Genomic DNA, 41,602 nt, shown 5'->3' with positions numbered 1-41,602 from the left:
TGATTGATTAATCTTGGTCGAAAGATCTGATCACAAAGAGGGCTGTTAGTTCAATTTCTTATCCCGAGTTCAGGTTATGTTACTGATTAATAATGGTTGGCTATGACCTTTTCAATTTAAATTTATTAAGGATAGTGATGAAAAAAACACTAATTGCTGGAGCTCTTGCATTAGTTTCAACTCAGGTTTTTTCTGCGTCTGTAAGTACAACAACTACAGTAAATACTTTGTACACCTACGGAGAAGGTTCTTCCAGGCATAATGATATTGTTATTAAGGTAGATTCGCCTTTAACTGGTTGTGAAGCTGGTTTTTGGGTTAAGTCTACAGATAATATTGGTAATAAAAATGTATCTGCTTTCTTATTGTCAGCATTTCATGCGGGTTCAAAGATGTATATAGCTGCTTACAATGATCAACTATGGAGTGGTTCTGACGGAAATTACTGCAAAGTACATTCTATTGGTCTAGTCAAGTAACATAATCAGTGGTTCAATTGGGATGTCAATTACTGTGCTCCGTAATAGAACCAACTAGGACAGCTATGATTAGTGGCATATTTTAAATCATCAAACTAAGCTTTATTGACTCGTAGATGTTGGATCTTGCTGTTTATAAAGGGCTATTTATAAAGGGCTTTTTATAAAGAGCTATGCCACCTCCAAGAAGACCCCTGATTAGTATAGAGTTTTCTCTTGAACTTTCCGTTTAACTAGAAGAGCCTATTATCATTGCTGTAGTTGCGTAATTATCGCTAGCATTTAGATAAACGACGATGGCGCTTTTCCAAAGTGATGCCAAAATGTTGTCAATATATGCCTATAGGCTCTATATGTCAGGATAATGCGCAGCTTATTTTAATATCTTAAGCATCAAGACCATGAACCTCAGCCTCATATTATAAAAGGCCAACTGAGTCGGTACTTTACACTTCAAAAATCACTCATTCCGCTAATATCGCACATTTTCCCAGATCAACAGCAGGCATGTAGGTGAAAAACCGTCAGGTCATGATGTGATAAATGCTGAGTGTAGAATTCTGGCTAAAATCCCATTATGTTACTGATTAATAATGACTGGCTCAAGCTTTTGAGAGAAGCTTGAAAATCCATATCAATATTTTAGTTATATGGAATACAATAATATTTTGTTGCTACCTAAAAACATTCCGGTTTATGCTCGAGGCGGCAATGCCTTTAAATTTTTTTAAAAATTCATGATGTTTGCTACCAAGCCGCTGCTCCTTGTTCAAAGTAGCATTGTTAGGTTTATTCATGAACACCGCTTGTCGTACACTGCTTGAAAAACCTTTAACAATATCTGTGTGAAGTGTGCAGCATATTCATTGAGGTGATTATCGTCACGTAAGGTATTTGCTATCATTGAGAGAAAATGTGGCTTAGAGTGGCTTAGAGTGGTTTAGGGGGAAGGCAAATGAATGTGCAAGTCGTTGAATATTCATCAGATTGGAAAGCGTGGTTTCAAACCCTTGAAAGCAGACTCACTGATGCAATCAAGGGGATCGATTACAGTCGCTTGTTGTTGAGAACTGGGAACATGTTGGCAGCACCTCAGTTGAAGGTCTCGATGCCAAACCCATCATTGACATTGATATTATTTTAACGGACTTTCGTGATTTTGAGCTTGCTAAGAATGCTTTAATAAGCCTTGGTTATACCCATAAAGGTTGCTTAGGCCTTGAAGGCCGTGAGATGTTCTCACAGGCAAACTCGGTTCACCCGCATCATTTGTATGTTTGCGATCCCAATTGTTTAGCATTAAAAAATCATATTGCCTTTAGGGATCACCTTAGGCTTAATAAGCAAACCGCAAATGAGTATGGCGCACTTAAAAGAGCATTAGCAGAAAAATTCCCAACAGATATTGACGCCTATTGTGCCGCAAAAAGTGAATTTATTGCGAATGTTTTAGCATTATGTGATTTCGACGTCAGTGAGCTTAATGCAATAAAAAATGCAAATGCAATGGGAAATGAATAAGGGTAAGGATAAAGCTCATAAATAGTATACCTATTTAAATATGAAGGGAAATCATTTAATGTCAGAGAACCGTTTATTTGTATTTGCAAAAATACATCCCAAAAATGAGCATTTCGAAGAAGCGAAGCAAGCCATTATCAATATTTTGCCGCTAACTCGACAAGAACCTGGGTGTCGTCAATTTAAATTACATGAAAATGCGACGGAAAAGTGCCTTTTCCTGTACGAAGAATGGGAAAATGAATTGGCTTTAGAAGCACATTATCAAAAGCCATACACAGCTGCCGTTTTTGAGCGTTATCAAGAGTGGCTAGCGGCTCCAGTGGATGTGACTAAGATGCAAAGACTGAATGACTGAACTCGACAGCCATCATTAATAGTCTATTTTTAAATCTTCTAACCCGCGTTATTTATGAGTCTGAGTGGAGGAAGTACATTAACATCGATGACTAGCAAGCCGTTGCCCTTTGTTAAAAGTCGCAGTGTTAGGCTTATGCAAGAGTGATGAGCAGTGTTTGTAGCAAGCTCACTTGCTTTGAAAAAATAAAGCAAGTGACTGACTATGTTTTAGATTACTGGTTTATTTTTGCACTAAGAAGGATACCTCAAAACCTTTCATATCAATAATGTCATCTTCATCATCTAAGTCACTGAGATCGATATTGACTTTATTTTGATTAATTTGCTCATTAAGTGATATCTCAATGTCAAATACAGCGATATTGGCAAATGTTGCTTGCAAATCATCAGGTAACGTTAATGCAGGTAGGCTGGTTGCTTCCGTACTGGTGAGAGTCCAGCTGAAGTGTTGCTCATCGCATTGGGTATCACATAAAACGATATTGCTGGTTTGTGCATTGCTTTGAAAGGCGCTGAGATCTAAGGCTGTGGTATTGTCATTGCTCATTAACTGAGCCGACATGGCTTCAATGGCTTGTATATGATGAGTCCCAACAGTGAGAAGTTGTTCTGGCGTATTGCTGAGCTGCCCTTGGGCATCAAAATTTAATTGACTGAAATTGATTGCCGTCATCCAGTGGTTAGTTGATAGTTTTTTTGTTGTCGTTTTATCAGTGTGTAACCATGATTGACGGGCTAATTCTGGGTAGATAAACACATTATCATTGGCTTGTGCTAGTTGGGCGCTCAATGAGCCAGTTGTGTGTTGACTTATAATAAATGCATGTTCATCCCAACCAGAAAGATCGCCTATTGTTGCCGATACTCCATCGCTGGTGAAGTGATCTTTATTTAAGCTAATGCTGCTTTTATTGCGAAAATTCAGCAAACCACCACGGGCCTGTTGGCCGTCATTAGAGATTAATTGCACTAAATGCTCACTATTTTCCGTATCATAGATAAGTGTTAATTTATCCATGGCGCTGGCATTTATGCTCATGCGTGTGGATAAGCTGTCGATTTTAACTGTTGAATGGGGTGAAGAGCCTTGAAGCTGAGTGAAATCGATGTCGATTTCATCGTTATCGTCTGATGATTGAACATTCGCTTGCTCTGTGATCATGGTGGATGAGAGGCTATCAAATTGACTAAAATCGATAAGACTTGAAATATTAGCGATCTGTGTGGTTTCTTGTGTGTGGTTATTATACACATCATGAAAATCGACTACACTTAAGTGTTGGCTGTTATCTTGCCAGTCGACGGTGATCTCACCTTTATCATTAGCCTGAAAGTCCCCAACTAGATTGCCTTTAGTATCATGAACTAAAACACGAGTTTTTACATCAGGCTGAGTCTTACCCTTAGTGTCTTTTTTTAACAGCGTTAAAGTAAATTGGTCTCCCGATTTTAGATCCTGCGGGATAATGACATTAGCATGGTCTTGTGTTGCGGAAGGATGACTTTCATCCTGTGGATTATTTTTGTCATTTTTATGATCAGAGCCACAACCTAACATTAAACTGGTGATGACACAAAGTGGAGCCAAGCGGAATAGAGATGGAATTGTTATTTTTATCATTGATTTAAAATGTAAATTATTAAATCAAAATTGTATTTATATGTAACATTTAATGCCATTGGACTAAAGTGGTAAGAAGGATAATCACCGATAAAGGAAGATAGAATGTTAGAAACTGAGCGCTTGATAGTAAGGGAGTTGACACTTGAAGATGCGGCGTTTATTCATGCTCTGATGACGTCTCCCCTTTATTTGAAAAACATAGGTGACAGGAATATACGTTCGATTGAGCATGCTGAGGCATTTTTAGAGAATAACATCATTAAAAGTTATCAAGATAATGGCTATGGCTTGTATGCCGTGGTGTTAAAACAGACAAATCAAGTGGTGGGAATGTCCGGTTTAGTTCGCCGTGAGGGATTACCTCATACAGATATTGGCTTTGGTTTTTTGCCTGAGTTTATGGGAAAAGGCTATGCCTATGAAGCGTCAAAAGCGGTAATGGATTATGCGCAAAATGTGCTTGAACTTAATCCTATTTTAGCCATTACCGTCAAAGACAATGTACGTTCAATTTCATTATTAAATAAGCTGGGATTAGGTTATGGCCGCTTTATTGACTGGGAAGGCGAAGAAATTCTATTATTGAGCACTCATTCGCATAGTTAGTTCAAAATAGCAAGCTGTGCTTGCTCTTTTGAAACGAAGACAGATGACTGATTTTATTTAGCTAATGTTAAACAGCGCTTCTTTTTTGCTCTTAATATTGTTCTACTCTTAATATCTTTTTACTCTTAATATTTTTGGAACATACTTTCAATTTGAAAATGAATATGCTGAGTAATATGAGTAAAGTATAAAAATTGATAGCGCTGCCACTGTAGCCTTCTTTGTGTTCGACTTTGGCAATTTTCTCTTCTTTCACTCTGGTTTTGAAGCGGGCAAGTTCAGCATTTAAATGCCGTGTCATATCGGTTACCGCTAGCTGAAAACTTTCATTTGATTTGCTTGATAGTGTGTCATTAATTCTGATTGCTGTTGAAGTCTCTTTGAGCGTATTGGTACCAGGTGCGCGAAACAGCATCTTGCGACTTTTTATATCAAATACTGAGGTATCGACAAAAGTTTGAATGGCATTTTCATTGCCTGGAATGAGGTACATTCCAACAATGGTCCAATAGAGGACGGCAATTTTATTTTCAGTGGTTTGTGTGACTTGATCGTAAGACACTAGCGCCATGATATCGACATCATATAGCCTAGAAATTTGGTCTAAGGTTGAAAAACCTTTACCTAGCTGCAAATAGGCACTGGGGATAATGTCAATACGACCGATATAATCATATTGTAGAAAGGAGGCTTTTACTTGTTCCAGTAAGGCTAATTGCTCTTGGGTATTGATTTCATTTTGCTCTTCGTTTTGAGCGGGGACAAAGGCTAACCCAACAGTAACGGGTAAGCTTAGTACAGGCAGTGTCTCCTTATGAGCTAAGGGCTTTTCTTGGTTGGGGTATAAAAAATTCACTAAACTGCTTGAGCGCGTTTTTTTAACGCTTTGGTTCATCACAAGTGCACTGCATGCGCTGAGTAAAGAGATGCTTAATATGAGCAAAAAAGTTTTCATATGGATCAGTCCTTTGAAAAAATCAAATCATGTATTTTCTACTATCACGGATATTATTATAGGGAGTCGTTGAAGTTATCGCTTACTTTCGTATGTCCTTATTCTTATGCCTTTATTAGCTTTAAGCAATTTGATTTGTTCTTTGCTTCTATTTTCAAGCCGACTTTCAAACACGACGAGGACAAACAATCAAAAAACCGCTTTGTCTTTGGTTTAATAAAAACCAAAAAAAGGACATGGAGATCTAAAATAGCAATACCTAAAAAAGAATAATCTTATTTAAAATCAATAGATTATTTATTAATTTAGATCAAGGTAGACTTAAACGTTATTCTTTAACATGTTTTATTTAAACCAGTAGAAGTGCTTTTTACGGGTGAATGATCATTTTAAGGAAGTATTATGCCTCACAATGCGATAGTGAACCGAACGGGGAAAGTGTATGCGGCCCCTTTGAAATACAGTGATGAAAGCGCGCAAGAAAGAGTGCTACAAAAGCGAGTTCGTGTCTTACTCAATCAAGAAATTCCTGAGTTATATGAAGCCGTAACGAGCAGCCAAATTTTGTCTTTGCAGCGTGATATTACTCAGTTTATTTCTGATTCATTGTTGGAATGTGTGAGCAAAGAGTTGAAGGATTGTCGATTAACGGAGGCCAGTGACAGCGCTAAAATTGGTTGGTTTGCCGCTGAAACCTTGCTAAAAGTCGGGCTGAACATGGTCTCACAATCTGCTGGTGGAACCATTTTAGACGCGTTACACACCGCATTAGATACTCGAGGTGCATCGCCATTTGAACTTGATAAGCAAATGAAAGTTGTTGAGTTTGCAGATGGCACTCAAGGTAAAGTTCAGACCCATAGAACGGCTCGTATTAAAGGAAGTGATATTAATTTAGAGAGCTTTACACGGCAAGTTTTGAGTGATTTTGGCGATCTCACCTATGAGCAAACAGAAGCCTTATTGCAAGACAGTGCCTTAAGTCAGTTTCAGCATAAATTGTCAGGATTATTTCAACATTATGATAAATCCCGCCATGGCGTGGCCATGCGTGTGGGTGAACACCAATCAGCGATACAACGAATGCTAATGCCCATTGAAATTCTGCGTTTGCGTATTCAAGTGGTTGAGCAACTCATCAATGCGGTGATCTTTGATGAGTTAGCAAAAGTGCGATGTGAGGTGCAATGTTTCCCTGAGGAGCCGCCGACATACGCGCAATTAAAAGAGGCCGTTGGGAATATCAAGTCTCGACTGCATCGTCTCAATATTCACGGTTATATTACCCATTTAAATGATTTAGTGAGTCATACTTTACCTAGGTACTCTAAACAAAGATTATTCAGTGTGATGATGGCTGAAACTTTAGTGGATAATGCACAAACTGTGTTGTCGAGTAATCAAAAATTGTCTAAGGGGTTGTGGCAATTCCTCTATGATAAACAGCTTATTGCGTTAAAAAAAGAGAAAGATATTCATCAAAGTTTAATGCCTAAAAATGCTCATATTATGCATTTGAAGATGAAAAGTCGGTATGAGAGAGTCAAAAAAGAAAAGCTACATAAACAAATTAGCCATGCCGTTAATCAAAGAAAGTTAGCCACATCCAGTAATGAAAAATTTGGGCATACGAGTAGCTTATCTTGTTTGGTTGGCGCTGAGTTGTTACTTGACAGTAACGTAGAAGCGGAAAAAGCCTTAATTCAACAGGTGCACCAAGAGTCATCTTATCGGCGTTATGTGAGCTTGTTAGATTTATCACGAGCCGATAGGGAATTTTTAGAGCAAAAACAAGCAACGGGGGAAGTAGCCCTATCCATTGCTATTGATAAGGCGTTTTATGCCTAAACATTTTACGATGAATCATTGATTTATTATTTGCACCTTCACCGAAGGTGCTTGCTTTTAGGGTTATTTATGACACTGGGCTAATAGTTTTTCAAAAAAATCACTGCCTTTTTTGCGTGCAAAGGCAATATTGCGCTCAGGAATAGACTCAGGATCTTGATATTCAGATAAGGCTTTTTCCATACTGGCCTCACGAATAATGTGAAGTGTAGGATAAGGTGAGCGATTAGTGTAATTGGCTGCATCCTTCTGATCTGTGTCTTCAAAGCAATAATCGGGATGAAAGCTAGCCAGTTGGTATTGGCCTTCATACCCGTTATCGAGTAAGGCGTCATTGGCGCGATCGACTAAGTTCAAATAATCGTAAAATCCTTCAAATCCACGTGGAAAAATTAATAAACTGGTTTCTATTTTATCTTGTGTATTTAAAAGCTGGCATTCACTAATGAGGTTTTTTATTGCCATTTTTATTTTGGTTTGTTCAATGACCACATAACGTATGCTGTTGTTCTCCACTTCTTTTCGAGCAAATGGGCAAATATTGTACTTCATGATGACGGCTTTCACCCATTTTTGCGTGTGATGAATAAACTGCTGATGTTCGGGGGAAAGAGTTGTTACTTGCATGAGGTCGCTTATTTTATTATTGAAGGATTAAGCAAAGGATTATACTGAACTCTTTATCAATTGAACATGTATTGTCGAATAAGGGGGTCTTATAGAGAAAATACATCATTGATTATTTTTTGTTGGTATCTAGAAGATAAAGTTAAGGCTGACAGCATTATTCTTCTATGTTTGATTAAAAGTTATTCTGTTGTTATTAAAAGTTTTTTATTTGCTGAATATGCGGCTTTTTTCGTCCGATGGCAATTTTTACTCAGTGCTTTATCTCAGGTTAATACCTGATGACATTATTTTGGAGAAAGATTGAGAATAGTCCACAATCTGAGTGAATGGAGCTTCGCATGAGTGTAGTGCAAATCATATTGTTTAAAGAAGCAGGTAAACTACATCACAATGGTGTTGTCACATCTATTGCGGCTAATCAACTTGTTGTGACAAGTGAACAAGCCACTGCGGTGGGTGGGTATAAGAAACTAAATATGTTTTGCTACCCAGGTGAGATTCATGAAGTGTATTATGAAGTGATGGATTTATTGACCGAAGATCCTAATAATACGCCTTTTTTTATGGCCGCTTCCAAATCATTGCCAGTCTTTGGTGATCTGATTAATGTGATTGAACAGTTGCACGATGTGAGCAGAAAGCTGCTTATTAAGTTTATTTTCACTTATTGCTTAGGATTAGATAATAGCTATTTCTCAAAGCTATTGAATCATTATTCGACTCATAACGATAGCCTGCTTAATTACATTGAAGAAAACTTTACTCAACCTTGGTCGGTGGCTCAGTTTGCCGATGATCTTGGTATCGAAGTGCGTAAATTGAACCTATTGTTTTATAAAAACTATGGCATCTCGGCGAAAAAATGGTTGCTGGAACGCCGACTCGTGTATGCCCGTCAACAGTTAGTCTCCACACAGAAAAAAGTGGCTGATATTGCTTATGAAGCGGGTTTTAGTAGCCACTCTCATTTTTCTGGATCATTTAAAAAGCGTTTTCAGTGTAGCCCGACTCAACTTAATGCCGATATCACTTAAGAGAGGAATTATAGTATGGATTTAAGTGCCATTGTTAGTCAATTATCTCAACAATCTGCGACGGCGGCGACGGAAATGGAAGCCTTGATTGCATCAACCGATACGAGTGATGCAGAAGGCATGCTACAAGTACAGTTTTCAATGCAGCAATATTCTAATTTAATTGGATATGAAAGCGCCATCATTAAAACCATTAAAGATATGATCCAAGGGATTATTGCCAAACTATGAATAGTGAGGATAAAAGACTACTTGTCGAAGCGGCCATTGCGGCATCCAATCATGGTTTGCGAAAAGAAGCTTATTCATTGTTAGCGCTTTTTCCACAATTGATTGATGATGAAGAAGATCGCGGTATTTGTGCCAGCCTAATTTATTTTGCATTGAATGATGTTGCAGATGCGCTAGCGGCATTAAAACCTTGCCATAGCGATCGAGCCAAAGCATTAACCTTTTTGTATTCCCAAAGTGAGTTTAGCCGTCAAGATACACAAACATTTACTCAGCTGTTAGAAGGAGAGCATCATGGCCATAGCAATAGAAGAGATATCTAGAGCAACACAATTAGCCACCAAACAACTCTATGAACCCGCTGAGCAAGCGGTTGATGTCAAACTGCAAGATCGATTTTCACAGCTGATGAATGTGGGTAATAATGATTTAGAAGGGGCGGTGAAGGCTACCGAAATCAATCCACCAAAAGAAGATTTTGATGTGGTCAATAAAACCTTAGAGATGATAACGCCAGCGGCCTTGCATGAAGGGCAAACGCTCATTGCAAAAGCTATGGTTGAGGTGGATTTGGTGGCGAAAGTAGCAGGTTCTGTTTCTCAAGGGATCAATAAACTGGTGACCATGGGATGAAGTACATTAAGCTTTCTCTTTTATTTGTCTTATTGTTTATTGCCGGCTGTAAAATGGATTTATACCGAGATTTACCTCAAGACGAAGCGAATCAAATGCTAGCCTTGTTAATGTTAAATGGCATGGATGGTGAAGCTGTGCTTGATCAAAAAACAGGGACTATCACTCTGCTTATTGATAAAGAAGAATTTATCAATGCTGTGGAATTATTGAGGCAAAATGGCTTTCCTAAGGCCCATTATACGAGTATTGAGGAATTATTTCCTTCTGGGCAATTAGTGACTTCGCCTGCTCAGGAGAAAGCGAAAATGAACTACTTTAAGGAACAACAGCTAGAGCGTACTCTGTCGAGTATGAAGGGGGTCATTAATGCAAAAGTGTCTATTGCAGATACTGTCACCGAAAACAATAATATGGAACCCATCATTAAATCGGCCTCGGCTTATATCAAATACTCTCCTGAAGCTAATTTACACAATATTGAAAGTCAAATAAAAAGTTTGATTAAAAATTCTGTCCCTCAATTGGAGTATGGCAATATTAGTTTATTAATGCAGGTAGCAGATTATCAATATAAACCAGTAGAGGTTGTGGAAGAAAAGTCAAATACATCATTACAGGATTGGCTTTTTGAATATAAATATTACATTTTAGGCGTTTTGGGTTTTCTGTTGTTACTTGTTTTCGGCCGAATATGGCAAGTCAGTCGTGCTTAAATGGAGTCTCTATCTATGGCGCCTGAGGATAAGCGGTTAAATGAATTGATGTGGCAACCTTGTGTCACTATGCATGCTTCATGGTGGAAAGCCTTAGCGCTCGAAAAATGGCAAGGGATTTATCATAGTAATCGATTACTCAATCAGAGAGTCAATAAATTGGTTGTGTCTGTCTTGCCACCTTTTGAGCGTGTGATGACATTGAATTTAACTAAGCAAGATAAAATGCTGCTGAATATGGGCGAGAGGCTAGTGGTACTCTTGACTGGGGTGGGACTTATCCTTATGAACAGTCCCGATTATATCACCATGAAACAATATCGAGAGTCGCTATTGCGTGTCTTTAGCTTTGAACAAATTCAGCAAATGTTGTCTTTATGGCCTCAAGGTGGGAAGGCTGGAGATTGTGATGCTGAGAGTCTCATTGAAACGGCTCAACATATGGCAATTAGCGCATTAAATCTTAAATGGAAAGGATCTCAGGTTTGGCAAGCATTAAAGCCGACTCTCCCTTTTGTGAGTGAAGAGGGCTTGGATAAAGCGAAGACTTATGTTCATGATGCAGAGCGTTGGTTATTTCGATTGGAGAGGTTTATATGAATGAATTTGCAGTAAAAATCAAAACATGTGATCTCATTTATGACGAACAAAGTGTGGTCACTCAATCGGATATTAACCGTGTCATTGTGGCGAGTAACTTTGAGCAAAGTGCTAAAGATAGAGTGGCAAAATTGATTGTGAAAGCGAAAGCTAAGATTGAAGAAGCTCAGTTAGCCGCATCAAATATTATCGAAGAGGCGAAGTGTGAAGCCATAGCGTTAACGGAGCAATGGAAGCAGGAAGCCAAGCAAGATGCAATCAATGAAGCCTTACATTGGCATTGCCAGCAACATGAATTCGAGTCTGAAATCCTTGCTCAATTAAAAGGGCGTATTCGTCAGCAAATGACGGATGTTATTTCTCAGTGGGGAGCCGAGCAGCCTCCTTCGAATTTATTAATTCATCGTTTATCGGCTTTGGTGACTAAAGAAGCGGAAAAATCTGCGTTGACTTTGATGGTATCATCCAGTGAATATCAGACTATTAGCGATGCCTTCGCTGAGACTTTGACAGTTGAAATCGATGATGATATGCAGCCCTGGGAAGCACAATTGAGTTCAAGTTGCTTATCCATACGCCTTAATCTGAAAGAACATTTGGAAGCATTACTGGCAGTTTTTCAGCCTGTTGAAGCAGGCAAGCAAGATAAAAGCATGCCTGAGGTGCAAGCAGAACATACACAGGATAGGGAAGAAAGTACACTCGATGTCAATGAAGAGAGGATTGAGGAAGAAGAGTACCATGAGCCCGCGTTTTTAATGCAGGAGCAAGCGTGAAAAGTCTGTTTTTGAGCATAAAAGGTGTCCACTATGATAAGAGTTGATGTAGCCACTCAGGCGGATCTTCAACCCACTCAAGAAAGTACGGCTAATCGTAGTCTGCAGTTTATGCCTGCTTCAAGTTCCAGTGCTATGGCAGCAGCGGAGTTGGCGCAAACTCGCTCGGAAGCCATTGAAGAAACGATGGAAGGGATGAGTCTAAAACTGGGGGCTGAAGTTAAGAAGTTATTAGGCGGAAAAGAAAGCAAAAGCCCACTTCTTGATGGTTTAGAAAGGTTATTAAAGCAACTGAGTGATAAGCAATCGACCTCAGTGAATAAGCTGGTGGATAAATTTGCTAAAATTGGCGATGCCGATAAAATTATCAGTCAACTGAGAACATCAGGAATGTCTAGTGGTGACATTATGCTATTGCTGATGGCGCTGCAAGTATCGGGGCGATTAGGTAGTGCCCAAATACAAAAATTGCGCAAAGCATTGGAAGAAATGTTATCTGCCGAAGGCGCTGAACTCGCTATTTTAGCAGCCATAGAAGGTTTAGGACTTGATGAGGCTGGCCTTGCGGGCATGCGTCAATTGTATCAGCATGCATCTCGAGGCGAGGGGGGGCTCGCCAAATGGTTTGATTTGTTACAACAATGTCCAGATCGCCGTAAGCGAATTAAAGTATTATTACGTGCCTTGTCAGAGCCATTAAACGAAAGAAGTAGCCATAGGAACATGGTTAAAGTCGTTGCAGCTGTGGATGATTTGAGGCGTTTGGCTGTTTTTATGAGCCTTGAAGATCATTGTAATATGTTAGGTCGTGCCACAAGGATCAGCGGCGATGCGGTAATGAAAGTCTCTTTATCCTTGATTGAACAATCTTGGGTTTATCCTGAATGGATAGAAGAGCAAATACGGGAGCTTCCTCTTTTACCCGCAAAACGATTAGGTTTTTTACGGCGTTGGCGAGAATTAGTGGTGATGATGCCCATGGCATGTTTTAGAGATGATGATCAAAAAGAGTTAATAGAAGAATCAATGATGAAGCTACTCGATGATTGGGGAGATTTAGAATAACCCGTTTTAATACAACCTATTATCTATTTTAATATCCTATTAATGATATTGTTATTGAATAATCATTGATAGGATATTTGTCTTTTCATTGTCTTTTCATTGTCTTTTTACTGTTATTATTGACTCTGCAGTTAAAGATGACCTTTTCTTTTACTTTTTTCTTTTAAAGTTCACGCCTTTGAGTATGAACTCTCTTGATTGAGCCTTTTTTCTTAACAACGGATAATCTGTGTTTAATAGGCTTAGGGTAATATTGTTATTATTGACTAACTATCAATGGTAATGATTCTCTTCATCTCAGTGATAATAATGATGTAAAAGTAAATGGTGATATTTTTTGTGGTAAATGCGTTCTTAATGTTTCTTCTCTTTATTTTTGTTGTGTCATTTTGTTTTTTATTGTTTATCTACTTGTGTATTTTTATATAGGTTTACTTCCTTTTGATGTAATTTTTTATAAGAAGATATGTATCTTTTTTGTTGTGTGTTTTTGTTGGGTGATATGTCTGTGTAAAACATATTTTTATTTTTGAAATAACACGATTTTTTCATGGTTAATTTAATATAAAAATTGATAGTAATTTATTTTTTTACTAGTCAATGTGCTTTTTATTCCCTTTTTTACTGTCTTTTTAGGTTTATATCTCTTTGTGATTTAAGTTTTAAAATCTATCAATTTTTTAAAAATTAAGTTGAAAAATGTAATTATCAACTTAGACATAAGTCTCACATACTATCGGCTAAGTGCTCGCGTCATTTCTACTGGTAATATTTATTATTAATACAAATAAGAAATATTAAGTAGTCTGTTGATGACTCATTAATATTTTTTATTTTCCAGTTTAAGAATATTTGAGGATATTATTATGAGTGAGAATAATCAACTTATTGATAAGTTAGGTCAATATCTAGGGCTACCATTAAAGTTTGAAGAGAATAAACCGTGCTTATTAATGTTTGATGAAAAACTTATGGTTGCGATTAATCATGAAGAAGCGCAATGGCAATTTCATTGCATGTTAACCGAATTGTCTGTTGATACGCCTATTGAACATTATCAATCCTATTTATCGATGAATATTGAATTATCGAATAAGCAATTAGGATCTATCTGTTATGACGCTGATTCACGTGCGCTTGTTTATATTGCATCTTTATCGATGCCTGCTTCTTTTGATTCATTAGTGACTTTTTTAGAGGAGGTGGTCGATCAATACGAACAATTACATGACCAAGTGAATAATCAAAGTCTTCATAATAATGTGGAGCAAAATAATCTTCAATTTAAGTTAGCGTAGGAAAAAGATATGTGTGGTAATGGTGTTGGCCAGATTAGTGGTAGTAATGTACATTCAATTGAAGAAAGTCATAATTCAACTTGTATCAATGGTGGGTCTTTTAAAGGCCGTTCGGTGAGTTTAGTACAAGATGTACGCCAGTTAAATGCTAATGGTTCAGTGATCAATGGGTTTTCGTCTGATAATGTGGATGCATATCTACTTGCTTTATCAAAACAAAAAGCATCCAATGAAGATAACACTGTGGAGATTCTACCTAAGGCACTGAAAGAGCGCCAAGTGACAATCGCATCCAAGGTGATGACTGGAGTGGTTGAAGCGACGCGTGGTATCGCGACTTTTATGCGTGAGTCAGTAGAGTTTGATTCTAAAAAAAATCCCGTTGCTTCAGAACTTAAAACTATAAAGCAGAATCAGCAGTGGTGTGAAACACAACTGAAAGACCAGCTAAAAGATGAAAATTTACCTAAAGCATTATTAGTACCTACAACGATTGGTAAAGCGGCTTTTGCAGCTTCTTATATTACAGGCCTTTTTGGCTATCCTAAGGAAGATTCTAAGGAGGTTAAAGCTGTTCAACAAAAAGTAATTGAGTTCAATACAAAACGTGAGGAGCTCATTGCATTAAGAAAATCATTGAATAATGATGCAAAGGGAATATTTGAGGTAAAACAATTTGAAGTTAATGCGAATGCAATAAAGCTTGCGGCCAATGAATTGGCACAAGCGAGAGAAGCCATAATTGATACTGTTACTGAACAATTTTCGGGAATCAAAGGTGAAGTGCCTAAGGCAATAACCACTTTATTAACTGAATGCGATAAGCAAGGCGACGCAGTTAAGCAGTCACTTCTTGCTACTCAGACATATGTTAAGGATCTTAATTTAGAGTCCGTGTCTGTGTTGAGTAATAAATTGCTGTCATTTCAAGAAGGGTTACCGGAATACGTGCAGCAAGCGCTCCAATCTGAAGAGCTTCAGGGGGCTGATTTATTGCAAGAGTTGGCTTTTCATTTTGATATGTTTGACTCAATGCCTGATATTCACCGAAAAGAAGTGGTGCAAGCTAAAATTGTGGACGCGATGGCATCACGTGAACATCTTCCTAATCTTAAAGTGTTAGGTGCTATGTTAACTCACTTTTTGGAGGCTGAATTAGCACCGAAACCTGATGGTCGAGATAGAGAGCAATTAACCATTGCAGCGAATGAAAATGCAAATAAGCTATTAGAGATTATTTTAGAGCAGTCATCAGAGCGAGCTGGCGCGCTCAATTTACAGCGTAATAGTTTCGTAGAAGATGTGACACAAAAAGAAAGGGTTATTGACAGTAGTCAAATTTTAAAAGATACCATGGCAAGTCTATCAATCAATGAGCTTGGTATTCAAGAGGAAAATGAACGTGAGTCAGCCATTGGTTTCTTAAGAGGGGAAAATGGCTTAATAAATATTGATATTGAGCTTGCCAGTGACAGTAAAACCGTTAGGGAAGAGCTAATGGCTTTTCAACATTATTTAGGCACAGAGCCAAATAATGTTGCCGAAGTACTACATGGATCAGAAATGAAACTTCGGGAAGTATATGGTAAGACAGAAGGACTATTTACTCAGGTTCTGGATCATGACGAAGGCTTGTTGGCTTTGATACAGGCTAATCCTGATGGCTATTTAGATATGATGCAGCAAAAAGTCGATGTATTGATTGAGCATCAGGCCGCCTTACAAAATTTTGTATCAGCATTGAATAAAAGTGAAAATAAGCCTGAATTAATCGCGCTTTTTGATAAAAAATTGCGTGAAGTGACCAATGAATTAGCACAGCATAAACTGTTCTTAAATGTGGTTAATGAAGTCAAATTGAGCCAAGATGTTAAGGGTTTAGGCGCGAATAATGTCGAGAGATTAAGGGGACTGAATACCGTTCTATCGAATATGAAACAGGAGGTTTCACAAACTAAGAGAGATATGAATTTAAAGCTATATCATCAACATTTACCTTTATTACGAAAAAACAATAAAGCACTTTTAGAACATACGCCGAGGTTGAGAGAGCTAACTCTTGAGCGTGCTGCTTTTGTTAAAACTCTTGAAAAACAATATACGAACATTGCTAAAGAAGCGATAGAAAACTCTTTATCGGGTGATTCAAATCTTAAGCCGAGATTATCAGGACAAGAGGAACAAAAATTACTGCAGTTAAATAAAGATATTAATGATATTAATCTTCAAGTTAAATCATTAGATATCGAATATACAGCAGGTTTACTTGAACTTAAAAGAACCTACATGGAAGTGGTTAAGCATGGTGGTTTCCCAGAGGACGGGGAGTATATGAGCACTAGAGCGTGGGCAAGTTGGGCTAAGCAAAACATTGCGGGTAGTTGGAGTGAAGATTATCGTCCGAGTTTTCAAGAGTTAGTGCTTGAGCGCCAGTTAGCTAAAAATGGTATGGAGAGTATCAGTGAAGCTTTAGTTCAGTTAGCAAAAACAATGACACTGCAAGGTGAGGCACCATTGCCTGGTCAAGACGTTGTCAATTCAGGGTTAACAGAAAGCCTTCAAGGTCTGTACACTTGGGCACAATCTCACCCGAATGAATCAATAGAATTGTCTGCTAATTTAGCCCATGCTTATTCGATTGTAGCGTCAGGTGGTGCAAGTTTTGGTGCGCAACTCGCGGACATGGCCAATAACGTTTGGATGAAAGCGACGGTTGAAAATCAGGTAAAAGACTTACTGACAGGTGATAGAGAGATTTTACCTAGTACTGAACAATTAGCCATGACGCCTGAAATGATAGGTTTATTGTATTTGGCAAGTTTAGCGCCGCAAGCCGCTGGTGCATTTAAAGGTGCGATGGGGACAACAGCTCTAGCATCGGCAGCATTGATGGCCGTTCCAGGGTTAGGACAAGTAGGTTCTCTTGCTCTAGGTGGCCTTGCTGGTGCCATGCAAGCATCGGTTGAAAATAAACTGGCAGATAAAGTAGCAAATAATAGAGAAAGAGAAGTCATGATTGGCGGCGTTATGACGTTCTTTAAAGCGCCCGGTACTATGACACAGCGTATGGAAGCGATGAAAACCTATATGGCTTCTCGTGAAACTATGGTGCAAATGGGCACGCGTATTAATGATATTAAGGAGGTTGGTGTCAAGGGTACGGTCGAAAGGTTTGTGACCGATGTTAAAAACTGGTGGTCTTTTTCGACGCCTCAAGCCAAAGTGTTAGCGGTGGCGACTGCGCTTGTCACTGGCGGCATTGCCGCATCTGCGGTGGCTAGCGCGGTGTTGTTGACCATGGGGACCGGTGGTTTACCTATAGCGATTGCTAGTATTGCGGGTTTGGCCGCCGCGATGAGTGGACCCTTTGTTAGTGGTGTTTTGATTAAATATGCAGCAACTCTAGACTTTTTAGGAAGTTATGGTTTTGGATTAGAAGAAACGGCTCGTCAAGTTAAACATCAAATGACAAGAATGCGTATTGATGAAGCATTAGATAATTTAAAAGCTGAACGTAAAGATGCTGAAGCACTTTTGCTGAAATATGATGTTGAAGCTTTTAAGGAACGTAACATTCAGACGCTGGCAAAATTGGCAGAAACAGATCAAGTTGAGCAGTTTAAAAAAATGTTACGTAAAGACATGGAATCTAAACAGGCGAAATTAGAAGAAGTACGTGCAATTCAAGATAGGCAAGTCCTTGAGGCTGCACAAGACTATTCTATTCTTCATGGTTTAGATTTAGGTGAAGATCGTAGTAAATTACAGGGAATATTATCAGAAGTTGATGATGTGTTGAGAGCTGAGTTACAACAGCAAGCAGCGTAATATGACACAGTTACATTAAGGTATTTCATTTTAGTGTCATTATTCATTAAGTGACTAAGGAAGGTTAATGCCAGTAAGTTAAGCTTACTGGCATTTTTATTTTTGATATCGATTTAATTGCTTGAGTCAGGTCTTTACCTGATAGTTCATTTTTAAGGTTTCCGACATGATCTTCCAGTCAATACTGGGGAGAAAGTCATGGACTTGAAAATAAAGCGCAATCTAGAGCAGTTTTTTCAATTAATAGGTGAAAAACCTGTGGAGTTAGATGAGAAAATAGAGTGCCACTTTCCACCTTTTGGTATTTTGCTAGAGCTTGAGCAAGGGCGTTTATTAATGACCTCTTGGCTATTAGAGCACAAAACCACAGATGTTCTTCCTTTGCTTTCTCGTTGCCATCCAGAAGTTTTTCTAGGCTTACCTCAACGCCTTTATATTGTCAAAAATAGTTTAATGATTAGCAGCTTAATGCCCAGTGATAGTGAAGGCATGAACTGGTATCGGATCTGTAAAGCGCAACGTAAATTTTTATCCAATGTGCTTAAGGGGGGCTTGCTATGAAAGCCTTGACACGTTGGTTACAAGTGGCGGCGGGGCGTCAGGATATCATATTAGGCGCGATGTTGATGGTCGCTGTCTTTATGATGATCTTACCCCTGCCGACTTTGCTTGTGGATGTATTGATTGCCTTTAATTTAGCCTTATCCATCATGCTGTTGATGATTGCGATTTATATTAAAGATCCCCTTGAATTTTCGGTTTTTCCCTCTCTTTTATTAATCACAACATTATTTCGGTTAGCCTTAACCATTAGTACCAGTCGACTCATTCTTTTGCAGGCTGACGCAGGTCATATTGTTTATGCATTTGGTAATTTTGTGGTAGGTGGCAATCTGGCTGTGGGGATCATCATTTTTGCCATTATTACCATTGTTCAGTTTATTGTGATCACTAAAGGTTCAGAGCGGGTTGCAGAAGTGGGCGCACGTTTTTCCTTGGATGGTATGCCGGGTAAACAAATGAGTATTGATGGGGATATGCGTGCGGGTGTGATTGATGCCAAGGAGGCAAAACGTCAACGGGGACTCGTGCAAAAAGAAAGCCAGCTTTATGGTGCCATGGATGGTGCAATGAAATTCGTTAAGGGAGATGCCATTGCTGGAGTGATTGTTATTTTAACAAACATTATTGGTGGTATTGCCATTGGCGTCATGCAGCAAGACATGTCCGCGGGAGATGCGCTTAATTTATATGCAGTCTTATCTGTGGGGGATGGGCTGATTGCACAAATTCCAGCCTTGTTGATTTCGATCACGGCGGGGTTAATTGTTACAAGGGTGCCTGGAGAGCAAAGACAAAATCTTGCGTCTGATCTTGTTAATCAAATGGGTAAACAGCCCGCCTCGTTAATGCTAGCCAGTGGTGTGATGTTTGTTTTCGCCTTAGTGCCTGGTTTTCCTTTTCTAGTGTTTGGCACTTTAAGTGGTTTTATTGCTTTAGGTGGTTGGTATGCGCAGAAAAAACAGAAGCAAACCAATGAGTCGGGCGAATCGATGAGCAGTGCAGGAGAGGTTAATGTCGATGGGGAAGTGAATATGGATAATATGACCCCAAGTGCTGTCCCTTTAATGCTCACCTTGGGCGAAAATGTTGACAGTAATGGAGTAAAAGAGGCGTTGCAGCGATTACGTTGGCAGTTGTTTGAGCGGATGGGTTTACCTTTACCGGATATTCAATTTCAGCGAATTAAAGGGGGGCAAGCTGATGAATGTCAGGTGTTACTTTATCAAGAACCTGTATTGCGATTGTCTTTAAATCCAGAAGAAGTGATCCTTAATGAGACGATACCGCAATTACCGACGAGACAAGAGGCCTTGTCTTTTAGTGGTGAAACATTGCATTGGCTGCAAGGGAACAGTGTTGAGCAAGCACAAGCCGGACAAATGAGGTTATGTCAAGGCCCACAGATCCCAAGCTTTTTAGTGGGAAAAGTCGTTGAACGTTATGCCAATGAGTTAATTGGCGTGCAAGAAACACGCTATTTGATGGATGCCATGGAAGAGCGTTATGGCGAGTTAGTGAAAGAATTACAACGTCTGTTATCGGTGAGTAAAATCGCTGAATGTCTACAGCGATTAGTGGAAGAAGGCATTTCGATTCGAGACTTACGTACGATTTTTGAAACCTTAGTGACTTGGGTGCCCAAAGAGAAAGACATTGTGATGTTAACTGAATATGTGCGTATTTCGCTTCGCAGGCACATACGTCGACGCTTTACCGGACCTCAAGGTTGGATTTCAGTGGTGATGATCGGTGAGGGAATTGAAAATATGATTCGAGAAGGGATCAGGCAATCGACTGCGGGAAGCTACTCGGCCCTTGATGGTAATCAAACTCAGCATATTTTAAATACCATTAAAGCTAAGCTCAATAACAATGTGCCCTGTGTGTTATTAACGTCTTTAGATGTGCGTCGTTATTTGCGAAAAATCGTCGAGAGAGATTTGTTTACTTATCATGTTCTATCTTTTCAAGAGTTAGGTGATGATGCTGAAATTAAAGTGATCGCCCATGTGGATTTTATGGGGGATGAATTTGATGCAATTGCCTGATAAAGAGACGCTGGTTAATGCACTTAACAAGGACTTATTTGATGATGTGCCTGTGGTACCTGCCGTACGCTATTTTGGTAAAGTGAAAGAAATCGGTCCGACACTCATTCGTGCTTCTTTGCCTGGCGCTCATCAAGGAGAGTTATGTGTGATAGGCGATCGTTTAAGTGCTGAGGTGGTGGCCTTAATGGGAGACGAGGCCATGCTGTCGCCTTTTGACAGTACCGAAAAGCTGCGCACAGGGGAAGACATTGAATTATTAGGCCATGGTCATCGAGTGGCGGTGGGTAGTTGGCTTTTGGGCCGTATTCTAGATGGATTAGGTAAGCCCATAGATGGGCAAGGGACGCCCATTTCTGAGTTTCGGGAAAATCACAGTGAAGCACCGGATCCCTTAAGTCGGCAATTGATTTCAGAAGTGTTACCTATGGGAATTCGAGCATTAGACAGCGCGTTGACTTGCGGTAAGGGTCAACGTTTGGGGATATTTGCCGCAGCAGGGGGAGGAAAAAGTACGCTGCTAGGCATGATTGCCTCTCATTGCGAAGCGGATGTGGTGGTATTGGCGTTAGTGGGTGAACGGGGGCGTGAGGTACGTGAGTTTATGGAGTATAACTTACCCGCAGAAACCCGTAAGCGAACCGTCATGGTGGTAGCAACATCAGACAGACCGCCGTTAGAGAGAATGAAAGCGTCGCTGACGGCGACGACTATTGCGGAGTACTTTAGGGATCAAGGGAAAAATGTGCTTTTGATGGTGGATTCATTAACGCGGTTTGCACGCGCGGGACGTGAAATCGGTCTTGCTGCGGGGGAGCCTGCGGTAGCCAGTGGTTTTCCGCCCAGTGTTTTTGTGAATTTATCCCGTTTATTAGAAAGGGCGGGCCCTGGAAAGAAAGGTAATATTACTGGTATTTATACTGTGTTAGTGGAAGGAGATAACATTAATGAGCCTGTGGCTGACGAAGTAAGGTCTATTTTAGATGGCCATGTTGTGTTATCCCGTAAATTGGCTGGTGCTGGTCATTATCCTGCCATTGATATTAATGCCAGTGTGAGTCGTGTGATGGATCAAATTGTGCCGAAATCTCAACGAGTACAAGCGGCTAAAATGCGGCAATACTTGTCTTTGTATGAAGAAGTGCAATTGTTACTTCGAGTCGGAGAATACCAAGAAGGTAATGATGCCGATACTGATGAGGCGGTAAGAAAAATTAATGATGTAAGAGCTTTTTTGCAGCAAGATGTCGATGAGCATAGTCCTTTTGAAGACACTATCTCGTTACTTGCTGACGTTGTGAGTTAGGCTAGGTAGCAAGGCGTCGATGAGCAAAGATTTCTTCACTTGCAGACGTTGTGAGTTTGGTTAGGTAGTAAGATGTCGATGAGCACAGTCCGTTTGAAGACAGCATTTTACTAGCTTCACTACTCGTCGTTACTTGCAGATGTGGTGAGTGAGGCTAAGGCTCGGTTAGGGAGTAGGGAATGTCAACAATCGATATTGATGAAGCTGACAAGAAGATGCTTTCTCGTTTAGTAACGATTCGTAAGCAAAAAGAAGATAAATTAAGACGGTTATTGGTTGATCTAGAAGCGCAATGTGCCAGTATCATGCAGGATATTCGAAATGTGACTGAGCAAAGAGAAGCGGTGTTATTGGCGATACGAGAGCAAACATTACCCGAAGAGAGTTTAACACCGAGTGAATTTGATGATTTTAAATTCGCCTTGGCGAAACAGTATCAAAAAGAGCGGGCTTTAGCGCAGTCAATTCTTGAACATAAAGAACGACTCGCCGATGTTGAACAAAGGATAGTGAAGTTGAATTTTGATATTCAAAAACTCATGAAAGATCAAGAGAAACTAAAGGTGGTACTTGATGAGTCATAGTCTGAGTGTCCATAAGGCACAATATATGAGAGTCATGTCAGTGGAAGAGCGAGGAGAGAGCGATCCTGAGCTGCGTCATCGCTTTTCGCTTTGTATGTCCACATCAAAAGCGTTGAATAAACAAGCGCGAGCGAGTATCAATAAAGCCGATCTCGACATGTTAAATCAAGAGGGGGGCGTTTTTCGTAAAGGCAGTGCTGAGATTATGCGTCAAGGCGATATGTTATGTTATCGCTTATTGAATGGGCCTATGATGGGCTTAGTGATCCAAGCTAGCTACCGTCAAAATCAGGCTGTAATAAAATTGTTTCCTGCCAATGAACGTCAAGAGCATGCACTCAATAAAGTGGCGAATAAATTAAGTGAACAATTACAAACACGCCCTATTCCTGTGACATTGGAGGTGAAATGTGTCGGCGAATGAATTATTGAGTCTAAGTCAGCTAATTGGAACGGGATTACAAAATGAACGTTGTAAAATTGAGCTTGCCCGTTTATTTGGAGAGGGGTTTTTTTGGCCGATGAAAGGGCAATCATCCAATGTTGGTATTTGGTGTCGTCACGCAGATTGGCAATCCCTTGTTGAGAATTACTCTGGATTGCCAGAGCCTGGTGATTTACCCGATGAATTACTTGCGTGTGTCTCTGCTGTTCTTTTTGAGCCAGCTGGGGATTGGTTGGGAGAATTACTGGAGGCGACGCCAACAATGATGGTATTGCCCGATGATATTTATCCATTAATGACATTGGATGGGGTTGAGTGCGCTTTATTGCAGCTACCCGTTCATTTATATCAAGACATGATAAGCCAATGGTCACCTTTTCGAGGGCAAGATCCTTTAGTGGAGCTGAGTTTAATCGCAGGTTATATTGAGCAATCCAGCGCAGAGATTAAACGCGTTCAAGTAAGTGAAGGTCAATGGCTCAAAGGGGATGTTAAGCCAGAACAAGGTCAGTCTTTGTTATGGTGGGATAGGCCGATTGCTGTGGTATCACTGGATGATATCGATGAAAACGGCATTATCATCGAACAAATGAGCCATAAACTTGAATTTATGTATCAGCCTCTGGTGGTTAAACTGGCGAGCATTCAATTATCCCTTGCTCAAATTGGCAGTATGATGGAAGGGGATCGTTTATCCGGTGAAATCAATATGTACAGTCAAGCACAGCTGACTCATGGTACTGAGATCACAGCAATCGGTAAATTGTTACGCGGGCGAGGAGGCTTATTGGTTCAGATAGAAGAATATTTGAATTGAATCGTCATCATTTGGTTGATGTCAGGTTTTTACCTGATAGTGATAAAAACACAATAGCGTCATCATGGCATCTTAGACTAAAGGAGATGCTAGATGGCGATACTCGATCAACCTTTTCAGCTGATAATTTTGTTGTTTGGCTTATCTTTATTGCCGCTGTTTGCCGTAATGGGGACCTCTTTTCTTAAATTAGCCATAGTTTTTGCAATGTTGCGAAATGCGTTAGGTATTCAGCAAATTCCGCCCAATATGGCGATTTATGGTCTAGCTCTGGTATTAACTTTGTTTACTATGGCGCCTATAGGAATGGCGGTTAACGATAGTCTTGAAGTCTCCCCTATTACCCTTGATGATCCCGATTTAATGAGTAAGGTTGATACACAAGTCTTGGTTCCTTATCGTGAATTCTTAGCGCGTAATACCAGCACAAAACAAGCTTACTTCTTTATCAATGTAGGTCAAAAAATTTGGCCTCAAAAATATCATGACATTCTATCAAAAGAGTCATTATTGGTCATGATCCCAGCCTTTGCGTTAAGCCAGCTTATTGAAGCTTTTAAGATAGGCTTATTACTTTACTTACCGTTTATTGCCATAGACTTAGTGGTGTCAAATATTCTACTAGCTATGGGGATGATGATGGTATCACCTATGACCATTTCCCTTCCTTTTAAGTTACTCATCTTCATTTTAATGGGGGGATGGGAAAAGTTGATAGGACAATTAATGATTTCTTTTTCATGAAATGGCGACTTTTCACCATAAGCGTAGGACTAAGGAGCTATGCTGATTTGCCATGGTTTGCCGTGAAGTGGATACATTGTCAGCAGGATAAAACGGGATTGAAGAGTGTGATGAAGGATTAATCTTGACTGGCCATTGTTTGCCGTGAAGTGGATACATTGTCAGCAGGATAAAACGGGATTGAAGAGTGTGATGAAGGATTAATCTTGGCTTGTCATTGTTTGACGTTAAATAGATAGGTTGCGATAGGGTAAAATGGGATCGATATGAGTGAAGCATTAATTATTAAATTAACTTCTGAGCTGCTTTGGATTGTGCTCTTGTTATCCTTACCTGTGGTGGTGGTGGCATCGGTGGTCGGTGTGATGGTCAGCCTAGTGCAAGCATTGACGCAAATTCAAGATCAAACCTTGCAATTTTTGATTAAGTTAGTGGCCGTTTGTATTACGCTGGTGGCCTCATACCATTGGATGGGCAGTGCTTTATTGAGTTATGCCACTTTGACATTTGATCAAATTAGCCACATGCGAGGTGGCTAATGTTTCACTGTAAAGTGGATGACTCATTACACTATTTATGCCGAATTATGCCGAAGTTTATGGTGTGATGCGGCATTGGCTGACATAAGTCATGTGAGAGGGCTTTAATGGATAATCCAATGCAGTTCTTACCTGTTGTTGCACTGTGCATGATGCGTCCACTGGGTATGATGTTACTTCTGCCTATCTTTAAGGGTGGTGCAATGAGCAGTACCTTAATTCGTAATGCATTGGTTTTTTTATTTGCCATGCCTGTTATTCCAGTGCTAAGTGATATGCAAGACACCTTAATGCAGGGGGACATGTGGTTTCTCGCTAAATTGTTTACGAAAGAAATTATTATCGGTTTTCTTTTAGGCTTTTGCGCGGCAATTCCTTTTTGGGCAATCGATATGGCAGGTTTTGTGATAGATAACATGCGTGGTGCATCTATGGCCACAGTGTTAAACCCGCTAATGAATGTGCAATCTTCAATTTACGGTATTTTGTTTACTCAAGTGCTTACCGTATTGTTCCTTGTCTCGGGCGGTTTTAATGAATTGCTGACATCACTTTATCAGTCTTATAATCAATTACCTGTGGGTTCTGAATTGTTTTTTTCAAATGATTTATTGGATTTCATCAGTAAACAATGGCGATTGATGTCGACGCTGTGTTTAAGCTTTGCGATGCCTGCCATTGTGATTATGATCCTGGTGGATTTAGCATTAGGGTTAGTGAACCGCTCCGCGCAGCAATTAAATGTTTTCTTTTTAGCCATGCCCATTAAAAGTGGCTTAGTCTTGTTACTGTTACTTTATAGTATTGAGTTTGCACTGACTCATTATTTAGAGCAAATTCATTTGTTTGAAAAAGAAATTGGTCAGTTATTTATTTTATTTGGCACCGAATAAGTAGCAGGGTACTATGTCAGAAAAAACAGAAAAACCCACCCCCAAGAAAATAAAAGACGCCCGTAAAGAAGGCCAAGTGATTAAGAGCCAAGAAGTGCTAACGGGCATACAAATGGCGGTTATTTTGGCGTATTTTTTTTATAATGGCCGAGAAATGCTGCAAGCCATTATTCACATGATCGATGTTATGATAAACAGCATTAACCTACCGCTAGAACAAGCATCGGGGTTGGTGGTTAATGAATTTGTCGATCTCTTCATTCGTTATGTGGGCGCATTGGGTTTACTGTTAGCCGCGACCACTGTCATATCAACTCTGATTCAAATTGGCCCTTTAATGGCCTCAAAAGCCGTGATGCCCAGCTTTAAAAAGTTAAATGTTTTGCAAAATGCAAAACAGTTAGTATCGTTTAAAAGTTTATTTGAGTTTGCCAAAAACTTAACTAAAGTGATTGTGCTCAGTTGTGTATTTTATTACCTTTTACATCAATATGTTAATTCATTTCAATATTTACCTTTGTGTGGTGAGACTTGTGGGCTAATGGTCACTTTTCAGATGGGCACTTGGCTATGGATGAGTTTTATTGCTTGTTATCTCGTGTTTGCTTTGGCGGATTATGGTTTTCAGCGTTTCACTGTGATGAAGCAACTGAGAATGTCAAAAGAAGATACTAAGCAAGAGCATAAAAATGCCGAAGGGAATGCGGAAATGAAGCATAAGCGTAAGGAAGTTGGGCGCGAAATTAACAGTGGTGCGGCAGGTAATGTTAAGGCGGCGACGGCGGTGGTGCGAAACCCGACTCATTTTGCGGTTTGTATTTATTATAAAGAAGGGGAAACACCACTGCCTAAAGTGACAGAAAAAGCCAAAGATCATATGGCGCTGCACATTATCAAAATGGCTGAAAAGGCTGGGGTGCCAATAGTGGAAAATGTGCCTTTGGCCAGAGCCTTATACAAAGAGGTGAAACCGGGCGATGTGATCCCTGAAAGCCTGTTTGAACCTGTTGCCGATTTACTGCGTTTCGTGATGGATGTGGATTATGATGAGGAGCTTGATTAATTTAGGATTAAGGGGCTTTTTATGATGTATGAGGTAGTATTAGTTACTTTGTGTCATCTCGTTTTATTAGTGTGCAATGTGAAAATTGGCAGCCATCGTTTGATGGCTGTTGATATGAATTTCGTCAGTAAAGGTTATGCTTTACCTAAAGGACCAATGCCTACGAAGGATCTTAAGGCTTTAAAGCCTAAAATACTTGGAAAATCACCCGATTCAAACATATTACCTTCAATGCCTGTATTGTTGGCAGATGTATGACGGGTTTCGGCTTCCTGAACGACCTGTTTAAAGATATGTCTGTCCGTTTTATTGGTGAAGTCTAAACGTTCATACGTATCATCTTGGTTGTTTGCATTTTTAATTTCTAAGGCTTGAATCATCATATCGACAATAGTGCCTCTGTCTTTATTGCTCTTACAGCCTTCGGAGACGGACATACCCAATGCATCCGCACTTTTCATTAACAAAACGGAGAGCATTAGGCCATCCGTGCCTTTGGGGGCGTGATTACCCTTAAGATCTTGGGAAATAGAATCAAGTAAAGTTCTTGTTTCGTTAATAATGGCTTTAGCTTTTGTATTTTCTGGTTGCGTTTCAAGCAATTTTTCAAATTTTTGAAGCTGACTATCGATATTCGGCGTAGCTGCTTCCCATTCTTTCACACAAGCTTTATCAATTGAAAATAAGCTAGCAAAGGCGACAAAAGGTGTGGCAATCCCCGCAAGCACAGAGCCTAACCCGCCCAATACAATGCCTGCTGCTAATTTTGCAACAGGGTTCGGGGCTGCGTCTATGCTATTATACATGACAGCGAGTCCAAACTGGAATCGAGTCCAGGCGTTTCTTTCATTCTGGTTGATTGGGACTGTACAGGTTTGTATTTCGCCTAATCCATCATCTTCACGCTGTTTATTTGCTAGATTAATCGTTGTTTGATGTTCAGCTAGCAGCGCCTCATTTGCATTGGTATTCATAAGCCGCAAATCGAAGTGAGGAAGTTCTGGTGCCTTCTCTGTACGTTGTTTTAAGATATCCACAGATTGACTAAATGCATTACTTTGGCCTTTTTGTAGAAAACCCATACGCCCAAATTCAAATGTTTTTTCACCGTTAATTTCAATGGTGCGATGCATAGGGTTACTGAGGAAAGGCTTTTCAATGTCAGAGTTAAGTTTAGAAGTTGCCTTACCTGTCAAACTGGTGACACCAGGTCCCCATGAAGAGGTTGCGCTTGTAATTGTGCTACCTGTGACGGTTGGTCTTGTTTTCTCGACAAAAGGTTTAACATTAAATTCAAAGGACAGTTCTTTGCCTTTAAACTTGATGTTTTCACCTGGAGTGAGTGCGTTTTTTAAACCTTCTTGAATGGCTTTTTTAAGATGAACTCCATCTTGATTGGAACCATTTTGTGGGCTTGATTCTATTAGTGAGGAGTTGTTTGCTTGTTTAAATTCATTAATAGCTTTGGCATATGAGTGAATGTGACGTGCGGTATTTTGATAATGAGTAAAGCTTTTCGTATCCCCCTCAACTAAGTCGGGAAGTGCTAAAATTGTTGCGGTAAGTGTTTTCTCATTGAGCTTTTCACCGCCTGTTTGTTGCTGAATAAAGTTTTTTAATATGTCGAGATCGTTTTGATATTTTTCATTTTCTTCAGGCTGATAAGCACTTGTGATCATAGCCTGTATTTGTGTCTGATTAACTATGGCTTCTGGCATAATATTACTTCTTTAGTGTTTCTAGTTGCTGGGAAATCAGTGTCAGTTCTGTAATGTAATTTTCATAAATATTAATGAGATCAGGTAACTCAATAGCGCTTAGGTTGAACTGGGATTGCGCCATAATATGAGTGTTGCCATCTTGATCAGTATTAAGGGCATATTGAATACAGGATTGTTGATTAAGCTGATTTCGTGTCATAAAGAAACGTAAAACCTCTTCATCGACAGTCGATTCGAAAGGGATCTTACTCAAAAAGAGGCCAGTATCTTGGTTCAGTGGCATAAGAACAAGTGGAGTGGTTTCTTCGCCGGGCAAGGTGAGGGCAAGATCGTATATCTCACTGCGTTGGTAGGGGAGTGATTGGTGCTTAAAAAAAGCTTCAGCTAATATATGGAAAGCTTGATTAAATTTTAGATTAACGATATTACTCATAATACTTCCTGAAATTATTTATTTTAAGGTGGCTTATTAATTTTCATCATAAAAACTGCTCAGTAAACGAGCCAATTATCGCCATCAATCATCCTTTCTTTAGCGCCCTGTAAAAGAAACTGTTTTCTAAAGGCCTGGCGGGTTAATCGATCTTTTGGGTGGCCACCATCTTCAATAATCAAGCCTCTGATCTCTTTAATTTCTTTAATGTCACGGCGCAGTACACGGATTTTATTGATAAACTGAGAGACGGCACTGCTAATGCCAACGGGATCACCTTTACTTTTGAACTCACAAAAAATGAGTACATCATTTTCTACTCGGTAGACGAGCGACCACATTGGGTGTTCCCAGCGTTGTCCCCAGTGCAATGCACTATTTTCAAAATAGTCGTCGGTTGTTTTTATGCCTTGACGGGCTAGGTAACGAGTAACGGGATCCATATTCTTTTCCTTGTTAGCGTGGAAAAACGGGTTGGCTGAAGCGTTCAGTCAACCCGTACCAAAATTTTTTAAAGAAAATTAATTTTGTACGGCTTTTTCAAGGCCAGCGATTAGCTGAACAAGTTGCTGGCTTGTTTGTGTCAACTCTTGACGCAATTGTGAGATTTTAGAGCTAGTGCTGTTTGCCATTTGATCATAAGCTTGGCCACCTTGAGTGACAAACTCTGACTCAGCTCTTAATGTGGACGCCAATTGAGACAGCTCATTGAGTGACATGCCATTTTTGTCTTTCCCCATTATATAAGTAAGATCTAAGGTTTTACTGGCGCTGGTTAAGCCTTCTGTAAGGCCTTTTGCTGCGGTTTGAATCGCCGTTGAGCCCACTTCTCCAAATCCTACAGGTGCAAAGGCACTTAAAGTGGTGATGACACCGCCAATCATGCCAATAACCGCTTCAGTATTGCCCGCTTGTAATTCAGTATCGATAGCATCTAGTTGTTTGTGCAATGCCGCGACACGAATGTCATATTGGTTTTGCAGTTGTTGAGGTTGTAATTCCTGTAATGTGCTGGTTGCTTTTCTTGTTAACTCCTGAAATTCCAATAGTAACTGGCTTAAGCTGGTTAAATCATCCGTATTGCTGCTACTGCTACTGATGATTGATGCGCTGGTAGTGTCAATTGGGTTGGTATAATTAGTATTGATGTCACTCATAGTTATCTCTCTCTTATTGTTGATGTTTTTGGTTTATGTTAGGTGTACTTTTTTGAGTCGTTAAATGATTTAAGCAACAATGGCACTGGCGATCCTTGCATTTAAACTGCCGCTGTCACTGATTGCTTGACTGGCGCCTTCCGTCGCCGAACTTGATTGTTCAATGGCGGTTTTCATGGCCTCAGTTTGTTGTTCTTTAAGGGTTTGAAACCAGTCATAGATGAATTGACACCATTTTTGGTCTTCAATCAGTTCACTGATTTGATTGCTAATTTCATTGGTCTCAAGCTTGATGGCATTTTGGGCAATTTGGTTGCCGCCTGTGGATGCGGCTCTAATGGTGGCGATTTTTCCCATTTCAAATAGCGCAGCGCTTACGACAGCCTTGGCGGCCTGTTTCATGACCTCTTTGGTGATCTGTTTACTGAGCTCTTGTGCTGTGATCTGTACTGTTTGTTGAATAGCATGTTGAACTGTTTCTGCGATAGCTTTTTGAACGGCAGTTTCAACGGCGGTTTTTACTGTAGTATTGACAATATTTTGCGTGAGTTGGCTCGTGACTTGTGCCGCGGTTTGCTCAACAATGACTTTAGTGGCAGCCGTTGCCGCTTCTTTACTGCCAGCAGCGGCAATTTGCTGCGTAATTTGTGGCGCGGCAGCTTCAATGGTAGCGGTTGCGCCAGTTTGAGCGCTTTTTATTGCAGCAATGCCTTTACCGACTTGCATGATATCCAGCGCGGCACCAGCGATTTCTGCGCCCAACTGTATTTTACCTGCGACATCGATCATCTCATTTAGCATGTCTTCATCACCGACACCATAATAGAGTGCCATTTCAGCCCCTGCCTTGACGGCGCCTGCAACACCGGCTGTGAGATAAGCCGCCCCTGCGGCCATGCCTAACGCATCGCCAGTAGCCGCTGCTGTGGCCAGTTTTCCTATACCATAGGCCACTTCTGCTGCGGCGACTGCCCAGTCAAAGCAGAAAGTAATCACTTGGCCTTTTTTGGCTTTGTCATTTAATTCTTGGTTTTTTTCCAGTTGATCTTGGTAGTCTTGTACTTTTTTATCGCTTAAGAACTTTTGTATCTCAGTTCTTAATTCACTGGCTTTAATCGCAGTGTCTGCGGTATTTGAAAAGGTGGTAAGACTGATATTGGCCATTAATAGTTGTAGGTCATTCATGGAGACCTTTTCAAAGGATGATAGTGTTAATGCGGTTAGCGTGGCATTATCGGCTGTTTTGACAGCCGCATCATTGGTATTTAAGTCAGCAAGCCGCATGAGTAAATTTCGTATTGCTTGTTCGGCTTCTTTTAAACTGAAGTTACTATCAATATAGTCGTAGCTACTGGTATTATTTGTGTCACTACTCCAACTGGGCAAATTGGTTTTTGCAATACTGGCAACCGTGGTTGCGGTGATGGCATCGAGATTGGTTTGGCTCGTGTTAGACAAATTATTACTGACGGTAGATGTACTCATAATGCTTCCTTGTGTAATCCTTTTAAATGTTCATTAATGGTCTGCTTTAATGTGGCGTATTGAACATGGTCATGACACCAAATTAGCGCGGCATGAAAGGCTTTTTGAGCGCCATCATGATTGTCTAATGCAAGATAACTTAAGGCAGCATGGTATGCAGGGTAAGGCTGTGTCATTTTGACTTTGCCTGCTTGGCTAAAGCAAACCAGTGCCTCTAGATGAGCTTGAGTGTGTTGATGACAGAGACCTAAGTTAAATTGATAGTCATAACTCCAGTGATCCAGATAGGTGAGGAAATACAAAATGCGTTTGGCGCCTTCAAAATCATGGCCTGCCATTAATTGCTGAGCATAGTGGTAGACAATATCCAGATCTTGTTGATCAGCGTTGGCAAGCATTTTTATTGCGCCGCCTTTTGTTAAGAATGTTTGTATTGTGTTGAAATCTTCTTGTTTCATTGCATGTTCTCTACTGCTTTTTACTCGTTTTTTTGCCTTATCGAATGTTTTGTGCGATGGATTTACACATATCTGCAATGAGTGTTTGCATACTATTAATTAAGCTGACGGTGACATTATAGGTTTGCATTAACTTTTGAATGGTTAATTGTGATGTAGACACATAGTCTGATGCGGTATTGGATACCGATTCAATTTCAGCTCTAATGGCGTTGAGTTGTCCAGAGTCCAGTAGTTTACATGTTGCAACATCTTCACTGGCTTTGTCAGTAAAATAAAGTTCTAGATATTCATTAATGCTTTGTCCATCAACCTCAATATTATTGTCATACATGTACTCATAAGTCGTGTAGTCAAGTGTTGCGGTACCATTATCGCTTGTGGTGGCATCAGAAATCGCATTGTCTATGTATGTTAATAGCTTTTGTGCCTCATTAGTGACATCCGATTTGGTTTGCATTTCACTAAAAGCGGTATCGGCCATTGATGACAGCGTATTCATAAAAGTATAAAGAATACTGATCCCTTGAGATAAAATATTGCGACCACTGGTGGCAATTTGATAATTTGTTTTCTCGTTTGAATTACTTGAGGTTATGCTGGTATCGGTTGCGATTGAGGTCATATAAAAGTTCCTTGTTATTGTTATTATTTCTTTAATATGAGTGAGTAATCAGCGAATGTTTTGTGCAATGGATTTACACATGTCAGCGATTAAGGTTTGCATACTATTAATTAAGCTGACGGTGACATTATAGGTTTGCATTAACTTTTGAATGGTCAATTGTGATGTAGACACATAGTCCGATGCCGTGTTGGAAACAGACTCAATTTCGGCTCGTATGGCATTGAGTTCGCCAGAATCGAGGCCACATTTTTCAAGGGCACTTTCAGACGCGAGGTAGTTATATTCTGAGTAATCAAACCCTAAATAAGTATTAATGTCGACTCCGCCGACAGTAATATTATTTTCTATCATGTAACTGTAGGTGGCATAGTCAAGTTGAGCATAACCATCCTCTGCTGTTGTCGCATCGGCAATGGAATTATCAATATAGGTTAATAATTTTTGCGCTTCATTGGTGACATCAGATTTGGTTTGCATCTCACTAAAGGCTGTATCAGCCATTGAAGAGAGGGTCGCCATGAAGGTATACAATATCGCGATGCCTTGTGAGAGTATGTTGCTGCCGCTGGTTGCGGTTTGATAGGCTGTTTTTTCACTCGCACTGGTTGCTGTAATACTGTCGCTGCTGGTTATTGTTGTCATGTTCGGCCTCTCTTTATCAAACTCAGTGATGATGGCTATATCATTCGCTTACTATGGGTTAACGAATGTTTTGTGCAATGGATTTACACATGTCAGCGATTAAGGTTTGCATACTATTAATGAGACTGACGGTCACGTTATAAGTCTGCATGAGTTTTTGAATGGTTAACTGGGATGTGGACACATAATCGGAGGCTGTATTAGAAACCGACTCTATTTCGGCTCTAATGGCGTTTAGGCTGCCTGAATCAATGGTTTTTGCCTCTACTTCAGTTGATGAATATAGCGTATTTTTATCGCTAGAATCACTACTTAGCCCAAGGTATTCGTTGATGGAGACGCCATCCACCTCAATATTGTTTTCGACCATATAAGTGTAAGTATTATAATCGAGCGCAGCGACACCATTACCATCATCATCAGTAACGTCACCTGTTGTGGCATCAGCAATAGAGTTATCAATATAAGTGAGTAACTTTTGTGCCTCATTGGTGACATCAGATTTAGTTTGCATTTCGGTAAATGCAGTATCCGCCATACTCGAAAGTGTATTCATAAATGTATATAAAATGGCGATACCTTGTGACAGGATATTGCTTCCACTGGTCGCTTTAATATAGTCACTTTGACTACTACTGCTACTGGAAGAGGTGACACTACTAGTTAAAGTGACAGACATTTTAATTTTCCTATATATATATATTTCATATATTAACGACTGACTTATTCGGGTGATAAAGCCACTTTTAATGAATATGAGTTTAAGTATTAACGATTAAGTTAGTTGTTATTTTTTACGATTAGCAATTTTAAATATTAATTGCTTATATCAACAAAATTGTTTTATTTTCGGTTTCTTTATTCCATTTTTTTTAGGCAAGTTAACTTCTGTGTTGTCTTTATTTAATTGAAGATGAGTTGAATTTAAATTGCCGAATTGGCTCTTTAAATCTTTAAAATTATTCTCCAATGCTTTCATTGACGTTAATATTTTACGTTGTGGCTCTTGAAGCCCATTAGGGTATTCATTGTTTAAATTGGCCAACTTTCTTATCGCAGTTGAATCACCTTTATTGGCACGTTGATTGATAACTTCCAATTCAGCTTGTAGTTGCTCAAAATGATTGAAGTGTTTCGCTAAGATGTTTTTTCTTTGCTCTAAGTCAAGCATCATGGCTTTTAAATCATCAGGTGTTGGTGCATTCATACTTTCCTCCTATAGGATGGTTAAATACTATTCTTTTTATAGGTTTTTTATATCGAAAAATGTCATTATTGCTTTAAACTGGTTAGACCAGTCTGTTGTTTTGTTTTTTCCGATAACGTGAATCTAATGTGTTAATGACTTTTTCTGCAGCGTTAATGGCTTCGTACCAAGTTTCGTGATGTATGTTTTTTTGTTGTGATATATCCAGTGTCATTTGGTTGAGTTGTTTGCAATAAATTAAGCTGGCATTTTCATTTTGTTTTATTTTTTCTTCTAATGAGGTAATACTTGGCATCTTGTTTACTCGATTAAAAAATGAAAGGAACATGAATGACTTCACCTTTATTGCTAAGGTCGATGCCATATTCATCTATAAAGTTAATAATATAACCATTATCAAGGCGAGTTTTTTTCCAGAGCCTCTCTCCATTTGCTAACTCTATATAAGGATCCGAAGCGTTTCCGCCGATACTGACAATTTCTGACGGCAATAATTTGTTTAATTCATCATGTATTGGAATATTAAGAAATTGTATTTGATAGACGCTCGTCGGCGTTTGTTCAATTTGTGTAATAACATGATTAATAGCGGTTTCAACTTGATTATTGACTTGGCCAGTGACTCGAATGGTTTCATTGGCTCTTGTTACCATTATTCCCTCTAGTAAGTGTTTATCTCTGAGTTTGTCAATGAGTACTTTTACTTGACTGCTTGCTTGATTGGTGACTTTCCACTCTTTTAATCCATTAATATTTTTGAGCATTTTTGCAGTGTTATCCCATTGCTCACCGGATTGAATTGCACCTGAAATGTTGATTTTTCCGGGAATGCTTTTGTCAGCAGTGACTTGTAAATTGGCATAATGATTTTCTGTTAATATCATTTTGACATTATTGAGTAGCTGTTTAATAAAAACGGCATCTTGTATGAGTCGAATATTCTTGGCTTTGAGTGATTCGGTCAATGCGTTAAATTTTTGTGTATCATCATAATATCCAGAGAGCGTAACTTGTGTATCAGATGACCAACGGGTGGTAATATGGGGAAGGCCATATTTGTCCATTTGTCCATTTGTCCATTGTTGAATGGTTTTTTTAGGCTCTTTTTCAGGGGCTGATAGCGTGATTGTGTACGCAATTAATAAAGCGATAATACTTGCTAGGATGAGCAAGCCCCAATGATTTTTTCGAGTCTTATTGGATTTATTTTTGGCTGTTTTTTTGACGTTAACAACTTGGGTTGAAGGCAGCTCAGAAAGGGTTATTGGTTCATCAATGGGCGCGAGCACAAAAGCAACACCAGCCACTTCAATCGCTTTATGAAAAGGTAAGGCTGATTCAAATGTGGTTTCTTCTGCATCAATATGTCCTGGTACAGTCGAGTGTAATAGGATGTCCGTTTCATTGATATCGAGCGTAATTTCATCCGTTCCCTCTAACATGGCCAATATATCGCCATCACTACCTATGGTTAATTGGCCTGAAGGTAGTTGCAATTCGCGTCCTTTTAATGGCCCATTAAGCCAGAGTAATTTGTACTGTAACGCCATATGATTAATCTCTGAGGCTAATTGGCTGAGCTTTAATTAAGAAAATACGGATGACTCTTTGTATATTTCTTTCTTCACTTCTAAAAAGTCCTCCTACAAGCGGTAAGTCTCCAAGAAAAGGCACTTTATTGTTGACCAGTTCATCTTTATCTTGAACAAAACCACCGATTAATAGGCTCTGTCCTGATTTTAGCTTGGCTTGAGTGGCAATTTCAGAGCTCGCGACTTGAGGTAAGGGCTCAGCGTTGCTAATTGAAGATGTTTGCTGTCCATCTTCAATATTAAGAGATAACATGACTTTTTGTTGATCATCTTCTTTCAGTAAGCGTGGAGTAACTCTTAATAAAGAGCCCGTTGTGACAGATTCTAGACTCGCTGAATTTTCGCTGGAGACTTTAGTGTAAAAAGTGATATTTCTATCCAGTACGGCTTGGACATTATCAAGCGTGACAATAGAGGGACGAGATAGCACTTTGGCTTTAGATGTTTTTTCTAATGCATTTATTTCCATCATAAAATCGCCTGTATCGCTGATAATAGTGGATACGCTAGTGCCCGCAATGGCGGCGGTATTATTAAATGCAACACTACCCGCAGAGGCTGACCAATCAATACCTAATTGTCTAAAATCAGAGGCATTGATATCAATGATAGAGACAGATATTTCTATCATTGGCGTTGGCGTGTCTAATTGTTGAATGAGGGTTTTGTAAGCTGCTATTTCTGCGGCTGTGCCTTTAACAATGACGGCGTTTTTTCGCTGATCAGCAGAAAAAGTCGTCCTCTTGTTTAGGGCGGCTTCTGCTGGGTTGCTGCCTAGAGGGTTACCATTCATGGTATTGCTCATGTCTTGTAAAATGGAAACAACACCAGGTACAGTGACATTTTGACTGCGATACTCGTAAACCGTATCGCTTGCTGAGGCATATTTGAGTGGAAATAAACCAATTTCTGAACGCGTTTGATATTGCTCAGTGATATTAGCATCTAATTGTCTTGTGAGTTTAGAAACACGGCTTAAACATTCTGGCACGCCCCATACTTCAATGGCATGAATGCCTGGAGCTGAGTTAATGCTACAAACATTTTCGTCGAGTATTTGTGCATTAGATAAATATTGTTTGATTCGTTCCGGCGTGAGCGTATTCAGTGGAATAAGCATATTGCTGAGTTCGTGAGCTTTATTAGCGTATAACACACCGTTTACATAGTACCAGTTTATGCCGTAACGACTCAGCTCATTAAGAATTTCTGCTGGTGTTTGATTGCGAATTTTGCCGCTAAATTGATCGGTCACTTGATCACTTACAACCACAGGAACGTTATAATTTCTTGCAAAATCGCGGATCACAGAGGCCAGTGGTGTTCCTCGACTAAAGAGCATGAAGGGCTCACCTTGCCAGTGGATGTCAGTTAACGGGGCAGCTTGTACCAAGCAGACATAAAAGAGCAGTAGGCTACTAGCAATTAATTTTTTCATATTGTTTTCCCTGTGACATTCGATAGGGTTAATCAATTAATCCATTTTCGAGAAAACGACCCAGTGCGAGGTGTTTAATGCTTTTTTGCTCAAGTTCCTCATCTTCATGATGCGTATCGTAATAATGCCAAAGCATCCAACTGTCATTCCGGTATTCAATTGCGGCATCGTGGCTTTCTTTACTTGCGGCGAGTAATAAAGTGGCTTGAGTTGCCCATAGAGAAAGGTTTGCTGTATTGGGTGTTAATACAATGCCGATAGTGACTGCCGTTTTTTTATCAATGAGTATGGCTTCTTTATCAGCCAAAAATGCTTTCTTTTGAGAATGTTCATTTTTTTCTACTCGTAAAATACCAGTATTTATAAGCCGATTAATCATTATTTATCTCATGATAATGTTTTTATAGGCTTAGTATGTGGTGAAATGATTTTAAGACCTATCAGGTGAACACCTTAGCTCGAGTAAAATGAGAAATTTTAAGTTTTATAGAGTGGTATGTATACTATACAATAGTCATGTTAAATATTGGAGAGATTGCAAGGAAAATGGTAGATAATACAAAAAGTAGAAAAGGTAAGCGATTTATTTAGCATGGTCATTGATGAGTCGCATTCATCTTTAATTTTGTTTTATCTTTGTTATTTATTGTTTCTTTTTTATTCTATCGAATAGAGTAGGTGTTAATTGTTTTTTGATGTCGGTTATATCGTGTTGGCGTGTTTCATTCTTGGGTTTGCTGTATTTTATTGGAGTGGCATCATAATGGTCAGAAAAATGTGGAAGACATCTTTAACAGTGAAGTTAACTGTTGCTTTTACTGCCATTCTTATTGCACTTTGGTTAATGATAGAAACGGTTTCTTATAATAATACCTATTCTAGTTTATTAAATAAAAAGCTGGCTTCTTTTGGAGAAGCCAATCATTTGCAAGCACAAGTGATAACCAGTCTTTTTAATGATGCTATTGAAGATGTTCATAGATTGACTCAATTACATCGCAGTTTTTCTAAAATTGGTATTTTTGATACCAAAGGCATAGTGTCTCGATACTTTCCTTTTAATAATGCCTCAAAAGATTACCAAGATGTGATGAACATGTGGTTTGTACAGACATTTGGCAGTGCTGGACAACATCATTATATCGATACTTTTATCATTCAACCTGAAAAAGGCATCACCTTATACGCTCAAACAGATACAACAGATGCCGTTTTTAAGACTCGAGTAAAAGCATTAAGAACCTTATCGAAGCAAACGTCAGTCGAAGGGATCCGTTGGGGGGAGCCGATATGGGATGAAGCGTCTAAATCTTATAATTTAAGCTTTAGTTATTCAGAACGTCCTAATGATCCTCATGCTTTACAAATTGGCTTTACCATTAATTTTGAGCCTGTTATTGGATTAAATTCCTTTGGCACTATGAGTCCTGAAGCATTGAGTTTTTTCCTGATCCCTAATGGTAAAGTGTTTTCTCTATCACCAGAGGCGATGACAAAAGGGAAATTAGCGCATTTTACTGAGCAATATGATAGGCAGAACTATTTAATGGAAGGTCATTTAAATGAAACCGATTTTACAGGTTTTCATGTTATCAAAGAGAGGATTAAAGGACCTGACTGGCTTCAAGTGACACTGATTTCAAATGATTATGTTAAGCAAATTGCGTTAGCGCCAATCTTTAGAGAGTTACCTTGGGCATTGATTTCATTATTTGTCATGTTGGTCATTGTACTGATGGCATTGAGATACCATGTTGCAAAACCTCTAGGTCATTTTGTTGATATTATTACCAATGATGTTCAAGATACTTTAGATAGGCGTCTTCCTGCATCCAGTACGAAAGAGTTAGATCAAATAGCCACAGCCTATAATCGCTTATTGGATACCATTAAAGAAAATTACAATAATCTTGAAAAAGAAATTGAACGTAGAACGCTTGAGTTGGGTATTGCTAAATTAAAAGCTGAAAAAGCCACTGAACGTAAGACTGAGCATTTGACCAGTATTAGTCATGAAATAAGGACGCCTTTAAATGGGATTAATGGTTCATTAGAGCTATTGGGGCAGACAAGATTATCGGTTAAGCAAAAAGATTTAGTGGAAACTGCTTACAACTGTGGGAATTCATTACTTTCAATTATTAATAATTTACTCGATTTTTCTCGTATCGAAGCCGATCAAATTCAATTAAATAAGCAAGTGACATCGATACTGCAGGTGATTGATGATGCTATGTGCACAGTATCAGCTCGCGCTTTTCATAAACAGATCAAATTACAATGCTTTTTAAGTGGAAATGTGCCCGAAGAAGCCAATTTTGATCCTGTTCGAGTGAGGCAAGTATTGGTCAACTTACTGGGTAATGCCGTTAAGTTTACTGATGTTGGGTTAATTAGGCTTGATGTTAAAGCAAGTGAGACATCAGTTTATTTTCATGTGACAGACTCAGGAATGGGAATTAGAAAGCAAGACTTGTCCCGTATATTTGAACCTTTTGCACAAACCTATCACCAAGAAATGGGGACTGGGTTAGGTTTACCCATCTCGACCCGTTTAGCGTCTTTTATGGGTGGGCAATTATCTGTTGTGAGTGAATTTCAAAAAGGGTCGACCTTTACTTTTATGTTGCCTTTGGAGGCACCAAGTCAACCTATTTGTTTACCCTATAAACGTGTACTTGCACCTAAATTTCTTCACGAGCAGATAAAGCAATGGGGGGCTGAACCCATTGAAGAAGCTTTACCTGAGCTGGAAAATTCGGAATTAAACTACTTACCTGGCCGGTTATTACGCGTACTGAGAGAATTGCAACAAGGAGGTTCCTTATCTAAGGAGAAAGAAACGCCGACTCATTTCCTTCCTTGGAAATTGAAAATATTATTGGTCGATGATGTGGAAACAAATAGGATCATTATTGGCAAGATGCTGGCAGAATTAAAACAAGACGTGACTTTAGTGAGCTCGGGAACGGAGGCATTAGAAAAAGGAAAGCGGCAGATTTTTGATCTGGTATTAATGGATATAAGAATGCCTGGCCTCAATGGTTATCAAACCACTGAAAAATGGAGAAGAGATGACAATATTCTCGATACTGAATGCCCGATTCTGGCATTAACCGCTAATGCTGAACCCACAGAGTATCAGCATGCTATTGCCGCTGGAATGAATGATTATTTGACTAAACCAGTGACATTAGAAAAACTGGGTCAGATGCTTGATAAAGTTGCTGAAATGCAGATCGATAGGGATATTACACTTGAAATCATTGATGAAACGGAATTGTCTATTTTTAGTGTGTTTGATGATGACTTAAAAGACAAGTTGGTTAAAGAGTTAACGCGAATGATTGAACAAGGTAAGCGTGAGCTTGTTGAAAAAAATTGGGAGGCCTTGGCTGATATACTGCATCAAATAAAAGGGTGTGCTGGTGTTGCTGGGATTGTTGATGTGACTAATAGTGCTCAACAATTAGAGATGGCTTTAGTGAATAATGGTTATTTGTCGGCAGATGGGTTAGCTGGATTAGATAAACTTATTGAGAGGTTAAAGTTACTCTAGTAATACCAATTCTATTATATAGATGATCAATTCAGAGCTTCTCAGGCTTTTCAATTCAAGGCGCATTTATGCTGT

Annotated in this window: 43 protein-coding genes and 1 pseudogene; 27 read left to right on the top strand and 17 right to left on the bottom strand. The window is 39.4% G+C overall.

Annotated features, from left to right (window positions below; translation table 11 throughout):
* Positions 1 to 137: 137 nt before the first annotated feature.
* The 4 genes and pseudogenes from Q0791_RS13215 (at position 138) to Q0791_RS13200 (ending at position 2,358) form a co-directional block, all read left to right on the top strand.
* Positions 138 to 479, top strand: coding sequence for a hypothetical protein (locus Q0791_RS13215; RefSeq protein WP_299007059.1), 342 nt, complete (start codon positions 138 to 140; stop codon positions 477 to 479).
* Between the two features lie 955 nt (positions 480 to 1,434).
* Positions 1,435 to 1,623 carry a hypothetical protein gene (locus Q0791_RS13210; protein ID WP_299007056.1) on the top strand — a complete coding sequence of 63 codons (189 nt, stop codon included), beginning with the start codon at positions 1,435 to 1,437 and terminating at the stop codon, positions 1,621 to 1,623.
* Positions 1,581 to 2,000: pseudogene (locus Q0791_RS13205) on the top strand (GrpB family protein); the annotation flags it as partial. The gene Q0791_RS13210 and the pseudogene Q0791_RS13205, both read left to right, overlap by 43 nt.
* 58 nt (positions 2,001 to 2,058) lie before the next feature.
* Positions 2,059 to 2,358, top strand: coding sequence for a putative quinol monooxygenase (locus Q0791_RS13200; protein WP_299007054.1), 300 nt, complete (start codon positions 2,059 to 2,061; stop codon positions 2,356 to 2,358).
* A 222-nt stretch (positions 2,359 to 2,580) separates the two neighbouring features.
* On the opposite strand, the gene Q0791_RS13195 is transcribed toward Q0791_RS13200, so the two are convergent.
* Positions 2,581 to 3,981: a hypothetical protein gene (locus Q0791_RS13195; protein WP_299007051.1), complete on the bottom strand. Its 1,401-nt coding sequence runs from the start codon at positions 3,979 to 3,981 to the stop codon at positions 2,581 to 2,583.
* A gap of 105 nt (positions 3,982 to 4,086) precedes the next feature.
* On the opposite strand from Q0791_RS13195, the gene Q0791_RS13190 reads away from it, so the two are divergent.
* On the top strand, positions 4,087 to 4,590 hold the full coding sequence (locus Q0791_RS13190) for a GNAT family N-acetyltransferase (RefSeq protein ID WP_299007048.1): 504 nt from the start codon (positions 4,087 to 4,089) through the stop codon (positions 4,588 to 4,590).
* Positions 4,591 to 4,681: 91 nt separating this feature from the next.
* Here the strand turns inward: Q0791_RS13190 and rhlP are convergent, their stop codons facing one another.
* Positions 4,682 to 5,545, bottom strand: a complete 864-nt coding sequence (gene rhlP, locus Q0791_RS13185; RefSeq protein ID WP_299007045.1) for a rhombotarget lipoprotein — start codon at positions 5,543 to 5,545, stop codon at positions 4,682 to 4,684.
* Positions 5,546 to 5,947: 402 nt separating this feature from the next.
* On the opposite strand from rhlP, the gene Q0791_RS13180 reads away from it, so the two are divergent.
* On the top strand, positions 5,948 to 7,393 hold the full coding sequence (locus Q0791_RS13180; RefSeq protein WP_299007042.1) for a hypothetical protein: 1,446 nt from the start codon (positions 5,948 to 5,950) through the stop codon (positions 7,391 to 7,393).
* A 63-nt stretch (positions 7,394 to 7,456) separates the two neighbouring features.
* Here the strand turns inward: Q0791_RS13180 and Q0791_RS13175 are convergent, their stop codons facing one another.
* Positions 7,457 to 8,020, bottom strand: coding sequence for a DUF1415 domain-containing protein (locus Q0791_RS13175; RefSeq protein WP_299007039.1), 564 nt, complete (start codon positions 8,018 to 8,020; stop codon positions 7,457 to 7,459).
* A gap of 341 nt (positions 8,021 to 8,361) precedes the next feature.
* On the opposite strand from Q0791_RS13175, the gene Q0791_RS13170 reads away from it, so the two are divergent.
* The 20 genes from Q0791_RS13170 (at position 8,362) to Q0791_RS13075 (ending at position 27,207) form a co-directional block, all read left to right on the top strand.
* Complete coding sequence (locus Q0791_RS13170; protein WP_299007034.1) at positions 8,362 to 9,057, top strand: AraC family transcriptional regulator; 696 nt, start codon at positions 8,362 to 8,364, stop codon at positions 9,055 to 9,057.
* Positions 9,058 to 9,072: 15 nt separating this feature from the next.
* A complete protein-coding gene (gene sctF / locus Q0791_RS13165; RefSeq protein ID WP_299007031.1) occupies positions 9,073 to 9,288 on the top strand; it encodes a type III secretion system needle filament subunit SctF in 216 nt (71 codons plus the stop codon).
* Positions 9,285 to 9,611: an EscG/YscG/SsaH family type III secretion system needle protein co-chaperone gene (locus tag Q0791_RS13160; protein WP_299007029.1), complete on the top strand. Its 327-nt coding sequence runs from the start codon at positions 9,285 to 9,287 to the stop codon at positions 9,609 to 9,611. Before sctF ends, Q0791_RS13160 begins: the two co-directional genes overlap by 4 nt.
* A complete protein-coding gene (gene sctI / locus Q0791_RS13155; RefSeq protein ID WP_299007027.1) occupies positions 9,583 to 9,921 on the top strand; it encodes a type III secretion system inner rod subunit SctI in 339 nt (112 codons plus the stop codon). The genes Q0791_RS13160 and sctI overlap by 29 nt, the downstream gene beginning before the upstream one ends.
* The gene (sctJ, locus tag Q0791_RS13150) at positions 9,918 to 10,637 is read left to right on the top strand and encodes a type III secretion system inner membrane ring lipoprotein SctJ (protein WP_299007025.1); all 720 of its coding nucleotides are present in this window, start codon (positions 9,918 to 9,920) and stop codon (positions 10,635 to 10,637) included. Before sctI ends, sctJ begins: the two co-directional genes overlap by 4 nt.
* 15 nt (positions 10,638 to 10,652) lie before the next feature.
* Positions 10,653 to 11,237, top strand: a complete 585-nt coding sequence (locus Q0791_RS13145) for a type III secretion system domain-containing protein (protein WP_299007023.1) — start codon at positions 10,653 to 10,655, stop codon at positions 11,235 to 11,237.
* Positions 11,234 to 12,013: a hypothetical protein gene (locus tag Q0791_RS13140; protein ID WP_299007020.1), complete on the top strand. Its 780-nt coding sequence runs from the start codon at positions 11,234 to 11,236 to the stop codon at positions 12,011 to 12,013. Before Q0791_RS13145 ends, Q0791_RS13140 begins: the two co-directional genes overlap by 4 nt.
* A gap of 33 nt (positions 12,014 to 12,046) precedes the next feature.
* Positions 12,047 to 13,078, top strand: a complete 1,032-nt coding sequence (locus tag Q0791_RS13135; RefSeq protein ID WP_299007018.1) for a TyeA family type III secretion system gatekeeper subunit — start codon at positions 12,047 to 12,049, stop codon at positions 13,076 to 13,078.
* A gap of 866 nt (positions 13,079 to 13,944) precedes the next feature.
* Positions 13,945 to 14,376: a chaperone SicP gene (gene sicP, locus Q0791_RS13130; protein ID WP_299007015.1), complete on the top strand. Its 432-nt coding sequence runs from the start codon at positions 13,945 to 13,947 to the stop codon at positions 14,374 to 14,376.
* A gap of 9 nt (positions 14,377 to 14,385) precedes the next feature.
* Complete coding sequence (locus Q0791_RS13125; RefSeq protein ID WP_299007012.1) at positions 14,386 to 18,204, top strand: hypothetical protein; 3,819 nt, start codon at positions 14,386 to 14,388, stop codon at positions 18,202 to 18,204.
* A gap of 198 nt (positions 18,205 to 18,402) precedes the next feature.
* Positions 18,403 to 18,765, top strand: coding sequence for a type III secretion apparatus (locus Q0791_RS13120; RefSeq protein ID WP_299007010.1), 363 nt, complete (start codon positions 18,403 to 18,405; stop codon positions 18,763 to 18,765).
* Positions 18,762 to 20,816, top strand: a complete 2,055-nt coding sequence (locus tag Q0791_RS13115) for an EscV/YscV/HrcV family type III secretion system export apparatus protein (protein WP_299007009.1) — start codon at positions 18,762 to 18,764, stop codon at positions 20,814 to 20,816. Before Q0791_RS13120 ends, Q0791_RS13115 begins: the two co-directional genes overlap by 4 nt.
* Positions 20,776 to 22,122, top strand: a complete 1,347-nt coding sequence (locus Q0791_RS13110) for an EscN/YscN/HrcN family type III secretion system ATPase (protein WP_299007007.1) — start codon at positions 20,776 to 20,778, stop codon at positions 22,120 to 22,122. The genes Q0791_RS13115 and Q0791_RS13110 overlap by 41 nt, the downstream gene beginning before the upstream one ends.
* A gap of 179 nt (positions 22,123 to 22,301) precedes the next feature.
* Positions 22,302 to 22,706, top strand: a complete 405-nt coding sequence (locus Q0791_RS13105) for a hypothetical protein (RefSeq protein WP_299007005.1) — start codon at positions 22,302 to 22,304, stop codon at positions 22,704 to 22,706.
* Entirely contained in the window at positions 22,696 to 23,130 is a 435-nt protein-coding gene (locus tag Q0791_RS13100) for a hypothetical protein (protein ID WP_299007003.1), read from the top strand. The genes Q0791_RS13105 and Q0791_RS13100 overlap by 11 nt, the downstream gene beginning before the upstream one ends.
* Positions 23,117 to 23,968, top strand: a complete 852-nt coding sequence (locus tag Q0791_RS13095; protein ID WP_299007001.1) for a hypothetical protein — start codon at positions 23,117 to 23,119, stop codon at positions 23,966 to 23,968. The genes Q0791_RS13100 and Q0791_RS13095 overlap by 14 nt, the downstream gene beginning before the upstream one ends.
* Before the next feature lie 93 nt (positions 23,969 to 24,061).
* Positions 24,062 to 24,712 carry a type III secretion system export apparatus subunit SctR gene (sctR, locus tag Q0791_RS13090; RefSeq protein ID WP_299006999.1) on the top strand — a complete coding sequence of 217 codons (651 nt, stop codon included), beginning with the start codon at positions 24,062 to 24,064 and terminating at the stop codon, positions 24,710 to 24,712.
* 266 nt (positions 24,713 to 24,978) lie between these two features.
* Positions 24,979 to 25,251 (top strand): type III secretion system export apparatus subunit SctS, encoded by a 273-nt coding sequence (gene sctS, locus Q0791_RS13085; RefSeq protein ID WP_299006997.1) that lies wholly within the window; start codon positions 24,979 to 24,981, stop codon positions 25,249 to 25,251.
* Positions 25,252 to 25,358: 107 nt separating this feature from the next.
* Positions 25,359 to 26,144 (top strand): type III secretion system export apparatus subunit SctT, encoded by a 786-nt coding sequence (gene sctT, locus Q0791_RS13080; protein ID WP_299006995.1) that lies wholly within the window; start codon positions 25,359 to 25,361, stop codon positions 26,142 to 26,144.
* Between the two features lie 13 nt (positions 26,145 to 26,157).
* Positions 26,158 to 27,207 (top strand): EscU/YscU/HrcU family type III secretion system export apparatus switch protein, encoded by a 1,050-nt coding sequence (locus Q0791_RS13075; RefSeq protein WP_299006993.1) that lies wholly within the window; start codon positions 26,158 to 26,160, stop codon positions 27,205 to 27,207.
* A gap of 134 nt (positions 27,208 to 27,341) precedes the next feature.
* Here the strand turns inward: Q0791_RS13075 and Q0791_RS13070 are convergent, their stop codons facing one another.
* The 14 genes from Q0791_RS13070 to Q0791_RS13005 all read right to left on the bottom strand — a co-directional run bounded on the left by Q0791_RS13070 (position 27,342) and on the right by Q0791_RS13005 (position 38,347).
* Positions 27,342 to 28,925, bottom strand: coding sequence for a hypothetical protein (locus Q0791_RS13070; protein ID WP_299006991.1), 1,584 nt, complete (start codon positions 28,923 to 28,925; stop codon positions 27,342 to 27,344).
* Between the two features lie 4 nt (positions 28,926 to 28,929).
* Positions 28,930 to 29,361, bottom strand: coding sequence for a hypothetical protein (locus Q0791_RS13065; RefSeq protein WP_299006990.1), 432 nt, complete (start codon positions 29,359 to 29,361; stop codon positions 28,930 to 28,932).
* A 59-nt stretch (positions 29,362 to 29,420) separates the two neighbouring features.
* Positions 29,421 to 29,804 carry a secretion protein gene (locus Q0791_RS13060; protein ID WP_299006988.1) on the bottom strand — a complete coding sequence of 128 codons (384 nt, stop codon included), beginning with the start codon at positions 29,802 to 29,804 and terminating at the stop codon, positions 29,421 to 29,423.
* A gap of 78 nt (positions 29,805 to 29,882) precedes the next feature.
* Complete coding sequence (locus tag Q0791_RS13055; protein WP_299006986.1) at positions 29,883 to 30,518, bottom strand: hypothetical protein; 636 nt, start codon at positions 30,516 to 30,518, stop codon at positions 29,883 to 29,885.
* Between the two features lie 69 nt (positions 30,519 to 30,587).
* On the bottom strand, positions 30,588 to 32,003 hold the full coding sequence (gene sctE / locus Q0791_RS13050) for a type III secretion system translocon subunit SctE (protein WP_299006984.1): 1,416 nt from the start codon (positions 32,001 to 32,003) through the stop codon (positions 30,588 to 30,590).
* Complete coding sequence (locus tag Q0791_RS13045; protein ID WP_299006982.1) at positions 32,000 to 32,461, bottom strand: CesD/SycD/LcrH family type III secretion system chaperone; 462 nt, start codon at positions 32,459 to 32,461, stop codon at positions 32,000 to 32,002. The genes sctE and Q0791_RS13045 overlap by 4 nt, the downstream gene beginning before the upstream one ends.
* A gap of 37 nt (positions 32,462 to 32,498) precedes the next feature.
* Positions 32,499 to 33,086 (bottom strand): secretion protein EspA, encoded by a 588-nt coding sequence (locus Q0791_RS13040; protein ID WP_299006980.1) that lies wholly within the window; start codon positions 33,084 to 33,086, stop codon positions 32,499 to 32,501.
* Between the two features lie 48 nt (positions 33,087 to 33,134).
* Positions 33,135 to 33,731, bottom strand: coding sequence for a secretion protein EspA (locus Q0791_RS13035; protein ID WP_299006977.1), 597 nt, complete (start codon positions 33,729 to 33,731; stop codon positions 33,135 to 33,137).
* A gap of 58 nt (positions 33,732 to 33,789) precedes the next feature.
* Positions 33,790 to 34,410, bottom strand: a complete 621-nt coding sequence (locus Q0791_RS13030) for a secretion protein EspA (protein WP_299006976.1) — start codon at positions 34,408 to 34,410, stop codon at positions 33,790 to 33,792.
* A gap of 150 nt (positions 34,411 to 34,560) precedes the next feature.
* The gene (locus tag Q0791_RS13025; RefSeq protein WP_299006973.1) at positions 34,561 to 34,938 is read right to left on the bottom strand and encodes a hypothetical protein; all 378 of its coding nucleotides are present in this window, start codon (positions 34,936 to 34,938) and stop codon (positions 34,561 to 34,563) included.
* Positions 34,939 to 35,020: 82 nt separating this feature from the next.
* Entirely contained in the window at positions 35,021 to 35,266 is a 246-nt protein-coding gene (locus Q0791_RS13020; RefSeq protein WP_299006970.1) for a hypothetical protein, read from the bottom strand.
* Positions 35,247 to 36,488 (bottom strand): type III secretion system inner membrane ring subunit SctD, encoded by a 1,242-nt coding sequence (gene sctD / locus Q0791_RS13015; protein ID WP_299006967.1) that lies wholly within the window; start codon positions 36,486 to 36,488, stop codon positions 35,247 to 35,249. Before sctD ends, Q0791_RS13020 begins: the two co-directional genes overlap by 20 nt.
* Positions 36,489 to 36,492: 4 nt before the next feature.
* Positions 36,493 to 37,968, bottom strand: coding sequence for an EscC/YscC/HrcC family type III secretion system outer membrane ring protein (locus Q0791_RS13010; protein ID WP_299006964.1), 1,476 nt, complete (start codon positions 37,966 to 37,968; stop codon positions 36,493 to 36,495).
* A 28-nt stretch (positions 37,969 to 37,996) separates the two neighbouring features.
* Positions 37,997 to 38,347 (bottom strand): hypothetical protein, encoded by a 351-nt coding sequence (locus tag Q0791_RS13005; protein ID WP_299006963.1) that lies wholly within the window; start codon positions 38,345 to 38,347, stop codon positions 37,997 to 37,999.
* Positions 38,348 to 38,743: 396 nt separating this feature from the next.
* Here Q0791_RS13005 and Q0791_RS13000 point away from each other — a divergent pair, with 396 nt between their 5' ends.
* A complete protein-coding gene (locus Q0791_RS13000; RefSeq protein ID WP_299006961.1) occupies positions 38,744 to 41,527 on the top strand; it encodes a two component system sensor kinase in 2,784 nt (927 codons plus the stop codon).
* Positions 41,528 to 41,602 lie beyond the last annotated feature (75 nt).

Source organism: uncultured Shewanella sp., from assembly GCF_947495455.1.
Taxonomy (GTDB): Bacteria; Pseudomonadota; Gammaproteobacteria; order Enterobacterales; family Shewanellaceae; genus Shewanella.
Note: the sequence above shows the minus strand (reverse complement) of the source record. Positions and strands in the feature narration are given on the sequence as shown.

What these genes read in the sequence shown, in the direction of transcription:
- Q0791_RS13215 (WP_299007059.1), top strand. Translation starts at nt 138, where the DNA reads ATGAAAAAAACACTAATTGCTGGAGCTCTTGCATTAGTTTCAACTCAG.
- Q0791_RS13210 (WP_299007056.1), top strand. Translation starts at nt 1,435, where the DNA reads ATGAATGTGCAAGTCGTTGAATATTCATCAGATTGGAAAGCGTGGTTT.
- Q0791_RS13200 (WP_299007054.1), top strand. Translation starts at nt 2,059, where the DNA reads ATGTCAGAGAACCGTTTATTTGTATTTGCAAAAATACATCCCAAAAAT.
- Q0791_RS13195 (WP_299007051.1), bottom strand. Translation starts at nt 3,981, where the DNA reads ATGATAAAAATAACAATTCCATCTCTATTCCGCTTGGCTCCACTTTGT.
- Q0791_RS13190 (WP_299007048.1), top strand. Translation starts at nt 4,087, where the DNA reads ATGTTAGAAACTGAGCGCTTGATAGTAAGGGAGTTGACACTTGAAGAT.
- rhlP (WP_299007045.1), bottom strand. Translation starts at nt 5,545, where the DNA reads ATGAAAACTTTTTTGCTCATATTAAGCATCTCTTTACTCAGCGCATGC.
- Q0791_RS13180 (WP_299007042.1), top strand. Translation starts at nt 5,948, where the DNA reads ATGCCTCACAATGCGATAGTGAACCGAACGGGGAAAGTGTATGCGGCC.
- Q0791_RS13175 (WP_299007039.1), bottom strand. Translation starts at nt 8,020, where the DNA reads ATGCAAGTAACAACTCTTTCCCCCGAACATCAGCAGTTTATTCATCAC.
- Q0791_RS13170 (WP_299007034.1), top strand. Translation starts at nt 8,362, where the DNA reads ATGAGTGTAGTGCAAATCATATTGTTTAAAGAAGCAGGTAAACTACAT.
- sctF (WP_299007031.1), top strand. Translation starts at nt 9,073, where the DNA reads ATGGATTTAAGTGCCATTGTTAGTCAATTATCTCAACAATCTGCGACG.
- Q0791_RS13160 (WP_299007029.1), top strand. Translation starts at nt 9,285, where the DNA reads ATGAATAGTGAGGATAAAAGACTACTTGTCGAAGCGGCCATTGCGGCA.
- sctI (WP_299007027.1), top strand. Translation starts at nt 9,583, where the DNA reads ATGGCCATAGCAATAGAAGAGATATCTAGAGCAACACAATTAGCCACC.
- sctJ (WP_299007025.1), top strand. Translation starts at nt 9,918, where the DNA reads ATGAAGTACATTAAGCTTTCTCTTTTATTTGTCTTATTGTTTATTGCC.
- Q0791_RS13145 (WP_299007023.1), top strand. Translation starts at nt 10,653, where the DNA reads ATGGCGCCTGAGGATAAGCGGTTAAATGAATTGATGTGGCAACCTTGT.
- Q0791_RS13140 (WP_299007020.1), top strand. Translation starts at nt 11,234, where the DNA reads ATGAATGAATTTGCAGTAAAAATCAAAACATGTGATCTCATTTATGAC.
- Q0791_RS13135 (WP_299007018.1), top strand. Translation starts at nt 12,047, where the DNA reads ATGATAAGAGTTGATGTAGCCACTCAGGCGGATCTTCAACCCACTCAA.
- sicP (WP_299007015.1), top strand. Translation starts at nt 13,945, where the DNA reads ATGAGTGAGAATAATCAACTTATTGATAAGTTAGGTCAATATCTAGGG.
- Q0791_RS13125 (WP_299007012.1), top strand. Translation starts at nt 14,386, where the DNA reads ATGTGTGGTAATGGTGTTGGCCAGATTAGTGGTAGTAATGTACATTCA.
- Q0791_RS13120 (WP_299007010.1), top strand. Translation starts at nt 18,403, where the DNA reads ATGGACTTGAAAATAAAGCGCAATCTAGAGCAGTTTTTTCAATTAATA.
- Q0791_RS13115 (WP_299007009.1), top strand. Translation starts at nt 18,762, where the DNA reads ATGAAAGCCTTGACACGTTGGTTACAAGTGGCGGCGGGGCGTCAGGAT.
- Q0791_RS13110 (WP_299007007.1), top strand. Translation starts at nt 20,776, where the DNA reads ATGTGGATTTTATGGGGGATGAATTTGATGCAATTGCCTGATAAAGAG.
- Q0791_RS13105 (WP_299007005.1), top strand. Translation starts at nt 22,302, where the DNA reads ATGTCAACAATCGATATTGATGAAGCTGACAAGAAGATGCTTTCTCGT.
- Q0791_RS13100 (WP_299007003.1), top strand. Translation starts at nt 22,696, where the DNA reads ATGAGTCATAGTCTGAGTGTCCATAAGGCACAATATATGAGAGTCATG.
- sctR (WP_299006999.1), top strand. Translation starts at nt 24,062, where the DNA reads ATGGCGATACTCGATCAACCTTTTCAGCTGATAATTTTGTTGTTTGGC.
- sctS (WP_299006997.1), top strand. Translation starts at nt 24,979, where the DNA reads ATGAGTGAAGCATTAATTATTAAATTAACTTCTGAGCTGCTTTGGATT.
- sctT (WP_299006995.1), top strand. Translation starts at nt 25,359, where the DNA reads ATGGATAATCCAATGCAGTTCTTACCTGTTGTTGCACTGTGCATGATG.
- Q0791_RS13075 (WP_299006993.1), top strand. Translation starts at nt 26,158, where the DNA reads ATGTCAGAAAAAACAGAAAAACCCACCCCCAAGAAAATAAAAGACGCC.
- Q0791_RS13070 (WP_299006991.1), bottom strand. Translation starts at nt 28,925, where the DNA reads ATGCCAGAAGCCATAGTTAATCAGACACAAATACAGGCTATGATCACA.
- Q0791_RS13065 (WP_299006990.1), bottom strand. Translation starts at nt 29,361, where the DNA reads ATGAGTAATATCGTTAATCTAAAATTTAATCAAGCTTTCCATATATTA.
- Q0791_RS13060 (WP_299006988.1), bottom strand. Translation starts at nt 29,804, where the DNA reads ATGGATCCCGTTACTCGTTACCTAGCCCGTCAAGGCATAAAAACAACC.
- Q0791_RS13055 (WP_299006986.1), bottom strand. Translation starts at nt 30,518, where the DNA reads ATGAGTGACATCAATACTAATTATACCAACCCAATTGACACTACCAGC.
- sctE (WP_299006984.1), bottom strand. Translation starts at nt 32,003, where the DNA reads ATGAGTACATCTACCGTCAGTAATAATTTGTCTAACACGAGCCAAACC.
- Q0791_RS13045 (WP_299006982.1), bottom strand. Translation starts at nt 32,461, where the DNA reads ATGAAACAAGAAGATTTCAACACAATACAAACATTCTTAACAAAAGGC.
- Q0791_RS13040 (WP_299006980.1), bottom strand. Translation starts at nt 33,086, where the DNA reads ATGACCTCAATCGCAACCGATACCAGCATAACCTCAAGTAATTCAAAC.
- Q0791_RS13035 (WP_299006977.1), bottom strand. Translation starts at nt 33,731, where the DNA reads ATGACAACAATAACCAGCAGCGACAGTATTACAGCAACCAGTGCGAGT.
- Q0791_RS13030 (WP_299006976.1), bottom strand. Translation starts at nt 34,410, where the DNA reads ATGTCTGTCACTTTAACTAGTAGTGTCACCTCTTCCAGTAGCAGTAGT.
- Q0791_RS13025 (WP_299006973.1), bottom strand. Translation starts at nt 34,938, where the DNA reads ATGAATGCACCAACACCTGATGATTTAAAAGCCATGATGCTTGACTTA.
- Q0791_RS13020 (WP_299006970.1), bottom strand. Translation starts at nt 35,266, where the DNA reads ATGTTCCTTTCATTTTTTAATCGAGTAAACAAGATGCCAAGTATTACC.
- sctD (WP_299006967.1), bottom strand. Translation starts at nt 36,488, where the DNA reads ATGGCGTTACAGTACAAATTACTCTGGCTTAATGGGCCATTAAAAGGA.
- Q0791_RS13010 (WP_299006964.1), bottom strand. Translation starts at nt 37,968, where the DNA reads ATGAAAAAATTAATTGCTAGTAGCCTACTGCTCTTTTATGTCTGCTTG.
- Q0791_RS13005 (WP_299006963.1), bottom strand. Translation starts at nt 38,347, where the DNA reads ATGATTAATCGGCTTATAAATACTGGTATTTTACGAGTAGAAAAAAAT.
- Q0791_RS13000 (WP_299006961.1), top strand. Translation starts at nt 38,744, where the DNA reads ATGTGGAAGACATCTTTAACAGTGAAGTTAACTGTTGCTTTTACTGCC.